The organism is Siphonobacter curvatus (assembly GCF_002943425.1).
GTDB lineage: Bacteria > Bacteroidota > Bacteroidia > Cytophagales > Spirosomataceae > Siphonobacter > Siphonobacter curvatus.
The window spans coordinates 1-57,671 of record NZ_PTRA01000009.1; the positions used below are offsets into that span (position 1 = coordinate 1).

Genomic DNA, 57,671 nt, shown 5'->3' on the forward strand with positions numbered 1-57,671 from the left:
AGAGGGATAAAAAATAAGGCTTTGTTCGGCCCGAGCTTCCAAGAGTCGGGCTGGCCGCTGACCGGTCAACGCCTTAAAGTTGAAATGGATCAGAATATATTCTTTGACAAAGGGCTGTAAAGCAGGGTGAGGCTGAGTGCTTTGGTAGATCATCGCATGCTGTTTTTTGATGACTCACTAATAAAGAACAGGTTAACGGCTTATGGGCTACCGGCCCGCTCCGTCATCCTTTCTTTCCTTGGTAGGTTACACCCACCCAATAGGTAAACGCTGGCTTTAACGAACTGCTTTGGACCACTGCGGCGGCTCAGTCNCCAGTCCAGAATCAATGTCTAGTTCTCAGTGATCGCTCTGAGCTTAGGAGACTAATGTTAGCCTAAATGACGTTGTTTTTCGCCGTTTTATAAGTGTCTATATGTTAATCAATCTCAATTTGAAGGCTTTGGCTATCAAGCTCGAAAATATACTCTATCCCATCCATATCATCCAGTTGTTGGCCTTTGTAGGTAAATCCAAAGGGACGAATGGTTGCTAATGAAGCAGCGTTATCAGGGCTAATCGTTGCTCGAACGATTTGAACTTCCTTTTCAGCTCTAGCTCGATAAAGGAGATCATGCAACATGGCCTTCGCATAACCCTGTCCTCGTTGTGCCGGTACTACGGAGTAAGCGACCTCAACCATACCCATCTGATCAGGAGGCCCATGAAATCCTGCATGGCCTACCACCTGTTGGTTAGACGTAACCACTTGTGCTATCCAATCCAAGCTGCGAGGGTCTTGACGAGCTTGGTTAAGTCGAATATCCCATAGCCAAACGGCGTCATCCGTACTAAAGAATGAATCAAGTTGAACGCCTATTAGGGTACTAGCCTGTTGTAGATCTCGGTTAACTAAAGCTTCTAAGGCTGCTTGAGTAAGCTTAATCCAGGTTAGTTCGTGAATCGTCATTTCTGTTGTAAAATCAATCCTTTATGTTAATCGGCTAGTCAATATACTTACCAAAGGCTTTCATGAATATGAACCTACTACCTTGATTTACTGCTAATGACATTCAATCGCCTTGGGTCTTTAGCTTAAGCTTCTTGACAACCTGGCTTTTATAGTCGAGAAGTATCTGGTCTATTTGATCCCACTGGTTAGCGTGCAAGTATTGGTTAATGCGTTCCACCTCTTGTATCGCTGCATCGCTGCAAGACCGGTTGCGGGCTAAAACAAGTTTTCTGCTTAGAATAGCGGAAGCCTCTTGATTCATATGCTGAGCAAGCTCGCAGAAAAGAATTAGGTTTTCATTACGCCCTGACACTTCACCGACTTTGAATTGGGCTCGATTAGTCAGCACGTCAGTTGAAGAAGAATAGCGCCTAAAGTAAGGTAGAATGTACTCAATGAGTGTTCGGGTATAGAACTCCGCAAATACTTTGTACTCTTGGGTGATCCGACCATAATTTTTAAGACCCGGAATAAGACGTTCTATTTTTTTAGAGCCGGTTAGCTCATGATTCTTAACGAAGCAATCGGTATCATAGACAGTGGCTAAACCTATTTCTGTTTCAAAACTTTCATTCCTACCCATCCAACTACCTCGGGTGTCGATATGAATAACCTGTAACAGGTCCTTGGATGGCCTGATCAATCTTCGCCCTACCTTTTTAAATCCATAGGGCAAGAGGTTTTCGGCGATGATAGCAGTAAAGTCTTTGAAAGCAGGTGTAAGAGCCTCTTTAGGCAGGGGTCGGTAGACTTTAAGCTCTTCCCATTTAAGCTGACTCATTATCACTACAGGTTGAATTGAAACTAATTTCGTGGCAAGCCAAAAGTAGTCATTAATGGATGCAGTAACATCTCCTGAGATTTGCCTTCTCGATATCTTTGGGAGACATTACAATACCTTCACTACCGGTAGGTAGTCAACTCAGTTTTAGCTGACTCATACAAAAGACTCTTCTTGCAATTATTCTGTTTGGTAACGATCATCATACGCTTAACGTCCACCTACTGGGTGCATTTACCATTCAGTATCCAAATGAACTATCCGCGTAAATTAAGAATTGATTTAATTTTTTCTTCTACAATAGGCGTCTAGGTGAGGCATCTGAATTATTTTAGATTAGTTGTAAACGATCTACCGTCTTGATCCACTGATAGAACCACATCATCCTTAAAAGCCCATGAGTAAAAACCTATTCTTTTCTCTGATAATTTTTTCCCTGCCATTTGGTAGTACAGTTTTAGCTACTCCGTCAATAAACCTTTTTGCTAATGATATAGGAAAGTTTGGTATAGCTACCAAAGTGAATGAACCGGATAGTCAAGGCGTTATTACACAGATCATCCAAACTGAACTGGCCGTTCTACTGGCTGACAAAAAATTTTCGGCGATATCGAGTGCCGTCTACATCAATAACAAAGTCATTCAAGTTCACATGGGGAAGTTGGATGATGGCAAAAAACCTGATAGTAAAACGCTCTATGAGATCGGTTCAATCACAAAAACGTACACTGGTTTATTGCTATCTCAGGCCGTTTATGACCATAAACTCCGTCTTGACGAGGACATACGAAAGTTTTTAGATGGATCATGGCCTAATCTTGTTTTAGCTACCAATCGCCCGATTACGCTTCGCCATCTGATTACTCATACATCCGGCTTGCCAATGAATATTAATTGTAACAGTAAAGCAATGACCATTCATCAGCAGGTAAGCTGTTTCAATTCCTTGACCAAGAAAGACTTTTTTGACCGTTTAGCCACGGTAAGACTGAAAAACGCCACAGGAAAAGATTACCAATATTCGAACGCAGGTGTGCAATTAGTGGGCTATATTCTAGAAAAAGTCTATAATCGATCGTTTGAGGTATTACTAAAGAAATACGTCTTTTCACGCTCTCGAGAGCAAATTACCTTCGCTAACGTTCCTATCAATGAAATGGCTCGAGTGGCTGTTGGCAAAGACAGTCTAGGGCATACAATGCCTTTGGAAAATGGGGGCTACCTATATGCGGGTGGCTTGAAAGCATCCACTAGTTCGATGGCGATGTATATGAAAATGTATCTAACCAATCCTGATCCGGTCATTCGCCAGACCCAACAATTGTTAGCAGGTAACGAGCAATATGGTAGGGCTTATGCTTGGAATACATTCGACTACAATACCGAGAGCCGAATGCTTTACCATAATGGAGGAACGTTTGGCACTTCTTCTTGGCTGGCTATTTATCCCAAAAAGCAATGCGGAGTCTTTTTGATCACCAATGCCATGACTAATGACTCGCAACGCCGCTTGAATGAAGTATCGAATCGAATCATCGATAAATTAAAAAGTGCTCATCTTCTGTGATGCTTGTGCAAAGAAGATCACCGCTAAATTATCGTTTTACTACTTAAAATATGGATTGATTCTACAACAGGAAAATGGCCATGAAGAAACTAAAAGAGTCGCAAAATCAGCTTTATAAATTTATTGATGCCCTCCTATGGAAGAAGTAGGATGATATAGGAGTTAATTCTATGTCGGATGTTAGGGACAAATATCAAACTTATACTCCTAAACTGTTAGCTTGGCTATTAGGGGAGCAACTGTTGATGAAATTGCTCATGAGCTTTCACGGATTGAAAAAGAAATGATGGGTCTAGCTAGTAATAATCAAAAATGCAGAGAGGGTGCTGAAAAGATCGTGACACAATCTAAGAAACTGGCCTTAGCTTAACATAATGTTAATTATACAACATAAATTCATAAACACATATCCTAAACAAGCCCGTTACTCCTTAAAAGGTATGTTGACGCGTTATAGAGGAATCTTACCCAATCATTATATGATTTTTACCAAATGTAATATAAAATTAGGCATAGTATGCCCGAACCAATATAAACCTATGCGACTAGCTTTAAAGGCTACTGCTTCTTGGAATTACTGTTTGATGTATTTGAGCATCAATCCAGCTGGCTCGGCTTGAAGAATCTGCCGCTTCAAATGATCGTCATAATAGATTCGTAGCGAATCATTGCCCTGCCAGCTCAAGTAAATTAAGCGAGTACTTAATCGAAGTCGGTGGTAATTCGCATCAAACACGGCTAAATCCATTGCTTTACTTTTCGTGGAAGGGTATAAACGCAAACGAATCTGCTCGGATGAAGCCATCCAGTCTTTTTCCAGGTACACTTCTACCTTTCTCGTGTGATCTGGATTCCACGCTTCGATCATTAAATAATCCGAACTCATTTGGCAGGCCGAAGCCATAAAAGTAAGCATCCACCCGATTTTTTTCATGAGCTGGGTTCAATATGAATGAGTACATCGTAAACAGCGGGTTTCTGAGCCCGGATAGCTTCTTTGACCCGGTGAGCAATGGCGTGGCCTTCCCGAACAGTTAAATTGCCGTCTACTTCCAGGTGCAAATCCACGAAATATTCAAACCCCGTCTTTCGTACCAGGCATTTTTCAACCCCTTCGACCTGAGCCACGCTCAAAGCAATGGCTTCAATTTCGGCTTTCCAGGCTCCGGCGGGGGATTCATCCATGATTTCGCCGAACGAAGGCCGGAAGATATGGTAAGCGTTAAAGACAATGACCAGCGAGGCCAGTAGGGCCGCCCAGTCATCGGCCGATTCGTAACCCGGACCGCCAATTAGAGCAATACTAATGCCCACAAAAGCCGTCAGCGAGGTAATAGCATCACTCCGCTGGTGCCAGGCATCGGCCTTAACCGCACTACTATCCACTTCCGATCCAACCTGATTCATTTTACGAAACAAGACTTCTTTAACCAAGACAATGCCCGCCAAAACAAGCAGTGTGAACGCTTTGGGCGTTTCATGCGGCGTTCGAATGTTGTGGACGCTTTCCACGGCGATCAGGATGGCTGCGGCTACTAAAGCCAATGAAACCAGTAGGGCCGCCAGCGGTTCAGCTTTGCCATGCCCATACGGATGGTTTTCGTCGGGCTTTCGCGAGGCTACTCGGAGGCCCAACCAAACGAATGTGGAAGTGACGATATCGGTGGCTGATTCCAGGGCATCGGCAATGAGTGCGTAAGAGTTTCCCAGCCAGCCAGCTGTTGCCTTTACGATGACTAATACCACGTTTACTGCAATGCCCATTAGCATAGTTTGTTGCCCCCGCTGAGCATTAGTTGGTGCAATTGGTTTTTCCATGACTGTAGTGGTAAAAGGCCCAGCCTTTCAAAAGTCTAAAGGCCAGGCCCTAAGAGGTTAGCCTTCTGCTTTAGCCAGTTCTGCACTAATAAAGTAGCTTCCTTTCTGAACAATTTCTGCTGAATAGGGAGCGGCCTTGTCAAGGGTGATTTGGGTATAGCCTTTTTCTACCGTTCCAGCTTGAACGGGCACTTTTTTAAACACCCATTGTCCGGGATCTTTTTTAACGACAACATAAACGTAATTTCGGTTACCATCTCGCACTAGGGCATCGCTGGGAACCGCTGTAACCAAGTGCTCGCTGGTCATAATGCGAGCCCGCACGTACGAACCGGGCACGAGTGATTCGAACCCTTCGGATAAATGCCCATGCACCTGAACCGTTTTGGTTTGCCCATCGAACGTTTTAGCCACCAGCTCCACCCGGGCCGTTTGCTCGCCCGAGTTCATCTGCGGCAGAGTAAAGCGGATGAGCTGCCCTTCTTTGACTTTGTTAATGTCTTTTTCAAAGACCTGAAGTTCTACGTGCAGGTGCTGTTTATTGACAATTTCCATCAGGGATTCATTAGCGTTGACGTGCTTGCCAATATTTACTTGTAAACTTCTTACATAACCACTAAAGGGAGCCCGCAGTTGGATACTGCTCAAAATCGAGCCCTGACGTATAGTCTTGGGATTAAGCCCCAGCAACCGCAGCTGGGCTTCCAAAGAAGCGACCAGGGCTTTGGTGGACGTATATTCTGATTCAGACTGTTCGAGTTTCCGGCGGGCTCCCACGTTTTCTTTGGCGAGTTCGGCCTGCCGATCAAATTCCTGCTCCAGGAAGCTCACCCGACTCAGAGCCTGTAAATATTCCTGCTGAAGCTTGATATAATCGGGATGCTCCAGGGTAAGTACCACCTGACCTTTTTCGACGTAGCTACCCTGCAGCAGATTCATCTGTTTTACAAAGCCGCCCAAGGGGGCACTAATGGTAGCCACGTATTGCGGGGGAGCTTCCACCGTACCATTGGCCTGAATCATTTCTGAAAGGCTGATCTGCTGGGCAGGACCCACCTGAATGCCGGCTTGCTTTACCATGGATATGGGTAGGGCTATTTCCAGTTTGGGGGCTGTGGTAGCAACCGCTTGCGTTGGGGTCTGTTGCTGAGTAGATTCGGACTGGCACGCCACCAGGGTCATCACCCAGCCCATTAGAAGTATTTTTTTCATATGCGTTTAGTCTATGGGAAGTACTAGAGATTCCAGTTCAATGACGGCGTGGTTATAAGCCCAGACCTGATCCAGGTATTGTTCTTTAATTTGCCAGGCCTGCAGGCTGGCTTGTACAAATTCTACGTACTCGATTTCGCCCGCCAGATAGCTCTTTTGGGCGTTGGTGAGAATAAATTCTGCCTGAGGCAGTGCCGTCTGCAGGTAATAATCTAGATTCTGAGCCGTTCGGACGACTTCCTGCTGGTGGATGGCAGCGAGTCCCTCAAAGCGACTGAGCTGGTAATCATACTCAACCTGCGTAGCCTGGGCACTAAGCCGGGCCGCTTCGGTCCGACTTCTATACCAGCCCGCCACCAGAGGAATCGATACTCCTAGCTGCACCGCCTGAAAACCTCCGCTTCCTTCAAAGGATTGATTTAAATAGCCGAGTCGCAGCTCGGGTAAAGCTCGCTTCTTTTCTACCTCTACGCGTTGCTCTTCTGCCTGCCGCTGGCTTGCTAAAAGCTGAAGCTCAGGGTTAAGATCCGGAGTAAGCGGTGTGGACAATCGGGAAGCTATACGAATCGCCTGCGTAGTATCAATCCTTACGCCTTCGGGCTGCCCCAACCAAATCCCCAGTGCCTGTCGGGCCATGCTTATCTGGGTTTTTATAGAGCGGATTTGGGTTTGAATATCCCGCTGGCGGGCCTGAGCCGTTACCTCTTCTAGACGATTACTCTCGCCCGTTCGGAACCGGACCCCTGCCGCGTAAGCTGCTTTGGTAAAGACGGAATCCTGCTGCTGCAAAACACTCAGCCGAGCGTGCAGAAGCAGCAGGTCATGATACGCCCTTTTTACCTCGCGAATCAGTTCTTTCCTGGTAATCCGATAGTTCTGCCGGGCAATGTCTACCTGCCTTTCCTGCCAACGACGTTGGGCCTGATAGAAGGCCGGCAAGGCAATGCTTTGCACGGCATTAAAGGTATAATCCGGGTAAACGCCCTGGATTTGTCCCCGCTGAAAATCAAGCGTAGTTTTAGGGACATCAAAGGCGGAGCGGCGTAACTTTTCCTGAACCTGCACGGAAACGTCAGCCGACTTTAGATGCTGATTACGGTCCAAAGCTTGGGTAAGGGCCTGTTCCAGCGTCAATGCCTGAGCGGATGCAGGCAGATTACCCAGGATAAGTAATCCCAGCATTAATCCAGTAACGGACGTCTTCCGGCTGACTTTCCAGGGTTCATCCAGATAGCTGTATAGGATGGGCAAAATAATGAGTGTCAACAAAGTTGCCGAAACCAGTCCACCGATGACTACGGTAGCCAGCGGACGTTGCACCTCAGCTCCGGCCGTCGTGGAAAGAGCCATGGGCAAAAAGCCCAGTGAAGCTACCGCCGCCGTCATCACAACGGGCCTAAACCGTACGCTCGTGCCCCGCAACACCCGCCGCCAGAGATTGGTAGATCCTTCCGCTTTCAACTCGTTGAAGTAGCTGATGAGCACAATCCCATTTAAGACGGCAATTCCAAACAGGGCAATGAAACCCACGCCTGCGGAAATACTAAAAGGGAGACCTCGCAGTTCAAGTGCCCAGATGCCCCCGATGGCCGAAAGCGGAATGGCCGAATAGATCATCAGGGCCTGTTTAATGGAACCGAAGGTGAAAAACAGTAACACAAAAATCAATAGGAGCGAAACCGGCACAGCTACCAGCAGGCGGGACTTCGCTTTAACTAGATTCTCAAACTGTCCGCCGTAGGTGATTGAGTAATTGGGTGGAAGCTTTACTTTTTCAGTCAGTACCTGTTGAATCTCGCCGACAAGCCCTTCAACATCACGACCTCTGACGTTTACTCCAATCGTAATTCGTCGCCGGGCATTATCCCGCGAGATCTGCATGGGAGCATTGCTGTAGCGAATACTGGCCAACTCCTCCAAAGGGACTTGATTACCATTGGGCAGGTCCACGTACATCTGCCGAATGTCGGATATATCCTGGCGGTGGGTACTGTCCAGACGCACAACCAGATCAAAGCGTTTCTCCCCCTCAAACACGACTCCGGTAGCCTCTCCGGCAAAGGCCGTTTTCAGGATTTGATTGAGGGCCGATACATTCATGCCATACTCGGCCAGCCGGGCCCGGTTATAAGACACCAGCATCTGGGGAAGCCCTACGATCTGCTCAACTTTCAAGTCCGCTACGCCCCGAACCTTACTCATGACGCCAGCCATTTGATTGGCCCTGCTAAAGAGGGTATCCAGGTCCTCTCCATACACTTTAACGGCTACGTCGGATTTTACCCCAGTCATGAGTTCATTAAACCGAAGCTGAATGGGCTGGGTAAATTCGAGGTTCACACCGGGAAGGGTACTAAGGGCCGCTTCCATTTTTTCCACCAGGTCAGCTTTACTCTTCGTCGTCACCCATTCCTTGGGTTCTTTTAGCCGTACGATAATATCGCCGGCTTCAATGGGCATGGGATCCGTAGGAATTTCAGCCGTACCAATTTTTGAAACCACTTCGGCGACTTCCGGAAAAGACGTTTTTAGAATCCGCTCGATTTTTGTACTGGTCTCGATGGTCTGACTCAGCGAAGAACCCGGTTTGAGCGTAAGGCTGATGGCCAGATCACCTTCATCCAGATTCGGAATAAATTCGCCGCCCATGCGAGTAAAAACCCATACACTCACGCTTAATAGTACTAATGATCCACCCAGAACTCCCGCCCGATAGCGAAGGGCCCGGCGAATAAGCGGATCATAAATCCGGTGCAATCCGTGCATGATTTTCTCAGAAAGAACACTTTCCTGGGTATCTGGCTTCAAAAAGGCCGCCGCCATCATGGGTACATAGGTGATACAGAGAAGCATGGCCCCCAGCAGGGCAAACCCCACCGTTAGAGCCATGGGCCGAAACATTTTGCCCTCAATGCCCGTCAGGGATAAAATGGGAAAATAGACGATTAGGATGATCAACTGACCAAACAAGGCCGACTGCATCATGCGCTGAGCGGATTTTCGGGCCACCTTGTCCATACTTTCTTGGAGGAGTCCTTTCTGCTGCACTAGATAGAAAATCATCCCTTCAATAATAATCACGGCTCCGTCGACGAGCAGGCCAAAGTCAATGGCTCCTAAACTCATCAGATTAGCCGAAACCCCAAACGTGTGCATTAGACCTAGGGCAAAGAGCATGCACAGCGGAATAACGGAGGCCACAATCAATCCCGCTCGCAAATTGCCTAGCAATACCAGTAACACGATAATCACGATCACTCCGCCTTCAACGAGGTTTTTGGCCACTGTATGAATGGCTTTGTCGATTAGTACCGTACGATCCAGGAAAGGTTCAATCACCAGGCCCTTAGGAAGCGTTAAGCGAATCTCGTCCATCCGCTGTTTGACAGCCTTGATGGTCTTCTCCGAGCTGGCTCCTTTGAGCATAAGTACCGTACCTCCTACGACTTCCCCTTCTCCATTTCGAGTCAGTGCTCCGTACCTTACGGCATGACCTATACGTACGTCTGCAATGTCTTTCACGAGTAAAGGAGTCTGATTGATGGTTTTAACGACGATCTGACCAATTTCTTCGGCGTTATGTACCATGCCTTCCCCGCGAATGAAGAAGGCTTCGGGGCCTTTTTCAATGTAACTACCTCCCGTATTGGCATTATTGGTAGCCAAAGCCATAAACAGCTCGGCAATGGTCACGTTGAGTCCCCGCAGTTTTTCAGGGTTTACACTAACTTCATACTGCTTGAGATAGCCACCCATGCTGCTCACGTCCACTACGCCGGACACACCCGCCAACTGGCGTTTGATGGTCCAGTCCTGAATCGTTCGTAGTTCGGTCGCATCGTATTGATCTTGGTACCCGGGAGCCGCCCGTAGCACATACTGATAGATTTCGCCCAAACCCGTGGTGATGGGAGCCATCTGGGGAGCCGCCTCTGTCGCCATGAGGGCTTGCTCGGATTCTTTAATTTTTTCACTGACTAATTGCCGGGCTAAGTAGGTATCTACCGCATCGCTAAAGACTACGGTAATGACCGACAGTCCAAAGCGGGAAACGGAGCGAATCTCGGTAACTCCCGGAATATTGCGTAGGCTAGTTTCCAGGGGGAACGTGATGAATTGTTCCATTTCCTGAGCCGCCAGCGAAGACGACTGGGTAACGACCTGTACCTGGTTATTGGTAATGTCGGGATTGGCGTCAATGGGCAATTGCGTGAATGCATAGCCGCCCCAGGCCATCAGGGCTAAAACGCCAAGGGCCACGACGAGTTTGTTTCGGATGCTGAATCCGATTAACGCGTGAAGCATAAGTACCTTGGTTAATTCCAAAAATGAATGAAGGATCAGCCCCGCCTTTACATAAGCGAGCTTAGATTAACGCTTAGAGCTTAAAAGGGAGCTGATACAAACGGCAGAACACACCCAGCTGAGCTCACCTGGCGGTGAGTAGTTTAGTAGAATCAGCCGTAAGAATGGAATTAACCGAACTGGGGAGGCCGGAGCAGGGAACCGCACGTCTGATAGGCGTACGCATTTAAATACTGAAACTGGTGATTGCACGAGAAAAAGGTAACTACCAGTTTTTCAAGAGTCGCCTTGAATTCGCTAATCACAAACAAAAACCCAGCGGATAAATGATTGTAGAAGGGAATTTTTGTATGAGGATGCGGCGTCTTGGCGTGCTCAGAACTCGGACTGTAGTGCATTTGAAGAAAGCCCCAAAAGCTCAGATCCGGTTGTAGTTTCGCCCGATGCTCCTGAAAATGCGTGAGTAAGCCCGGAATTTTATACACCTCCTCAATGTCAGTTTGCGGAAACAAACTGCCCGTAAACATCAGTATGCTTAGGAAAAGGGCGGTGATTTTTCTCATGGCTAGCAAAGGTAAGCGGAAATTCAGGGACTCAAAGATTAAAATACAAATCCATTTTTCCGGCAGAACCGAGTAAACTCCATTTGGGTACTTAACTGATACACTATGTCTAGAATCAAGTGAACATCGATACCGAGCTTTTGATGGATGCCTTGCAAGAACGTAACATCGGGTTCTCGTTTACCTCTTAAGAACAGAATGTCTCCTTCACTTACAAGGTTTTAATCACCCGAGCCGGAACGCCCGCTACAATAGTGCAATCCGGAATATCCCGGTTCACCACGGCTCCTGCGGCCACGATGGCATCTTCACCAATCGTCACGTCGGGTAAACTAGTAGCTCCTGCTCCATACGGCACTAGCAGAAATTTGTTTATAGGTACAATGCTCTGAGTACTCAGTCTGCAATGCCAGTTTTAAAACCTAATCATAGGTTTTAAACTATTTTTTCGCAAAATTCCCAGAAGGCATACACTTCACGCCAAAATAAAAGACTGTAAACCTTCCACGGCCTGTAGGGTTATTCAATACTTTTCTGTGGTATATGCATTAGTAACTGGACTATACTAGTAAAAACTAAGTTAAACGGTAGAAAAGGCATAAATAAATACGAAGTCTAGGGCAACAAAACTCTCAGTCTTATACAAATCTGAGAATCGGCAGCACTAAAACTACATGTTAGGTTTTATCACGCTTGGCGGTAAACGTGAAGCGTTTGCAGGACGCCTATCTTCAAGATCACAAAAATATACGACTCAACTATATTCTTTTTCGCATCTTGCATGTTCAAATGTAGTGGCTGGAGTTGCGACTCTAGGTCCTTTTTAAATTCGGTTTCTTTGGCCCACTAATTTTTATTAATAGGCCTCTTCATAAAGCAGCATTCTTTAGCAATCAGGAAGCCATTCGTTAAGTGCTTTTTCTAAAACGGCCCTTGCAATGGGTTTGGTGAGATATTCATCCATGCCTGCCGATAGACACCTTTCTTTTTCTCCGGCTAGAGTACCCGCCGTTAAGGCTAGAATAGGAATCCGCCCCTTCGTTTCTTTTGACCGGATGGCCTGAGTTGCTTCATACCCATTCATCTCGGGCATCTGAATGTCCATCAAAATAAGATTCGGCTCATGTTCAAGGTACGCTGCCAGACCCTGCTTACCGTCGTGAGCCTCGTAAATAGTTAGATCGGGACGAAGCGAAGCAATGAGCTTTCGCGCCAGTAAGCGATTAACGGCATTGTCTTCCACCAGTAGCACCGAACGGGTTTTCTCTGGTAAGGGTGTAGGAGTAAAAGAAGTATCTTCAGGTTCTGCTATAAAAGGTTCTGGCTCCATAGTTGTAGACGCCATTAGATTTGATAAAACCTGGTAAAGCTGCTGCATTCGTACAGGCTTGATCAATCGCTGGGATACACTAAATTCCTGACAGGCTTTTTCTACGTCATCGTCTTCCGAAGACGTATACATTAATACGATGGGCTGGCTATAATTGAGATGGTTTCTACGGAGACTGGCTAAGGTATCAATGCCATTGAAATAGGGCATATGATAATCCATGATGATTATATCAAAAGATTCTTTCGCCGCTAATTCTAAGGCCTGCATCCCATTCGTAGCCAATGCTGTAGGGATTTGCTCCAAGGCTAGCATCCGCTCTAAAATCAAGCGATTACTCGCATTGTCATCCACAATGAGTATCCGCTTGATTGAGCTTAAATGAGGCCAGGATGCGGAGCGTTCGGCTTCAATGGGCAAAGTAAGCTCAAAAGAAAATACGCTGCCATGGCCTGGAGCACTCTCCAATCTGAACTCACTTCCCATCAAGCGTACTAAACGACTGGAAATACTTAGCCCCAGTCCTGTGCCACCAAATTTTTTAGTCGTCGAAAGGTCCTCTTGCATAAAAGCTTCAAAGATTTTATGCTGATTTTCTAAAGAAATCCCAATGCCCGTATCACGAACTGAAAACTGCAAAGTGGTCTGATTTGACTGACTCTGGACTACGTCAATTTTAAGTTCAATTTCTCCTTTCGAAGTAAATTTAACGGCATTGCCTAAGAGATTGACTAGAATCTGACGCAAACGAATGCCATCCACCCATACCCAGGTAGGTACCCTAGGCTCCAAATTTAGGAGAATTTCCAGGCCTTTTTGATGGCCTTGGGCCGTGATGATGGACAGGGCCTGCTCAGCGAGTTCCCATAGGTTAATCTTTTCAGCACTGAGCTGGAGTTTACCTGCTTCTATTTTCGAGAAGTCTAAAATATCACTCAGGATGTCTAACAGCGATTGAGCCGACTGAAATACCATTTGTTGATATTGAAGCTGCGTTTCATCGAGGCGGGTTTTCATCAAAAGTTCTGTAAAGCCAATCACTCCGTTTAAGGGCGTACGGATCTCGTGGCTCATATTGGCCAGAAACTCGGATTTAGCTTTACTGGCCGCTTCAGCCTGCTGGCGGGCATTCTCGGTTTCCTGTTCCGCTTTTTTTCGATCATCAATATCCTGAAAGGTACCAAAGATTCTCACGCATTTGCCGTCCAGCCATTCAACTTCTCCTTTCGTACGCACCCACTTAAGTATGCCCGAACCTGTTCGAATCTGAGCCTCTATATCCCAAGGTGTTCCATTTTCCACGGCTTCTTGGACCGCTTGATTAATGCGAGCCTGATCCTGAGTACTTGCGTAGAAGTTAATGCCAGCGTTGACACTAGGTTCAAAATCCAAAGGCAAATCGTGAATTTCCTTAGTTACCGACGACCAATACAGCTGCTGGCTGGGCCATTGCAATTCCCAGCCCCCCACTTTAGCAATGCGGCCCGTATTTTCTAAAAACTCATGGGTTCGAAACAGCTCTATCTGGGCTACTTTGTCCCGCGTAATATCTTGGGTAGATCCGATCAGCCGCTGGCAAATCCCATTTTCAAAGTCGGCCTGACCCTGACTTCGGATCCACTTGAGATTCCCTCGTGCGGTGCGAATTTGGCCTTCAAAGTTCCAAGGGGTACCCTTTTCAATGGCTGCCCTTAGAATCATTCGGGCCTTCTCTCGCACGGCTTCGTCAGTAAACGCATTAAGGGCAGCTTCCGCACTCGTGGGTAAGGCAGCAGCATCTTCGTAGATAGCTTGGGCTACGGCCGAACGATTGACTTGTCCCGTAGCTACGATGTATTCCCAGCCGCCCACCCGGGCAATTTCAGCCGTTTGTTCGAGCAGTTGCCGCGTTCGAAGCAGTTCTGCTTCGGATTTTTTACGATCAGTGATATCGTGACTAGTAAATACCATTTCGCCCGTCAATTCGTAGCGATTAGCCTGGGTTTCCATCCATAAATAATGTCCGTCCCGGTGACGCATGCGGTGTTCCAGTTTTCCGTAACCGATCTGGTTGGCTTGTGCTAAGGTTTCAAAGGCCACAGCCCGATCATCGGGATGAAGAAAAGCAGTGATGTTTTGGCCTAGGCTTTCTTCGACACTAAAGTCATAGATTCGGCTCCAGGCAGGTGACAAATACGTAATAATTCCTTCGGCATTAACGATAGAAAGGATATCACTAGTAGCAGATAGTAGAACCGATAAATCAGCCTGGTTTTTATAACTCTCGGTGATGTCTCTACCTAAGCAAAGAATTTCACTGACCTGATTGCCGGTATCACTTAGTCCAATAAAGGTCCACTCGTGCACCTTAAGTTGGCCCGCATCAGACTTCTTGCGAAGAATAACGGTAAATGGCACTTCCGGTTGAGCCGTGCAGGATTCAAAGGCTTGAAGTCCTAGAGGCACGTCTTCCGCTAAGACGGACTCGGCAGCTAAAGTACCGATGAGCTCCTGAGACGTTTTACCCTGGGATTTTGCATAATCTTCACTGACAAAGGTGTAGGCTCCCGCTAGATTCGTTCGGGCTACGTAGAGAACCTGACTATTGGTGATATAGCGATAGAGTAAGGCCTCCCGTCGAGCACTGAGTTCCGCTTCTTTTTCCTTAGTAATGTCTCGGTGAGCAACCAGCATACGCACGGGTTGACCTTCAGCATTGCGAACGGCAATGCCCCGGCAGCGAACCCAGAGAATAGATCCATCTTTGCGGAAGTAGCGAATGAGGGGTTCGAAGGGATAGGATGAATCAGCAAGATGGGCGGATAACTCATTGGTTACTAACGCTCTATCATCCGGATGCAAAAGAGATGCAATGTCAGAAGAGACCGCTGAAACTTCTGCTGGCGTATAGCCTAATTTTTCCCAGAAGCTAGGACTCATCCATTGATTTTCCTGGTTCATTAAATCCCAGGTCCAGATGCCCGCTTCCTGAAAAAAATCAAAATAGCGTTCATCACTGGCCAGCAAGGCCAGGAGTTCTTTTTTTAAGTAATGCATATGGCGGTTACGCTACGCTTAAAACAATGAGGAAGATTAGTTGACGGGTAGTGCAGTAAATTATATAAAGAAGTATACCACCTTCTACCCAAGCAGTGGTGTGCATCAAGTGCAAAGAAGATTTAGGTTTTCGATGTACTAGTTAGCTTTTAGGGAAGACCTGTTCCAACGTTTTTTTAAGGTAGTCGTTTGGGTAAATCAGTCCCCTAGCTTAATTCAATCTTCTGCGGACCTACGCTAGTGTTAGGATAGCCGCTCTAGTACTGCCAGATATTTAACAGCAAAGATTTCCACGATAGAAGCAATCCGCACGTTATAGCCAATGTGATTTTTTGGAATCAACCTAGGTCTAGATAATGTTAATAATGATCGTTTTCATGCAACGAACTATATTCTATTTTACGTGATGCTTAACATAAGGATTGATTATAGAACAAGCCTTTCCAACTAAAGGGATTGCCAAGGGGTCTCATTTATTGAGACAACAACTTTATGTATAGGCTATGAAAAAGTTCATTTGGGTAAGCTTGCTTTTCGCGATGGGCTGCCGCGATAAATCAGATGTTATCATCTCCCTAACACCTGATCAACTAATCGGTACCTGGAAAGACACTTCGCCTAAGATCCAATTGGGAAAACGATTGACATTTACTCACACCCAGGCTTATACAGCTATCGACTCGCTAGCCAGTTGCCAGCCTGTCGAACCAAACAAAGCTTTACGTTATAGGTATACTATCAATAAAGGAGCCATTGTGCTCACATATGATGGAATAACGATTGGAATGGATGCTCCTGGCTCAGAACGTTTATCTGTAGTTTCGTTCGACTCTACCCACCTAGTAATCCGAACACCTTTGAAAGAACGAATAGAGTTTGAAAAGTGTAAGTAAGGTTATCCAACTCTTAGAATTGTTTACGAAGAATTCTAAACGGTATTTCAAATATTGAAGTTGCTTAACATACAGACGCTTATAGAACAATCTATAGATATGCAACTTGTGAAGTTGAGTGTTCCCCAGGCTCGTCTCTATACTCTGATTGACGAATTACTCTGGCAAGAATGGGACCCTTTTGGTGTGAATGACATACCCGAGTCAAGGGATGAATATCAACCCTACACAAGTCAAGTGGTTCGCCTAGCGACTTATGGAATCACCTACGAAGAGATTGCTCAAAGGCTACTTACGATTGAACAAGAAACGATGGGGCTATTTGGTAACCCGGAGAAGAATCGTAACGTAGCTATGAAAGCACTCCAAATGGCTAGCCAATGTCTAATCGGGCAGCAATCATTTACTTTAACCAAAGAGATCGTGCTTGATACTTACAAGCAGTTATTAAAAGGGAGCTTTTCTTTGGATGCAGCTGACCGATGGGCTTACGAATTAATCCAATTGGCTGATCAGGGAAGCATAAGTTATCAACCGTCGGAAGATGAACAGATCATTTGGAAGCTGATTCTTTACCTATACGGAATAGACTTACCTAATCCTAATGACTTGGCTAAACCCATGACTACTCGTTCAGACATTATTGATTTTCTCAAGCAACAGGGCATTCACGACTTATCCTAATACATTTCTTTCATTCCATAACCTTTTACAAACGACCATTCAGATAAGGTAAAATAAAGTTTCAGCCATCCTAAGCTGAAACGAGAGCAAGGGCCCTTCTTATGGAAGACCAGACTTACCAATAAATTCTCAAGAATGGAACGTCATGCCTCTTTCCCATTAACTATCCTTTTGTCTATATACTATTAGCAACTAACCCCTCTAGAGTGACCAAGGGTACTCTTTGCTCTAAGGAGCTTCAGAAAATAAGTACAAAGACTAAGCAAATCACTCTTCACGAAGTTGTAAAATCTCATGATTCCATCCCAATCCATAGGAGTAACATAAAGCATCATATTCATTGACTGATAAGTTTTCTATCTCTATATTTTTACTCCATAATAATTGTAAGAGTTCTTGTGATAGGGTTAATTCAAACAGAGGTCGTGGTTTGGGTTTATAAGGTAAAGCAGATACAGTTTCTGACGCCTCTTTGTAAACGTATATTAATAGTTCTCTAAACTGCTGATTTTTCATGGAAAATAGAGGTTAAGTTCAAGCTTCATTCTAAATTCTATAAGTGAGAAGTGAGACATGCGAACGTGACCAGTACTAAGTCATGGGGACTGATATAGGATGCAATAACTCATCTCTGATTAATCTTAGATAAGAATCGTAGACATACAACAACTATTAATTTTAGACAATAGATAGGATTAGCCTTGCATGCTTTTTCCAACAAACTCCTCTCTATTGCTAGGCTTTAGGAAAGATCACTCACTTTTCAAAACAGTTGCGGGGTTAGCACCTGATAAGTATTTGAAATACAGTCCATAGAGGAAATAAATTACAGATTAGCACTCAGCAATTTGTCCAAATCAAATTCAACCTGGTGGCATAGCACTGCTTCGCTACAATCAAATTCACCTTGCAGGTTTACATGTGGCCAACTTATAGGCGATGAGCGGCTAATCAATTCTACCAATCGGTACGCCCGGATTCGGGATTTTTGACAATCTGCTCAGTCAAATACAGATAATTCCAGCAAATAATCGCGTTTTGCACTAGTCCTTTACTGACATCGGTACGCAACTGTTTACAAAATACTCGGAACATCAAAATGAAGACGTGACAGATTCAAATAAAGAACTAGATAGCGTTTGAAGCCTGATGTACCAATTGTACAGAACAGCCCAGAATGGCTTTTCAAGGTAAGCTGCTTAGTCCTTAAAACCCTACCATCGAAGTTGTTTAACAAGCATGATAGGGTCTCTGTCAACGGGGAGTTTGCATGGAATATCCGGCACCAGTTTATTCACTTTGTCACGTCCAGCCGGCCGGATCCATTCTTTAACTCCAAAACGTAACTCCAGTTGGGTATTAGGAAGAAGGGTCGAGTACATTTCGCCAAAATGAGTTGGGTGCCCGTTCACGGGTGACTCTCCGGCCAATAAAGCCATATTATTATCTTGCACGAGTGTTGCGAACATAATCGCACTGGAAAATGTCTCGGGACCGATGACCACAATCACTTTTCCCTGGAATGGATGGGACACCTTGCCTGGTGTAACTGTCCCGGAAGGGAAGTGCAGTATTTCTCCTGGTAGGGCTTTTTTGTAGTTCTCATCACTAAATCCCCACGATCTTAGTTTATCCAGATACGCTTCGCTACGTTTCCAATTCATCGAATAATTCTTGTAGGGTTTTTGGAAAATGTGCTTGATTATCATAGTACCGACTGCGGATGCCCCGCCATCATTGGTACTAACATCAATGGCAAGACGCGTAACTTTATCGCGACGGATTACGGCAAAAATACTGTCGATACAACGCTCATAAATTAGTAAATCCTGGTTTCCTCTTGTAGCAAAGGAACGGGCGAAAATATACCCGGTATTACCTAGCCGTTGATAAGATAGATTGGTGGCGACGCTATCGGCCCAGGCCGGAGCCTTCTTCTGGGCGTTTGCATGTCGAATGGATATCGCTGCGTGCTCATCGCCGAGCGGTAGCAGGGCAACGCTGGCCTTTTGCTGGAAGTTAGTAATGGACAAGGGATGGTTTAACCCCATTTCGAGCGAATCAAAGTATGCTTTGTATTTATCCTTCGGTAGTTGGGAAAATGGATTGGCATGCACTTTAAATAATTGCTCCCGAATGAACTGAAGATCTTCCCGCATCGCTGTGGTTGAAAGAAGATTATCTTGAGCGATTGAGAAGGTACGTATACCCAGGACGAAATAGATGAAGAGGTAGCGTTGAACACAAAGCATAGGAATAAACCATTAACATTTGAATGAATTCACTGAAAAGACACGTACTAAAATGAAATGTTGCATCAGATCACCAGACTTAGTAGAGTTCACTCATTGCTTATTAGGTTAACTCATTGATATGCATATAAATATAGCTTTGTGATTTTATCGATATACTATTTAACCGTTTTGCTAAAAGAAACTCAGCTTGTAATTAGTTGCTTTTAGGACCTGTATTTCAAATACTTGATTAGTACGCATGAAGCTTTTGTACCAGTTATAGAGTATAACCTGACTTTCTAATTGGAAATCTAGAAGCTGGTACAAACGGAAAAGATGCTGGTAATCTAGCACGATCATCTATCTAAGCATACCAATGCAATAGTATCTAATTTGCCCTTGAATCTTTTTCCATTTTCCTAGTTTGCCTAGATTGGAATGATTGACCGAAATTATAGGTTAAACTTAACTTTACATATCGTGTAGTAAGCTTATTGAGCGATTCCATGGAAAGAAAATCGCTATATAGAGCTACTGGAAATTGTTGCGTGTTGAAGATATCTTCAACATTCAGGGCAATACTCATTTTATCTGATAGCAGAAAATAGACAAAATCCCAGTCGGGTGTCGGGGTATAAATTCCCAAAAAAAAGAGGAAAGACGATTTATAAATATACTCTTTTGACTGATGAGAACATATTACCGCTACCGCTCAAGAATACGATAGGTCTTTAATCAGCCTTAAATAAACTAAGACGAAGCAACCCTGTGAATAGTTCGAGTAGGGTTATAGCTTATTGAATCAACCCAGAGAAAGCCTCAGCTAATAATAAAAACGCTTCTGCTCCTTACCTGTCTTGATGTATCTACTGCTTAGGAACAACCACCGACTCAGCACTTTAGTTGAATCCTTATAGCCCGATGTTGTTGTTTCAACTATTGGCATGCCTGACCTAGACGTTACCAAACTTTTCGTCTATTTCGTCAGCAGCCTTGATTAGTATGGGGTAATTATCGCCTTAACGAGTTATGACCAGAAGCAGGACTAGCAACGAACCAGAAAAGCAACTTTCCATGGGCATCTGATTTGGAAGCACTGATCCTATTACTCGCGGATTTGCTCAACAAGAATCAGAAGAGTGCATGATTAGCGTAACTCTAAAATCTTAAAAGGCAGATTTTAGTGAATTTTCAGTGAGTCGGCCGTGGTTAACACCAGTCACAACCCATTATTTGGGTATGGTTTTGGTGTAAAGTAATTCTCTAGTCTTCTTCGAATGACCGTTTTGCTGTTCATAATATTCCTCGCTATAATGATCAGGGTCAAGAAGGTGCAACACTTTTCGGTTTTTTTGCCTCACTCCTGGTACTAGCTCACTTTCCCATTCATAGATGATCACGCTGGTTTGGGGATCATATTGTCCGATTTGTTGGGCTGCATTACTACCAATGTGGTTGTTGATGGAGGTGGTCACATAGCTTTTCTTGACGTTATCATACCCTTCAATCTCCAGGCCCTGATAGTTTGACAACTTTGTTTTACCATCAGCAATGGGTATTTGTAACTGGCCACCAGTGATCGCTACCTCAAAGGAGCGTCCTTCAAAAATTGATTTTCGGACAACCGTTCCTTTCACAAATGGTAGGGTTTTATCCTGAAACGTCCACGTCCCGACCAGGTTGGCTAGTAGGGCATGATTAGGGACTGGTCTTGAATAGTTCAGTAGTTGGGTCATCGCTTCCTGCTGGTTGGCGGGAACTTTTGTCAGCGTTTGTGATTGGGCCCAATAGCCTATAAAAAGTAAGATAAACGTGATTATAAAAGAAGCATTTTTCATGGATGTATCGGGTTGCTGATTGCCTCAAAAGAACTGTTAATCAAGATACCCAACATTAGCAAGAACACATGCATCTAATGCAGTACTTTCTAACCATCGAATCGTCTCGGTAAATACGAGCCCATTCTGCGGTTTTGTAGCTAAATTCCTGCGTTTTGCTTGGGACCCTGCAACTACCATTCACTTAATGATATACACAGGGGATAAGCCAAGCAGATTGATCTTGGCTTAACTTTACTTTTCAGGACGGGTTTATAGTAAGAAAATATTCACAGCTAACTAAAGCTCTCCTGCTTGTGCTGTACTAAATATCGTTACCTATGCAGTACTTACGCTATACGCCTTCCCTGAGGCTCCGAGACTTCATCCATTTTTTCTGGACCCTGGAAAGTAGTACGCCCCTAACTACCCCCTTTTTGCATTGGGCGGTCGCTTCGGGCTCCTCCAAACTGGTTTTTCAGTACCAAGGGACGATGGGACTTGAAAAGCCCTCGGGGCCTACGCAAATCCTTACGGGTGCTAGTATACAAGCTCAGACCCAGCGATCCTTTCAGTATGTGACTGACCAAGCAGTGGGTTTGGTGGGCATTTACTTTCATCCCGGAGCACTGGGAGTACTGCTAGGGGTTCCCGCCCATGAACTCAATAATCAACATTTAGCCCTTTCCGACTTATTAGGGCAAGTCGGAAAGGACCTCGAAGAAACCATTCTACTCGCTCAATCAAACGCAGAGCGAATCAACCGGCTAACGGTATTTTTTGAGCGTCGATTAGCAGGATTGTTGAGTAGCGATGTAGGCATCCTCCGTTGCATCCAGGCTATCACTGCTAGTAAAGGACAACTCACCATTCAAGCGTTAGTGGATCAGTATTATCTGTCTCAACGGCAATTGGAACGGCGCTTTAAAACGATAGCCGGGTTTAGTCCCAAGTTATTATCACGCATCATTCGCTTTGAGCATAGCATTCATTTGTTTATGGATGACCCCACTTCGCTAACCCAAACGGCCTACGCGGCCGGTTACTCGGATCAGTCCCATTTTATTCGAGAGGTCAATGAGTTTGCTGGCCAATCGCCGATGAACTATTTCATGCAGGATTTGTCCCTGTTTCGTTCTGAGTAAAATGTCGAATTTATACAAGTAGGGTCCGCCTCTAGGGGACTACTTTTGAGCACCAGGTATACTTGCTCAAAGGGGCGGGTTGGCCTAGGGCTTTAGCAGCTAATACTTGTACGATACGTCGATGAACGAACGCCAGATTCAACACAAAGATGTGCAATTATGCACTCAAAACTTCGGCCAGGTAGGTAGGCCTACTGTTTTGCTACTAATGGGTGCCACGGCTTCCATGCTCTGGTGGGACACTTCTTTCTGCCAGCAACTGGCTACTAAAGGCTATTTTGTTATTCGTTATGACAATCGGGATGTGGGTCAATCGACTACCTATACCCCGGGGCCTCCCCCCTACCGATTAGATGATTTAGTGGATGATGTCATCGGCATACTAAACGGTTACGAGCTGCTTCAGGCTCATTTAGTAGGCATGTCTTTGGGCGGATTGATCGCCCAAATGGCAGCACTCAAATACCCTCAACGCGTTAAGTCCCTCACCTTGATCTCAACAGGTCCTTGGGGGGACTCCGACCCTACCATCCCCGAGATGGACCCGCGTATTGTCGCTTTTCAGGCTAAACGAGTGGAAATCGATTGGACTGATGAGCAGGCCGTGGTCGAGTACATGGTTCAAGGAGCCCGCTTGATGAGTGGTCGGAAACCTTTTGATGAAAACAAGCAGAAACAGCTGATTCGGGCTGAATTCAAGCGGGCCACTCATTACGTGAGTATGTTCAATCATGCCTCGCTACAAGGCGGAGAGGAATTCTACGGGCGAGTTTCGGAGATTACCCAGCCGACTTTGCTTATTCATGGAACCGACGACCTCATCTGGCCTTACAAACACACGGATGTACTGCTAGCGGAGCTCAAGGATGCTCGTCGGATCACCTTAGAAGGAACGGGTCATGAACTTCATATGGCCGATTGGATTACAATAGTCTCTGCCATTGCTAATCACATTAGCTCCGTGATGCATCAGTAGGCCAAGTCTGAGAGTTAATAACCCATTGGCAAAGTTTTACCAGGCTTCAATTCCCTTCGAATCTAGAAGTTTTTTATTATGGTTAGCTTCATGAAAATGTCATTTCAAGGAAATGATCTCAGCGGTTAAATACTTAGCATCAGCCGAGGCTTTTTGACTACTTGCTAATGGATGATTCAGCTTGTCTTAGAGCTTATACAGGGGAAACATTATTAGTTCAATTAATTGACATATAGACACTTACAAAAATCATATACCTCAAACTATGGCTAGCGATTGGAAAGACGATCACCTGGTTGAATGGAGAGTGAAGGCAACTAATGAGCGATACATGGTCCCTACTGAAGTATATGTTCTAAGCGAGTCTTTACAAGATTTTTCAAGATCGCTTCTAGGTTATCCAGCTAAAGAAGAGGTACTAGCCTATGAAGCTGGAGAGACGGAGGGCTATTCGTTCTTTAGTCTGAAAGTCTATCTTCTTGATTCATCCGGTCACGTTGGTGTAGAAATACGTTTGCAAGAGAATGCTAGCAGGCAAGCAGAAAAGGATAAGGTATAGTTAGAGATCATTGCTGAGCTGAGTGCCATAGACCGTTTTCAAAGGGAGCTCATGGGATTAGCCACGAAGCAAGATGGAACAGCTAGTTTGTCCGGTAGAAATCACTAATTCCTAAAGTTTATAAGCTTACCTATTCGATCATTATTAAATCAATTCATAAGCTTTCAATCCAGCTAGAATAAAAATCAAGCTGTTCAGGTAATGTACTGCCTTCTAAGTATAAGCACTAACCTTGCATAGGTCATAGGCAAGCTAAAGCAAATTCAGTGGGTTCGACCTTTACAGCTTTGCCCCCACTGGACTGCAAAGCTTCCAACGAGTATTCGGTCGCAGGAAACTTTGCAGTTCAAACGTAGTACACAACAATCCGTTCGCCGTCGTAATCAACGATTTACAACTTAGTCCTAGCGGAGGTATTGGCAGCCGTCTACTACACAAGCTAATTGATACTCCTTTCAATCTATAAACCCTCCAGTCCTCACTTCCCTAAGTCGATGTTAACCATGCTTTACTTTCGTTGCGATAAACTTGCCAATAACTCTTCCAGGTTTTTCATGTTCATGGCCGTTCCTTCCTTGAAGCCCATTTCAATCATCTTCTCCATACGTTCCAGGGATTCATTATAAATCGTAATACTGACTTTTGTTCTTCCGTTGTATTCGCTGAAGTTAAGATCCCAATCAGAACCGGGCAACTCAGGATTTTCATCTTTGTCGGCAAAAGCATTGAACATTTTGAAGTTCGTTTTAGGACTAATCGACGTATACCTCTGGATGGACCAATGCTCCTGTCCTTCAGGACTTACCATGGCATAAAACCGTCGTCCGCCCACTTCAAAATTCATAAATTTTGTTTTGGAGGTCCAGGGCCTAGGTGCCCACCATTGGTCAAGAATTTCCGGTTTAGTATAGGCATCCCATACCAGCGAAAGCTCGGCATCAAATTCTCGGGTAATGTTCACTGTTTTAGCCGTTTTGTCGACGGTAAAATCAAATAGCAAGTCAGTTTTCATTTTCCTGTTTTTTAAGCGTTGATAATACCTGGTCGAGTTGATCAAAACGAGTCTCCCAAATCTTTCTAAACGGGTTCAACCACTGATCAATCTCTTTCATTTTTTCAATTTCGAGCGAATAGTAAATCTCCCTTCCCTGTTGCTGCTGTTTCACCAGTTCACATTCGGTGAGTATGCGTAGATGCTTGGAAACAGACTGTCGGGTGGTGTTGAAGTTGTCAGCGATGGCGTTCGGTGTCATGGCCTGTAAGGCAATCAACGCCAGGATGGCCCGTCTGGTCGGGTCAGCTATTGCCTGGAAAATATCTCGTCTCATCGTATATACTTTTCATTTTGTGAAACCGAATGGTTGCAAATTTAAATGCAACCATTCGGTTTCACAAAATTTCTTGATTAAAATAAATCAATTGAAAGGATCCGCTTGAAGGGGCCACATCAAAGGCAACAGCTAATCCAAAACCTAAGATAACTAAGACCTTTAAGTGCTAATACTCGAATTAATTACCAGGGTTGCTGAGCCTACTAACCGGCTCTATGAGATTTTACTAGTCAGCATTGTAGACAAGCAAGCATTGGTCAAGTGTTTAAAACCATCTCTTACTACAGGGGCCTTTATGGTGAATCATTGATTTTAATACTACTCCCATTTCGTCAGTTAGTGCTAGGTTTCTACTAAATACGCTATTCCTTCTAATCGCTTTTTGATTCTTTCTCTTACGCTAATATCAATCAGCTTCAAGCTTTTTCGACATAAAAGCTACTATCAAAATATTTCTGATTATATTTAATGACTTTAAAGTCATTTATTTTAACAAAAACTTTTATGCTACAGACAGAAGTTTTGATCGTTGGGGCAGGCCCTACTGGCTTAACACTCGCTTTATGGCTCACTAAGCAGGGTATTAAGGTTAGGATTATTGATAAAAGTAACGGTCCGGGGGAAACTTCGCGAGCGATGGCTATTCAGGCTCGCACGTTGGAATTGTACCGTCAACTCGATATGACCGATGCTATTATAAAGGCTGGCTATAGGATCCCCGTCATGAATATGTGGGCGGGTGGCAAACGTCAGGCTCAGATCAAAATGCTCGATGTGGGCGGAGCTATTTCGCCCTACCCTTTTATACTTATCTACCCTCAGGATCGCCATGAGCAGTTCTTAATCGAACGTCTGCAAACCCTTGGAGTGGAAGTAGAGCGTCAGACTGAATTTTTGTCTTTTGAAGAGAAAACCGATCAAATCATTGCTCGACTGAAAGATAAGAATGGGCAGGAAGCGATCTGCCAAGCTCAATACGTAGCGGCTTGCGATGGAGCACGATCGCCTATCCGCCATCAAATCGGTAGCGGTTTTAAAGGAGACACGTATAAGGGTTTATTCTATGTAGCAGACGTTGTAGCCACTGGAGTGGAACCTTCCGGCGAAGCCCAGATAGCTTTTGAAAAATCTGATTTCATGGTAATGTTACCTTATACCGGTACGGGCAACTATCGATTAGTCGGGATCGTTCACGATGAGCGGGGGGAAAATTCCGAACGTCTTACGTTCGAAGATGTAGGACCTAAAGCAATTCAAGCGTTAAACGTTACTATTGAAAAAGTCAACTGGTTTTCTACGTATAAAGTACATCACCGAGTAACCGATTACTTCCGCCAAGGCCGTACTTTTCTACTTGGCGATGCTGCACACGTACACAGTCCAGCAGGTGGTCAGGGCATGAATACTGGAATTCAAGACGCAATCAACCTTGCCTGGAAACTTGCCGCCGTAGTAAAGGGACAAGCCTCTGATCATTTGCTTGACAGCTATGAAATTGAGCGAAAGCAATTCGCTCACAAACTTGTCGAGACTACAGACCGTGTATTTACTTTTGCTACTACCGAAGGCAGTTTTGCTGATTTTCTTCGTAACTATATTGCCCCCATCTTTGTGGGTCTGGCGAATCGATTAGGAAACGTGCGAGAATACATGTTCCGGATCGTTTCACAAACGATGTTAAGTTACCACGAGAGTCCATTAAGTAGCGGCAAAGCCGATGCCGTTCAGGGAGGAGATCGATTACCCTGGGTACCCGTTCAAAAGGTGGACAATTATGATCCACTCTCGATCATCGGATGGCAGGTGCATGTCTACGGAGATCCGGGCGTAGAATTAAAAGCATGGGGTGAACGAAATAGAGTCCCAGTTTACAGTTTTATCTGGCACGCCGAATACGGAAAAGCTGGTTTGGTAAAGGATGCCCTTTATTTGCTGCGACCTGATACCTATGTTGCCTTAGTCGACCCCGAGGGCTCGGTAGTAAAGCTTAACGACTATTTTGATACAAACGGAATCAATTTAAACCCATAGTTTCTCAGAAGGAATAAACGTGACGGACAACAAGCCTAAATGGAGCCGACGTAAGGATTTACGCCCTGCCGAAATCATTGATGCAGCCCTCCATGTGTTTACTGAATATGGTTTCGCGGCCACCAAACTCGATGATATTGCGAAACGTGCAGGCATTGTGAAGGGGACCCTGTATCGTTACTATGACACAAAGGAGGATTTATTTAGAGCGGTTGTTCAGCATACTATTGAAGTACACTTACAAACTATTCAACAGGTTTCGACCAATTTTCAGGGATCACTTGCCGAGCTAGTACCTGTTTTGCTCAAGTACGCAGCAACGCGGATAAGTGGAAGTAATGTGCCTGCGTTGGCCCGTCTCGTGATTAGCGAAAGTCATACTTTCCCCGATCTTGCCCGGATCTGGTACGAAAATGTGGTGTCCCATGTTCTCACGCTGCTAACCGATTTGATTGGTAAAGCACAGGCCCGCGGAGAGGTACGCATGGGTGATCCGAAAGTTCACGCATTTTCCATTGTTGGACCTCTAGTCTTGTCAGCACTATTTCATGAAATGTTTGGTAACTCTATTATTCATGCACCAAGCTTTACTGCACTAGCCGAACAGCATGCTCAAACTGTGCTTACAGGAATTCTGCTTGATCCAGTACGTTTATAAACTTAGATTCTGATAGAGGCGTTAAGCGTTTCACAGGTATAAATCAAACCTTGTACCGAATCATTTCTGGTTAGTCCATCACTGTTTTATCTACTGATGAAGATTAGAGTTAACAATGTTTTCTACGCAGACTTACGCTTTTTTACTCAAGAAGCTATTATTCAAAACTTGATAAACTAAAGAGGTTTATTAAATAGTTACTGTACCTAGAGTGGCGTTTCCAAGGCTTCTATTTTAGCTTTGACGCGTTGCTCGAGGAGGATGAGATGACCCAGCTGGCTTCATTCAGAAAGGCAATAGGTGAGCTATGCTGTCGAACAAAAAGGCTGGTATTGTTCTCGGCGATGCCACGCAACTTATGCAACCTTCATCTTTTGTATGCCTAGCTTCATTTCACTGGAGCAAGGGTAAGTTTTCTGCCTGAAGAAAAACCTTTCAAGCCCTACTTTCAGTGCTGCCCCTTGAGCACTTCGCGCAATAGAGCTACTTTCTCTTTCTCTGACTCTAACAGTCGCTCATACAGCTTTTTGTTCTCATCCATGACCTCTATGAGCTTGTCCAAAGGGTTAAAGTTAACTTGATGTCCTATGATAGCCCCTTGATTATTCGACCCCTCATAATTATGTTGAATATTATAGATAGCCGTTTCTTCATCAAAGTTCTTGATGGCTTCGGCGGGTACTTTCAATACCTGGGCAATCTGATCCAGCAGTTCCTGCTCAATGACTTCCTTCTGTTCTAAAAGTGAAACCCGCTTCTGAGTCCACTCCTCGCCCAGCTCATAGGCCAGACCCTCCTGCTTGAGGCCGAGCATCTCCCGAAACCGCTTGACATTTCTTCCGTGGTGAATGGGCATGTGACTTTTCGTTGGTTGCATGGCAAAGGTAGTTAAAGGGGACAAAACGCTTCCAAGTAGCTAAATTACGCATTCCCTGCTTCTAAACTATGCCAGTAGGGGATAGTTTAGAAACGCCCGCCGGTCCAATTTCACTGCATGGTTTTACTGAATTGCTTTTTGCCATGCGAAAAACGACCTATATTGATTCGGACCGCCTACCCGTCTGGCTGGATGAAACCGAAAAACAGGATCCTAGGGACTTCCTGGAAAGCTTCTGGGGCGGCTACCGGCTCCCCGAATGCCGCTTCCTGCTTTGGGAGCTGCTCTCCGGCGCTTTGAAGGGCAACGCCGATGGTTATCACTGGAAGGCACCCGCTTCTACCCTGGTTTACTTTTTTGAGCAGTTGTGCTGCCATTTGGAAGCTAGTTACCTGCTCTTTGCCGAAAAAACGCTAGAAAAGAGTCATGAACTAGAGGAAAGTAGGCCACTACCCAAAAGCGAGCCATCACTTACCTCCCCTGTCCTACCCATCCTTAACCACCCCGCCTTTGAGGACTTCTTTGATTTGAATTACGTAGCAGACCTGAGAGCAGAGCTGGAAGATTGGCTCGCTACGGCCATGGCTACGGATGAAGTCTATGAGCGGCCTTCTAATCTGCTCTTTCTCCACGATCAGATGCTCGCCTTCACCAAGGCCGCCTTTGAGCTCTACGAAGCCCACGGCCTGGAAGCAGAGCTTCTTCCCTCTCCCACCCTACAGGTGTCCTCTGCCCTGGCTGGAATCGAAACTCGTCTCAAGCAGGTAGAAGACTTTCCGCTGCATTTAAGCCCAGCGGAATGGCACAATCCCCTGCTGGTCATCAAAGACTGCTGTGAGAGCTTCTCTCAAGAGGAGTGGCAAACGCTTTTGCACGATCTTTTACTGGCGGGCTTCTCTAATGAGAGCTTTTCGACCATCGTAGAGCCGGAGCTGATTCTGCCCTTTTCGCAGCAGCTTCTACGCCTTTTAGAAGCTTGCTACCTTCTATTTATAAATCAGGATAACGCTGTTTAAAAATCCAGGCCTTCGCTTTGCGCTGAATCCGTCGGCTTTGCATCCGTGGGCGCTTGCGTGGGGTCTATCCTGACCGGGTCTCGCCTGACTGGGTCTAGCCCGACCGGATCTTCCTTTTTTTCCAGCAGCGCTTTTACCTCCATTCGGATCCGACTAAAGTTCTCCCGGATCAGGTACGCATCGACCTTTCTAAACGCTGGAATGGGCACACCCTCTCCCCTGCTTTGCATGCGGATTTTGGCTTTAAAGCTGCTCACATTCGATTCCACGAGCTGGCCTAAAAACTCGCCCGTCTCTAGACTCAGCACTTCCTGCACTGTCACCCGGCTGCGCTCGTGCAGACGCTGCGTCTTCGATACGGAGGCCTGGTGGCTGGACTTATTCTCACTCACCGATTCACTCTTGACGTAGGCTTTTCCCCAGAGATTCACCACGTACTGAGCCGTCGGGTAACTGGCCACTCTTCCAAAAAACTGATTGTTTAGATTGGCAAGCAAAGCATTCTTTTTGGCCGTTCCGTAGAGATCCTCGATCTGACTCAGATCCTGCGCGCCAAAAATGGTCGCCACCTGATTACTGCGGGCGGTGGCTGGCAATTGCTCCAGGCCCGGAATGTACAGGGTCGGCGCTTCATCTAAAATCACGGCACTCGGCCGCTTACCCGGCTGATTGAGCTGCTTTACAGCAACCGTCACTAAAAGGGCCAGCACGGGGGCATAGACCCCAGAAAGGCCCGCCTGATTGCCCAGCGTTAAAAACTTAGGATCCGCGGGGTTATTCAGGTCCAGGTCCAGCTCATCGCCCGAAAGCACCCAGCAGATTTCTTTGGTGTAGATCTTGCGCAGGGAGGTTTGCAGCGAAGACACGACGCCCGCCACCTGGGCTTCGGCCTTGCGATCCAGGGCTTCCCGGAGACTGGCAATCATCGCGTAGGTTTCTTCCTGCTGGCTTAAAAGCGCCACAACGCCTGCCACCGGTTCAAAGAGAAGGGCCATCGCGTGGGGCAGCGTACAAAGCCCTGCCTTAAATACCACAGCACCGCCGTTAGATAGCTCTGGGCGGAATCCGTCCAGAAGTCCGCTTTTTTAATCGAATCGGGATTCAGATTATACAAAATCGCCTGGGCGTATTCATCGGCGTGCGCGGGGGTTTTCATCAGTGAAGGGTGCACGGGATTCAGCCGGTGCGAGCGGCTGAGATCCGCAAAGTTTACGTAGTAGCCTTTGGTAGCGGGCTGCTGAAGTAGCGCCTGCTGGGCTACCTGCGCCAGCGTGGGAAACTTGAAGTCGTAGAGCAGGCCGGTAAAGCCGCTCTGAATGGACTGCGTGAGGATCGGTTCAATCAGACTCTTACTCTTGCCCGCGCCCGCCCCGCCCAAAATCAGGACCCCGCGAAAGGGATTGACCAGGTGAATGACGGGCACCTCCCCGTTAGCCGTCAGAAAAGTAAAGACGCTTTTTTTCACGCGAATCTTCGTCTTACTCGTCGCCGAGGCTTGCTCGACCCTGGTTTTGGGTTTGCCTTCCAGCAAAGCTGATAGTTTTAAAAACAAGTAGTAGCCGGAAGCTCCCAGACTAGCTAGCGGGGATAGGTTTCTAATCGCTCTTTCTAGTGGGGGAATCTTTAGAAAGATAGGCATGTCAAGGATCCAGTGAATCCCCCAGCCGGCTGCGTAGTAGAGCAGGATGGGCACGCCGATCCATTGCAAGAGAAAGCCCAGTAAACGAAACAATAACAGGTCCATGATCAGGGAAGGGATACAGGTGAAGAAAAAAGGAATTGTACTTTTCCTAGCGGCTTAAGCCGTTAGAGGCCTGCTGCTCAGGACCTGCACTAGACCGCTGAGCCGCTTGATTGAGGTGCCTGGCTCGCTCTTCCTGCTTTTGACGCTCGAGACTTTCTTTTAGAGCCTGCTCTTTGGCCCAGAGCCGCTCGGCCTGATTTTCGCTTTTTAAGGCCCTGGCGTAAGCAAATTGTTCTTCCAGAGTACGCTGGTATTGAAAGAGCTCATCAAAGCTTTTTTCATTGGCGGCAATGAGCCGCGTTCTCTCAAAGCTGCCCTGAATCACGCCCTTCGTTTGTCGATGGTTGGTGAGCGGTGAGAGCGAGCCGGTGCGCTCGCCCGAAAGCTGCTGCTCCGGGCTGCGCTTTTCAAAGCGGCTGACCACCACGTGTACGTGCAGCTGGGCTCCGGGCTTTAGCTCGCCTTTCTGAGCCAGGCCCGCTTTGACGGCCTCATCTTCGTGCGTATAGCTCCTTTGGTGCTCGATCCGGGCATACCAAACCAGGTCCTTACTCTCCAGGCCCTTTTGAAAATTGGCGGCGTAGTTTTCCATTGCCTGGCGCGTGAAGGCTTTGAGCTTCTGCTCATCCGAAGCGATATGCGCGAGCTCTTTCTGACTCGGATCGAGCGTAAAGGTGTAGAAGCGGTCCTGCTCTTTTTTTAGGCCCTGCCGCTCGGCGTTGGCATCCATCCGCTCAACGACCTCCAGGCCGCGGATCTCATCCTGATCCCTTGAAAAAAAACCCCGCTGTTGCTCGAGAGTTAGGCCCTTGTCTTCTTTCTCGAGGTAGCTCACCAGGCGCCGGCAACTGCCCGCATTGGCCCCTTTGAGGGGACTTGAAAAGTTAGTGACCATGCTCGGTATACGTTTAGGGAAGACCTAGTTTTTCGGCGATGCGTTTCAGCCGCTCGTTCATCTTGCGCAGGTGGTGGACTTTACCCAGGCCCTTCTCTTCGTCATCAAAGGCGTAGAGCTTTTTGGTAATCAAAGCCAGCTCGTCTTTGATGGGACGCAGCTGCTCTTTTTCCTGCTGCCTGATAAAGCTAATCAGTCGCCGATCCAGGGCTTTGATGGCATCGGTGGGATTTCCTGCCAGCGGCTCTCTAGGATCAATCCCCGTGACTTTAAAGTAGTGGATCATGACTTCCAGCAGCGCTTTATGATAGAGTTTATAGCTAGTGGCTAACCGCTCAAAGTCTTTAAATGCCGCCTGGCTAAGAGTAAGGTGTTTGACTTTTTCTTCGGCCATACTTAAGAAAAGATTAAGACTAGAACATTGACTATCAAGTATTTAAGACTATTTATTAACTTATAATTAACTTTTACACTACAGAATAAAAATATAATTACTTGATTATCAGATATTTATATTCAAACAATAAGCGATAGGACGCTCCAGCGGCATTCCCGCTTGCTGTACTAAAAAAGGCATTTGGCTGGCCGCTAGAGTATCTATTGTCTTACGCTGTGCTTTCCTTTTAGAGGTAACTTTTGCTTACTAGGTGCTGATAAAATCAAGGTAGCTCCTAATAACTATACTAGCTGATTTGTATGGTTAGCTCCTACCACTATTTTAGTTAATGAAGTTGCTCTGCTAGCCCTACACTTCCTCATCAGCGATATCTTTAGCCACCCAATCAAACTTATACTCTTAGTGCTTACAGCCGTTCTGATTGAGTTGATGTAGATCGTCACTGCCAGGCTCGTAACAACCTCAATGTTAGGCGTAACAATTATATACGTAAGTAAAAAATAAGTTGCTTGCTTCCAGGCTATTCCCCAGGGCTCATCGGATTCGGAGTGAAACAACCACCTGGTTTGATTGCCGTAATCCTCCGTTTTTGTCGACGTAGGCATCCGGTGTAACGCGTTGAAAACAGGTAGCTGCCTCAACGCTTCATTCATGTCTCTGGCTTCTCCTGGCAGCATGCGAGAATCCATGGCAGAAGAGACGTTTTTAAGCAACGGTGGTCTAGCTTTCTTTCCGGCATCATCCTTTGTCCGGTAGTGGAATCAGCAAAGGATGCTAAAACCAAGCGGGGCTTTTTCCCGCCAGAACCAGCCCGCCCGTTCAACATCCATCGATCCTAAGCAGCTACGTTAACCGTTCGGGACTAGCCAGAGAAATCCATGAAGCCGCTCTAAGCTGCTGCTAATACCAAGACGTAAGGCACACCGATTTTTGAACAAGCAGAGCTTTTAGCGTAGGCCCTGTAAAGTTCATACCCTCTCTTTTAGACCCCATCGCTCAAGAGCGCTTTCCCTTACGTTTCCCTTGCTCTCCCTAGAGATTACGCTGGTTCTATTCGTCTCGATTCAGCGGAAAAAGACGATGATCAGAAAAGGGTGTAATCGAAATCATCCCTACGCCTAGCGAAAGATCAGGGACATCGCTGGGAGCACAAACGGAAGAAGCCGGTATCTCGGATAGCTTTCCAGTCTTTCTTCAGATCAACACCACTAGAGCGGGATGCCCAATCCGACAGGGTCCCGCTACCCAAACCGGCGTCCGACCAGCAATTCAGGTGGATCTCCCCCTTGAAGCGGCCGGTTCGCTTTGGATGAAGCGGAGAGCATTGCTCTGGGTTGGCCGTTGATCGCACCCAGCTTTAGATAGTACTTTTCTAAGAAATTAGGCGGGGCTTTCGTAGCTTGATCGGTCATAGCGAGCAGGAAAAAAGAAGTAGTAAAAAACGAATCGAGATCCACCAACCCAGCTTTAAAAAGGGTTGTCGGATCAGGCTACCGGATCAACGCTTCTAACTAAAGTCGCTGAAACTTTCAGCGGATCGCCTAGCTAACGTCTGTCACGCTAGCGGCTTTCCATCAGCGGCTTGGCGTGCGGCCATCCCTATCCCCTACGGCAGGAATATACTCTCCCTTCACGACGTACCTAAAGGAGGGTGTCCGATTGGAAGGGTCAGCAGTAGTTTTCTCTAAGGGTACTCCTTGTTGATCAACAACGCCCTGAGCCATTGCTCATCAACAATGCTGACACGACTTGAAAAAGAAAAGCCCACTGCGTCGAGACCAGGAGCTCAAACCCTCTAAAAGCGCGCACCGGTGCTGACATCGAACAGCCGTAGGTAGGGGCAACCAAAAGGAGGAGGCCTTGGGGGTAAATAAAGGGCTCATAGAAAAGTATGAAAAGGGTGAATAAAGCGGCGGCCAATTCAAATACTTCGCAAGGAGCGTTTCCCAGCATAACTGTTGCCTTAGATAACGTCCCGTGCAGCGCTTTTTAAGGGAGTTAAGAACCGGCAACGCTTGCATCCCTGCTGGAGCAAAGTAACGCATAGATGAGCAATTAAGTACTTACCAAATGTCTCTAATTGGTGAACTGACCATTGTTCTCGGTGAAGCCACTCGTTCACTCGGTGAAACTGGGAGTAAGCAGGCGAGTAGTTTGAACAAAAACGTAGGCAAGTCTGATTAATACTTAATTTATAACCATTTATCAGTAAATAAGGGAATGACAAGCGGATATGAATTTAGATCCTTACCTAAAAGGGTTTAATAACTATTGGGCCGTGAAAGCTGGCAGTAATTCACTAGTCAAAAGAAATCTGTGCTAGCTAATTGAGTACCTTCATTATCTCTCAAGGGCTCTAAAAAGATGGTTTATCAAGCAGGTGATGGAATAAGGGGCGATTTAAGCTTATGGAGAGGGTGATCTAGCAACGATGCAACCGACGATTGCTTTACTTCGAGCAGAAGGTTAGCATTTACCTCTGTTTCATACACGAGTGGCTTTTTCAACAAGTTAATTTGAAGCGTATAGGAGCCAGGTTCGGAGATTCTGGAGATATCACATTACGAAGCTTATTCTCCAATTGCATCAGCTCCTCAATGACAATTCCTCGCTGGTAATCAAACTCGGTTTTCACGTCCAGCAACGTTTGATTGTCTTGTAACTAGATCTCGTACGTTTGCTGGCCGCTGACTTACTGGAGTTCAGGTAACTGGATACGTGTCAGCCTTTCATTGTCACTTACTGTCTTCTATAGTATAATGAATCTTCTCTGGTACTGTACATTTCAGAGAACTGTCCGTAATCAGTCCGTCATAGTAATAAAGCTCTGCTGTACTCTCTACATAAATCCAGAGGCAGTACCGATTCAGGAAACGATTAACGAATCTGTAGAAAACTACATCAGTTGGTACCATTGCGCCAGTCGTTTCTGAGCCGAGCGTTTCATATAATTTAATTGGATTCTGCCGGATCTACCAGTTCAAAGCCTTTGGCCGTAACGATTACCCAATACTTCCCGTCCTTTTTCCAGCGTAACCCCTCGCCTCGTACTTACGCCTCTGGGCATGCTGCTAATGTACACGGATGAGCATAAGGGATCGTTTGGCCTGCCGTTCCACGTGCTCCCACCTACTGAATACCTCATGGTAACTCGTCCAGAATGCCTTTGCAAACAGCAGCAACGAGCACAATACAATAAGGATAATCACCTCCGAATGATGTTTCTGAATACCAATCATGCAGAACTTTTGAGCTTGTACTGCATCAAGATAAAGCGAGCACATTGCGGTAAGAAAGGAAAAAAATGTTCCCCGTCGGGAGGCATCGCTAGGGTGTGGGAAGCCTGTAGTTTAAAGACGCTGTGAAGGGTATATTATGGGATCAACCACTCTGCGGAAGGGTATAAACTTAACTTACTACATGCCATCAGCCCCAGCCCTATAGGGAAGCAGGGGACTCTTACTTACCCACTTTATGTCCAGGATTTAGTAGGCTTGTGTGGCCAGAAGGTGGCACCCCATCGCTGGTTGGAAAAGCCAGCCAGCGATGGGCCTGGTATTAGGAATTTTATGACTGTACCTATCCATTCTGCCGAAGGCCATAAACTTCATGATCTACCGCTTCGGCTTAGGGATAGAAGTGGAAAGCCCGGAAGCAGGGTTAGGCTGAGCGTAAGCTGGTGAGGACTTATAACCGATAGCCCGGCCCCTTTCGCCTGCAAATCGCTATCCTGCCAGATCATACTCATGCGAAAGGGGAAAGCTTCAAGATTTCAATTTATGTACTAATGATACTTTGGCTATCGAAATATTAAAGGAATTCATAGAAGCGAAATTACAAGATTCTAATTCTCTCGTAATTATTTATATAAAAATATATCTTATATATAATGATCGGTTGATTAGGAATTTAAGATGAAGTAAAATATTCAATAACTAATCATAAATAGCTCCAAAATTTAAGCCTAATATTATTAGGCATCCTTAATAGGAACAATTTCATTTATATAACTCAATGTTATAATTTATAAAAACAAAGAATAAATTATAATATCATTTCATATTTTACTATGTAACAAATCCAGATATTTGTGCAAATTATATATGCAATAAAATGTTCCACACAAAAAATATCAGGCTAAACAAACTGACTCTAGCTAGAGTTTTCGTAACCGGATTAATTATACTCCCATTAATAGTAAGCTTATTGTTCAATCATTTAGAATCTTTTGGGTTGAGTTATCAACCATCTTTATATATAAGTTTTTTTAACATATTTTATATCATCATAGTTTTTTTATATGTAATTAAGCAAAAAAAATTAAATATATTTATCACCCATATTGATATTATATTAATACTAGTTTATATATATTATAATTTTCAAGTACTTAACACAAGTACTTTCTCTGTTTTGGGGATAAATTATCAAACAAGTATTTTACTAATAACATACTACCTATTACTAAGAATTATTAATCATAATTATATTAAGGATATTAGTCTTTTCTCATTAATGATTATATTTTTTATTTTTTTTTATATATTAATTAACTATCCAACTAAAAGCACTTTAAGTTCTTTGAAATTAGTTTTTAATAATACTGGAATATTATCTGCATATTTATGCATTCTCACTCCATCGATATTTTTAATTATTGATTTAAATACTAATTCTAATAAAACGCTTGTATTAGCAATAATTATATTAGGCTTAATGTTATTTATTTTAAAATCTAGATCTTCTTTAATAGCTTATTCAATAGGTATTATATATCTCTTATATAATAAGACCCACTTAAAGAACAAGTTTTTTTATATTATAGGATTTTTATCTTTTACAATGCTTCCATTGTACCTATTAATGAATCTTAAAAAATCTTCTTTTAAGGGAAGAAAGTTTATCTATGAATTATGTTTAGATCTTTGTAAGGATAGTCCATTAACGGGTTATGGATATAAATCATTCGATCATCTCTATAACATGCATCAAGCTGATTTTTTTAAAAAAAACATTCATTCTTATGATCTTCATCTTTTGGCTGATAATATACATTTATCTTTGAATGATTATATTCATACATATATAGAAAATGGAATAATTGGCTTAATTCTATTTTTATTGCTATTGTATTTTAGTTTAAGTACAATTAATAGTATAAAAGATGATAAGTATTTAAAGTCGTCTATACTAATTTTCTATACTTTATGCTTATTTTCCTATCCATTACAAATATTTTCTATTCAAGTTTATATAATTTCATTACTTAGTTGGCTTTCAAAAACATCTAAAAAACAATATATTATAAAAAATAAAATTATACATATCAGTATGTATATAGGAATGATTATCTCATTACTATATAATATATTTAACTTATCAAATACATTAAAATGGAAGAAAGCATATGAATTATCTACTATTAATCAGACTAATTCATTGTTATTATACAAAAATATAGAATTTTTTTTTACTTGGAATAATGCGTTTCTCCTTGAATATGGAATTTTGCTTAATGAACAAAATAAATTTGTAGAATCATTTAAAATATTAGAAATATTAATTCATTTATATTCTGACACAGAAATTTATGTATTACAAGGTGACAATCTTGTTAATTTCAATAAACCTAAATCAAAATATTACTATGAAATAGCAAGCTTTATGACACCAAATCGACTTTTACCTAAATACAAACTTATGTCATTTTATATGTCAACAAAACAAACTGATAAAGCTTATTATAAAGCTTTAGAAATCTTAGAAACACCAATGAAAATAAATAATCCTACCGGCTTTTTGATTAAGAAAGAAGCCTCTAAAATCATTACTAATTTTAAATAATTTTTTATCTTAAATTAATCAATATGTCAAATCTTAGTTATTCTCGATTATCCGTAGTTGGAAAGTATTTAATATTAATGATATTCCTCGTATCAATTGGTATATCCTGCAGAAAAGATGTAGATAATTCAGATCCGTTATTGGAAAAGGCAAAATCAATTTACAATCTTAATGAACGTGATATACTTAAGAGTTTTTCTAATAACTATGTAATCCGACCTAAATGGGAAAATTCTGTTAGAAGTAACCTTAATGATAAATCATCTGTTATAAAGATAGAGATAGGACAAGGTAAAAGTCTTGGTTTGTTAGAACTGGTTCTAAGTTTAGATGAAGAAGGCATATTAAAAAATCAAATTGTTGAAACAATTCCAGAAGGCAATTCTTTTAACAATAAAAATTCATTTTCCGGAATTAAAAGTTTCTACAACCAATCCGGCAAATTTAAAGTTGGTGCGATTTTCAAGAAAGGTACATATTTTGAAAGCTATGTTCCTAAAGATTACTTAAATGATCTTAATAAAAAAAACATAAGTGGTCGTATAAGTAACGAAGCGATTGACTTAGATGAAGTTGTAGTGATTGGTCATAGACAAGGCTCTAGTGATTATTATTTTATCACTATCCCATTTAGCTTTTACATACCTACAGGAGGTGTCTATAATGACCCCTACTCCGGACTCTGGATATATCTACCATCAGGATCAGGTATTCCTGCTCCGACAGCAGATAATTGGGAGAATATAATAAGAAAAAACGTTCCTCCCTGTATAAAAGATGTACTTAATCAATTGACAATATACGCTCAAGGAAATTCAGTTGGAGATATTGTGCAAACTTTTTCTAATGGTAGAACGCCTACATTCAACTGGACATTAAATTCAGGTCCTTTAACTAATGGTGCTGGAGCTTCAACTACACCTGTAGTAAGCAATGGTGTGGTCACTACAACATTTGATCTTGAAAAACTCGGAAATGCTTCGGACATATCAATTGCTAGAACTATCCTTCATGAGTCTATTCATGCATTTTTAGTTTGGGAATTTAGAACTAATCCGAACGCAAATACATCAGGAACATACGCTGAATTAATTTTCTCATATAGACAAAGTCAAAATTTAAATTATTCCCATCATGCGTACATGCCAATTCACGTTAATAACATTGCAGCAGCACTTAAACAATATGGTGTAAGCAAGGGCTATAATTATAGTGATCAGTTTTATAATGACATGGCTTGGGGTGGATTAACTCATGATTCTGTAAATTCTATGTCTAGTTCATTTATGAATGCAGTTCCTAGTGCTAGTGATAGAACAAGAATCTTGCACACTTTAGCTATTGAACAGTCTGGAAAGGATATGAATGGTAATCCTCAAAGCCAGCATGGTACAAAAATTAACTGTAATTAATTTAAAAATAATTAATGAAAGCTATATTCTTATTACTGCTTATGTATTTGCCTATTATTGGTTCATGCCAAACTCGAGAAAGCAAATCTTATTTCAAGATTGATTCAATTCGAGAATCGTCTATACTATCTAATAAGAAAACCGCTCTATTTATTAGGGCTAAACCATTATATGATACAAACAGCTCTGTTCCTATTCTTTGGTCTTTTCACAAAAAAGGAGAAATAATTAGCGGACAAAATAACCCAATCGATAGCTTTAGCTATTATAGTTTTATCATATCAAACTATAAGTTTAAGTACTTACAGATTGATTATCCTGGTTTTTTATCAGCTATCATTAGAATAGATAAAACATATAGAGGAAAAAAAGTATATATCACTGCCTATTTGGCTGATGACACGAAGCCATTAAACTAAATAGGATATGATTAAACCTACAGTTTTTATTGTATTTATTGTAAATATCTTTCAATAATACAATAAAAACTGTAATTAATAAATATAAATATGAAGCCTGTAATTACTTTTTTTTATATTATAATTATATTTTTATTTACTTTTTATATAGAATCAAATATTATTTCTTCAAATAAAGATAATTTTCTTATAAAGAATACTACCATATTATCTTACTATTTAAATAAAAAAGATACTCTTGGTTATAAATCTGCTCAATTTTTACTTGAGCAGATTTATTTGAAAAATGTCATAAAGTTAAATAGTGAAAATATTGATCCTTACTACCTTATTAATAATATAGATTTATCCTTAAAAATATCAAGAGAAAAAATTTTAAATAAAAGTATTACATTCAAAAATTTTTGTGAATATATTTTACCTCATAGAATTGCTCATGAAACTTTAATTAATTGGCGTAGCATTTGTTTGAATAAATACAAAATACAGTCTCTTGATAATGATATATTGAACATATTTAATATCAACAAAAGTTTAAAGTCTCGTTTTAAATATTCAACACCAGATTACTCAGCACAAAACTTAAACTGGGTAGAGTTATCTAATAATTTTAAAGGTGATTGCTGGACTATGGCGTATGCAAGCTTATATCCTTTACGATCAATCGGTATTCCGGTAACAATTGATTATGTACCTAGATGGGGCAATGTAGATGGAGGGAGTCATGCTTGGAATGTATATATTACTGATAAAATCTCCTTACCATTTATGGGTTGTGAAAGCGATTCATTTAATTTTAAACCACTTAAGGTTTATAGAGAAGATCGAATTCCAGTAAAGGTCTATCGGCTTAACTATTCATCAGATTCTTCAAATAACATTACTACTTCTCTTTTGTATAAAAGTTTACCAATACAAAATTCTATAGATGTAACAGATTTATATGTATCAACTAAAGATATTGTTATTAAGGATAAACCTAAGTCGACCAATCATTATCTTTATCTTTTTACATTTAATAATGGTAAATGGAAGCCAAGTATTATTTCAAAAAAAACTAATAATAAGTTTTTTTTCGATAAATTACCTACTGATGTTGTCTTTATACCTGGAATATTAAAAGAAGATAAATCATATTACTCTTACTATCCATTCTACATTGATAAAAAAACAAAAAAACTTATTACACTAAAAATAGAATGTAATTCTTTACAAAATATAAAAATTAACTATACTCAATCTAAAATAGTTGATGAACAATTAGTATACTCTATACCTAATATTTCAGGTGATACTTTTTTTGATACTATGGATAGCGTCCATGCAAATTTAAAAAGAAGCAAGCCTAAAGTAAATAATGTATATTCATTATACTATTGGAATAAAGGCTGGATATTTCACTCTTCATCAAAGCTCAATAATAAACATTTTTTTAAAAATGTACCTTCTAATACATTATACAAAATTGAATCTGATAGCTCACCTGGTTCTCATAGATTTTTTACCTACGCTAATGGTAATCAGTTATGGTGGTAGATAATATATTTATACTTCTTTAATTCTATAAATGAAATCATTCGGTTATTAATATACATCTTATTATAATACCCCAACTATTGTATCATACTTGTATTTATGAACTAATTAGCCAATACTGTAAAGATTACCTTAATAATTATAATTTAGAATCTAATAATTTATAAATGAAGTTATGTGTTCTATAGATTCTTTAGTATCAAAGAATCTATAGAACACATAACTTCATTAAGTAAGTTTACTTTTCTAATCAGCGTCGGCTGAGTGCATCCTGTGGAAACTCTATTAGGTTAAACATCTCTTTCATTCGGTCATACAATCGAATCCCTTACAGCTCTCGTAATTGCTGGCCACTGAGGTTTGTAATTAGATGCGTTTCTTTCAAGAGCCGTCGGGAATACCCAGATACAGCATTTCTTCAATGACTTCCTTGCTTTACCCGTACTGCATAGCCGTTGATACAATGCCTATATCATAGATACATAAGCCCACGTAATCGTGCCCATAATATTCGCGTCGAGTCACGGGTAAGAGTGCCGTGTATTTCGAAATGGTTTCTTCTCCCTGAGCCGTATACTGACGGGAGATCTCAATCTAATCGACGACCTTGAACGGATTCATTGGATTCATCCCCATCAACCGCATCAGCATCGTTTTATCCGTACCTACATTCCCGAACAGTAGAATACCCTTGCTGGGATTTAGCTGGTGCCGGATGTAGGACTGATCACCTGAAAAGAAAGCGGCGAGCCTTTGGTAAACTTCCTGGTTAAATAAATCCAACTGGAAGCTTCGATTTTCTCTTGATAGGATTAGCTCTCCTTTGCAAACGATGGAGTCCAGAAACTCTGGATAGTTTCGGGGCACCGGAATGATCTGGTGAAGCTGATTGAGTTTTTCGATCCGGGCTTTGCGAATCACGTTTCGAAGTTCATCGACTGTTAGTTTCGGAAGTGACTGACCAGGTACTAAATCCAGTGCTGCCTGGTTCAATAGCCTTGCCTGTTCGCTCGGATCTTCGGGTTGGGTGTTCATACGTTTCAAGTTTGAGGATATGGTTGGCTAGATGGCGATTCAATATCGTGCAGATGGGCAGATGGTGGCGTGCTTCCAGGTCTGAAAAAACTGAAAGTACCACTTCAGATCTGCCGCCGGATACAAGGGACGAAAGCATTCCTGAAACGTCGTAAATTCTGAAAATTCGGTTTTAAAAAAACGGTTTTTCGGTTTTCCCACCCCACCCCCTTTTTCCTCTATTCTAAACTATCCCTAACAGGTTTAGAAGAATAATAAATTTTTAAATTTTCTTCTTCTTCGCGTATACGCGTGTGTGTAGTTGCGTTGCATTCCGCCGAAAGAATTCCCGCTTGTTGTACTTAAAAGGACTTTTTTGTCTGCCGCGGCTAACCGCCTTCCCTGCGCAGCGGTTATCTCAATAGCAGCCCTTATGCTGCGCAATGCATGCTAACGCATACGGACCCTGGATATAAGGTCTCAGGTCTTGCAGGAGCTGGGACCAGTCGTCTAAAAGAGGAAGTCCCAGCACAGCACTGACCATAGGCATAAAGATCCTGATAGATAAAGTGCATCTTGCTGGCCTAGCTAAGCGGCGGATTAGCTTGTTGCAGCCCCACAACTAAGTCCGGTTGGTGGGATACCTGGATAGCCCTAGAAACACAGTATCGTTTGCATATCAACATCAGTATACAAGCTCATTCATTTCAAAGCGGATGAGTAAAACTGCCCCGGTGATCATCTCCGTACGGATTCATCACGTGTAGCGTTAGCGGGCGTATGGTTCATGAGACATTCGTTGACATCCTTAGCGGAACCCAGTAAGACCCGGGCATCGATGATACCCTCCCGCCTGGCTTGTACTTGCCGGGTAGCTTTCTCTCCCGCCGCATCATTATCCAGCAAGAGAATAACCCGGGTATATGAACCCAGAACCGGGCTTGCTTTCTCGAGCAAGGCCAGGGAGTTTAGCACTAAAACATCCAGGGGAAGATGCTGGAAATAAGTTACTACCGAGAGAAAATCCATAAAGCCTTCCAGCACTAAGAGCTGGGGATGGCCGCCTTGCAAATGGGTATAGCTTTTGGGCGAAGAGGATCCCTTAAAGTACGGACTTCGCAGCTCATATCCACCCCGGTCGTTTTTAAAGCCAATGGCCCGGTAGGTTTTCCCGTTGAGTTGATAACTTATCTGCTGACAATACCGCCTCAGCATAGCCGGGGCGATCATTCTTGATTGAGCGTAGGCTAACAGGCGCGCATCAGACAGCTCCCCAACGCATTGGATGACTAGCCCTGGACGCTTCACATACGCTTTGGCAGAAACGGGAATACGTTCCGGCCAGTCAGCACCTTCCGCTAGTTTTTCGAGCACGTCCCGGGGACTACACTTCCAAAGCAGGCAGCCCAGATCAATAATTGTGCCTCCTTTGCCTAGGCCATGATCGTACCAGAGATTGAGCCGATTATCCACCTTAAAAGAAGGAGTTCGCTCGGCTCGCAGGGGAGATACATACCAGTAATTCTGACCGCGGATGTAGGTAGGCTCCGCGTAGTACTTTTCCAAGAACCCTACTAGCGATAGGGCTTTTGCTTGCTGAAAGGTCATAACAGGAGAAGTAAGAAGCGTGAACAACAAAGGATTGGATGCCCAGGAGCATTCAATCACTTGAAGACAAATACTAAAGCGATCATCAGCAGCGCAGCAAACGTGAGTAAGGCGCAGCACTGTCAGGTGAGAGTCGCAGAGGCTGACTAAACGATGCGGCGTACAGTTTATCAGCCCTTAGGTAAGCAAGCGCGTTAGCGGTGAGCGCTGGTTTGCGAAGGCTTGGGTAGGTTCTTGCCCTACCAAGCACCCACGTATACGGTGTGCGGCTCCATGATGAGCCGAGCGGCCTGCCTGGAGTGCACAGGCGTGTCCGTTTCGGCGGCAGCGATTACGGATGCTCCAGGCAGGTTCTGCGGCAAGTTAGCTGCAAGCAGCAAGAGCAACGCTACTTCCGTCGGTGAGGTAAAAAAGGAAGTACTCATGACTTTAGCTGTTTTGATTGATAAGCCAAAGCAATGTGGAAAAATCGCGCCGAATACAACGGCGTAAACGTCGTTTCATTTTATACGCTATATCCTCTAATTTTTTTAAGCGCCTGATAGGCTCTGTGACCGTACGTATTTGAAGGGAGTTTCCTCAAAGCCTCACTCGTTTGCTTGGTATGTCTAGTAAAATCTTTGACGAGGTTTTCGACGGCAATATCTGAGTAGCATGAAAAGGTACGCTTAAGTACTTCGCCATATTTATCAAGCGTAACCTTTTCTGTAGCTGAGGCTTGATTAAGCCGATAGGTAACATGCATTAAAAGGTTTAATAACTTTTTATAATCGCCGGGAGGCAGTTGCTGAAGTATAGGAGCAACATCGGGTAGAATTGCTTCGTTTTCAGAAGATGGGTTTTTAAACATCATACCAAGCACTTTAATAATCTCAATCCCTGATTTATAATAAGACGACGTTCGAAAATAGGCCGATTCATGAAAATCGAGTAGAGAAAGCCAAATAGTAAGAATCTCCTCCAAAGAATGGTAAAGGGGAATTTTATATACTTGACCACGATCAGCGCATGATTGTTCATTGGCTTGCCCCCCCTGTGTACGCTTATCTTTTGAAATTATTTTTTCAGGTTCCTCTTTCACTAAAGGACGATAGATATTGTATTCCTTACAGGCAAGCACCAAGCACGCCTGTACATACCCTAGTGCAAATACGTATTCAGGGTCTGATCTTCCATTAAACCGAACATGATGTAAATTATCTTCTACTAATTGGAGTAGTGTAGAAAGTTTATCTTCAATGGGAAGACTTACATACGTAATTCCTAATTCTTTTTCAAAACCCTTCAATCCCTTATTATAACCAGCTAAAAATAATTCAATAAAATCATCCAGTATGTTGGCAGGTAAATCCGTTTTACCTTTTTGAATGAATTTATGAGGTTGAGTAAATAATGTCTTTAAATGAAAATCGTTAACCCAAACCTTCTGTTTTTTCAAAATAACTAAATCAAATCTCCAATTGTTAATAAACAGGTCAAGGGTTGGTTCAGGAAAAGACACTTGAAAATAAATTAGCCCATTTCTGTATACAATATCTGGAAAGCCCTCTTCAATCTTTTCAATGAATCCTAAGTGCGGAATAAAGCTGGGAAGATGAATAAAAAACATAGCTTATTAAAGTTACATCGTTAAAGACTTACTTCATAGCAATATACTCATATATAGAATACCGTACCGACTAAGACCCAGTACTGGACTTGTTTTTCTAGCAAATCAGTAAAAGACTCCTTCTTCACGTGTGGCTGGATGTGCCTGAAGGCAAGGGGGATATTCCCCATGAGCCAAGTTCTACCGACCTAGTTTTACGAGCTATCCAAAACCTACCCAGCCAGCACCTCTTTGTTAAAGAAGCAGGTGGTGTAGGGATTACCAACGGATTGATTTTCGAAAAATACGCTGACTTGGCTACCCATAAGTGTTTCTTTTTAGTGGCGGGACTAGTGTTGCTCAAACGATGGTTTATTAGTGAAGCACGTTTTGAAAGAATCCGTGCGTTGCCATAAAAAGGCGATGTAGGTAATCGGTTTGATAGGATAAGGCATCGTATACTTTCATTGAAAAGCGGTCGAACCTATTCAAGCTAAAGAAGCGAATTTTGAGCAGTAAAGCCATGCATAGTTTACCTATCAAAATAAGCCGAGTTTCCTAAAGCTTTGGAACGAGGGAAGCCCTTACTTTTAACAACCCGAGAAGAAAATTATTTGTAGGACTCAGCTCGATCAAAACTATTAAATCTGCACGTCAAGTCAGAAACTTTGGTCCTTTTAGATCCAATTATATCGTACGCAATGCGTAGTAGCTTGACGTAAGTCCCTCCTATTTAGTACCAGGATTACCCAACGCTGTATTCCTAGAGGGATCTTTTTCCGCCCCAGAGCAGGCCTACCCAGGGATGATGAAGTAGGTGCCAGCCTATTTCATCAACGAATAAGGCCCATCATTCGGCTTCCTCTTGAGTTGGGTTTAGTGGCTGAGAATGTAACCGGCCCGCTCCCTTTCACTACCCACAACTTTTCCCCGGCTTTCAGCCTTCTTCGCACCTCATAATTCTGTTTGCGTGACGTTCGCCGGTGTTTTCTCTTAAATCCGGTTCGTTTCATTCCCGTAAACCCGTTTTTGACTTTCTTACGACTCGCCTTTCACCTTCCCTTTCTTCGCATCAAGCCCATACTGCATCGCCTCCTACCAACGCTCTTCAGCCCGTATCACTAGTAAAATCACGGCGGATTTAGAGAAGGCATAGCTTACCTGGCGTTCGCCATCGACCGCTCAGATACTGAGCGATCAAAGCAGGCAGCCTTACTAATACAACCAAAAGCCCTAACGGGTATCCACCCTTTCAGCATTACTACTGCAAATGCTTTCTTTCTTCCCTTTTGCATGACCTTCAAACAGGCGCTGGCATTAAAACCCAACGTTTGATAGGGATCACTGTTCGTGTAGACCAAAACCATCACTCGTGAGCAAGAAGACCTTTTAAGTGAAATCAATACCCCTTTATTTCGTTGTATAAAACCTCACCCGATTTTAACGCTCAGCAGATGAAAGCGTAGATGAACAAGCCTACACAAGTCCACACGCATGAGGGGGTATTTTTGTTTGCTCGTACTGAAACACGGCACTACTTCTTTACCCATACCAAAGTCGATAGTTACGTGGGTATAGTGGCTGTTTATCGAAAGCTTTGAACGCACCAAAAGTTACTGCACTGTGTTTGCTGCTTGGCCATGACCTGATATACTGGAGCCGTTACTTTAGCTCCCTGGACCGTTATTTAGGCCGTAAGCGTTAGGGTGACGCGGGCTACGCCCGAGAGGAACGGGTCGCTGAACTTAGGGCCTGTTCTCCGGCGGCTGACCTGAGCTTTGAACCGATACCAGAAAGCCCGCATACCGTTTCTAGGTACTCTTGGCTGCAAATGCGCAAGCAGGTTATATATTTTCTTTCCTCCGTCCGGGTTTACCATCAGCAGCGTAGGCCGAATCAGTGGCTCTACACCTTCTCTATGACTATAGTACATGTGTATACAATCTGTTTGATCTTTCTGTATGAAAGCTCAGACCATGAAACGCAATACCTCCCTTACGTTCGGAAGCTGATGGCTACGAATCTAAATATGAGGTGATCTTTAAGTCAGCACTTTTAGCTCACGCACCAGTTTTACTTTTCATATCCAGCTTTATCATAGGTTTGATAAACCTCACCGGTGAAACTACTGAGTTGCTTAAGGGCTCCCTCGGAGTATGGAATATGCAACCAGTTTCACGGCCGTATCGGATTGATCGTATTCAAACGATTGTCTTATCTGAGGATTTAATGATTTACTTAAATACGTATATCCTTAAATTATCAGATAAGTAATTATTTAAATACTTACTTACTCAAATCATCATTGATCAGTTGTAATACGTAATCCCGGATGGATAGATCTTCTCCTGCCAGTTTAATCTTCATTTTCTTATAAAGGTTTTTGGGCATGTCTACACTGATACGGGTAAGCTCAACCTTTTCAGAATGAATGTTTTTTACTTCTTTTTCGGTTTTTTCTACGTCAATGGTAGAGGATTTAACGGCAATCTTAGGAGCCAAGCCCAGAGTCTTCTTTAAACCAACAGATTCTTTAGCCATGGGATTATGCGTTTACAAGTTCCATATACGTAATTAACTCATTATATAAAGCAACCATCTCATTCTTGGCTTTAGGGTCTTTGTATTCAATGACCCCAATTCCCTTAATGACGGCTTCCCGGTAAGCCGTGCGATTTCCCAGCGCGGTCTTAAATACGGCAATGCTGGTATCCTCTAGTACTTCGCGTACTTCCTTGGCTAAGTTGGTCTGCGGTTGAAACTGGTTAAGAATGAAATAGGCAGGGATTGCACTTTCCTTTTCGTTTACCGCATCCTGGTATCGCTCCAGAAACTGTTCGGTTGCCCAGATATCCAGACCGCTCGGAAGAATGGGAATGAGTAATACGTCAGCGAGGAGTATAATTTTACTGGTGACCTTATTTAAGGAAGGCGTTCCATCAATTAGGACGATTTCGTAGTCTTTCGCCAGGTGTTTCACATTCTTAGACAATTCGATCCCGTCTGGCATGCCTACCACCGGGATACCTGGGTATTCTTCTGATCTAAGACCTGACCAGCGAATCGCACTCTGATTTGTATCGACGTCTACGATACAAACCTTATAGCCGGCATGAGCAAAGCATGCGGCTAGATTCTGAGAAATAGTTGATTTACCTACTCCTCCCTTTAAGCTTGTTATAGAAATGACCATCTGACTTACGTTTACGCAAGTATACGTATTTTCTCAAATACGTATATCATTAATTGTTTAACTCCTTATATACTTATTTAAGTAAATACGCAAATAAGGATAAGCGCTTGTTGTAGATCAGAATTTTAAGTCGCAGCTGTTAAGAATGTTACCTTTACTTTCAACCGTACCTGAACGAACCAGAGGGCTGGTATTATTAGTAGCAAGACCTCACTTAACTCCAGCGGCGAAAGTTAAATTTCAGCTGCATGGCCAGGTAAATAGAAGCCTTCAACGCTCATGTCCCTTTGAAAGGAGGTATTTTAAAATAGAGCAAACCTTTAAGTAACTACTAAACTTGATAAGTAAATCAGTAGCCGCGTATTTACTTATGTACTTAAATCATGAAAAGTTGAATTCTAAAATCAGGATGGTGAAGTAGCATCCTTTTGGTTAACTGATTGTTAACGTAAGCATTGGTTCAGACTCTCTTCCAACGGCCTGAAATCTTCTTAAGGTTCATTGGGCAGCCTGGCGAGGTCTAAACAGTTAGTAACCAAACGTCTAAAGCTAGATGATGTAGTTCGAGGGAATTGTAGATCTATTTCACCGGGTATTGATGAAAGGAAGAGGTGTTGTAATAATAAGTTGAATTATAATAAACTACACCTCAGCAATTTAGGTACTTAAGTAAAAACTTATTTACTTAAGTACGTATTTAAGTAAATAAGTACTATTAAGGTGAGTTAGAGGTAACGGTGGTAAAACTGGAACCCCTTATCCCTAGAAACTCGTGCTGGGTAAATCATAGGGTTACCTTAAGATGAAAGAAGGCAATACAATCAATTCGTCTGCTAAGAAGCTGACTGTATTTATAACGTTCCTAAAGTTTTCTCCATCGTAGCATTAGGAATGATCTCCAGGTGATGGTCAGCTTGTAGCTAGGGGCAATTCTTACGAAAAAAGCTTTATACGAAATGAAGCAGGGTATAGAAGCTTACCAAAAATGGCCGCGATGAATACACAGCTGATGATTGGGAGAGATCAGCTGTGTGAAAGAAGGGAATCAATACTAATCGTGTACTCGTGCTCAACCAAAGACGCTCTACAGGGCATTTGATGATAGGAGCTTGGTTTAAATGCATTTAAGTCGGGTTCAGCAAGAGTAACGGATAAGAACTGGGTACAACATGCAAGTATTCAAGAGAGCGGTCGAGTGAGAAACCTTGGTTGTGCGTAACCTATGGTTCTTGATCTAGGCTGTTGTTTCGGCTTGGCATCGAATACTAGTAATCCTTTGAGAAGATACGGCGGAGCTTACCAAACTTTTGTACAGAAAGACTTCTTAATCCATTAATCTCACCAGGTAGAGTCTAACACCTGTAATGAGTCAGTGTCCTCTGGCTAATTGATGAGCGTCGGTAGGGAATCTACTTAAATGACGTTGCGAAGTATAAAAGTCAAAACCAACGCCTCTGCGCGTGGCAGGATGACTACCTTACCTTCTTGAACTTTGGATGGCTCCTGTTCCAAGTGGTTATAACTCAAACCATTGGTAAAGAAGACAGGCACGTACCGTATTCTGTGAAGTAAGCTTTTGATGAATGCTTCCATTGTATTTATTCTAATACACTAAACGAAACAGAAGTAAAGAGTGATTCTTAAACTACGGTATTACCACAAATTGCATGAGGTTTTGATCAAAAGTAGGGTGGTGATTGAGGGGATTGAAGATCAGCGGTAGCTAGCTTTAACTATAACTACAAAATGCATGAGATTTTCAAAAGTAATACGTAAAGCAAAATATGATAATATTCTGATATACAGATATTTAACGGCTGGTCACTAGAGCAAAAAACCACAGATTGCATGAGATTTTGCTGATTTAGATAAACTATGCCTGCTTTTTATGATAAATAGTTGACTAATAATCAGCCTTCTAAACATAGATTGAAGCAAAAACCACACATTGCATGAGCTTAGTTAACTATCTGTATGTCAGAAGTTTAGATCGGGTTAATTACCACAAAATGCATGAGATTTTTCGATTTAAAGGCGTAAGGGAAGAAAGGAAATTAGGACAGCATGATCACATGCCCAGCTAAATAGAAAAGTAGCCATGTATTAAACATACTATAATTTTTAACTATCTGGTTTTCAGTTGTTTGGTGTGTATGACTTAGGGTAAATAAAAAATAGACTATTTGAAACTAAATAGTTAGTTTAAGTACTAACCTAGTTGATGTTGATTTCACTTTCCTTTCAAAAAAATCGCGTGCGGCGTAGCCGACGCAGGCCGAAAATGAGCTGGGCCAATTAATTGAAATAAATTGTAATTATATTAATTGATTGATGCGCAAGTGTGGATAACTATTGTAAGTTACTGATAATTAGTTAATTACAAGTCCGTATTGCCACAAAATGCATGAGGTATTACCACAAAATGCATGAGGTATTACCACAAAATGCATGAGATTTTCAATAGGATATTACCACAGAATGCATGAGGTATTACCACAAAATGCATGAGGTGAATATATATAACCACAAGAAAAAGCAACATGTAGTTTTTTACTGTGGTTATAGTTATTATTTTTAACTGATTGTTTGACCGTTTGTGCCTGTCTATGAAAAGTTTAATCCACATTAGTAACAGCCTTAACCTGACCAAGCAGGAATTTACTACCGTAGAAAAGCACATTCTACTAATTACACTGCTGCACCTGAAAAACCGACAAGGCTTTGGGGTGAATGTCGATGACAAACTAATTGTCACCTTTCCGGCTACAGATATTAAGGAAACCAACCTGGTGCGGATTAAAGACTCTCTCGACAAAATAACGTCCCGGAAAATATTCTTCGATGAGTCCACCAAAAGCAAAGATTACTTTGGATACATTGTTCCCTTCACCTATGCCAACTATGAAGCCAAAGTAGGAGCTCACTCAACCATCACAGTGGAACTCAATAGCCGATGTAACAAACTCTTTCTGGAACTGGCCAACGGCTACACCACTACGGACCTACAAACCATTCTAAGCCTGAAAAGTGTTCATGCCATTCGAATGTATGAGTTGCTGATGATGTATCGCAAGAAAAACGAATGGCTTGTTGAAATAGATCGGTTAAAAGGGTTACTGGGTTTGAATTTAAGTGCTTATAAAAGCTTCACCGACTTTGAAACTCGCATTCTAAAGTATACCCAAAAAGAACTATCGGAACGCTGCGGTCTGTATTTCGACTGGGAAATTGCCGCCAAGGAACGAAAGAAGATTGTGGCCCTGAAATTTAGTATCAGGGAAGCAGAAGGGCTGGAAAGAGAATTACTGGCTGAAGAAACGAGTAAAACGATTGACTACGTTTCCTCATTAGGCGACATTCAGGTAGCCAGTAAAGTCAGAGCGGCTTGTGAAAAGTATACGCTAAGCGAAAAACAGATTCAGTGGATACTGGCGAGTCAGGAACGCATCAGCGAGCTGATTCGTATTGATCTCATCATCGAAGATAAGACGACCAAAGGCAAAGGACCTAAGAATCGAACTAAGTACCTGGCCAAGAGCTTAGGGCTCGACAAACTAAGCTGATCTGCCGGAAAAGGTCAGCCTTTCCATTTGTATCCCAATTTGATAGGGCTTATCCTCGAAACAGCCGTAATCTACATTTGGCGGCACGGCCTTGTCAGGGCTAAAAGAGGATAAATAAGGGCCTTTCTTAGGCGGTAACCCTGTTCACACTACTGAGGTCGTAAGTATTTGCTATTCAATCCATCATGAGCACTATCAGCAACTCCCGATTATTTCCTTACATGTGTATTTAAGTAAATACGTAAGTAAGGAAATAAGCCTTTACTTACTTACGTATTGTAGTATTTGCAAATTAAAATTTGATAAGATCAAGACAATAATAAAAGCCTAGTTGTATGCATGCCTGTAGTTCTGCAGGTGTTCAATGTCCCTACTGATTATTCCCAAAAGACTTTCAACCTGGCGTAAGAAAGGTTCATGAATAGAGTCCACCTGTTAACAGCTTAAAAACGAATACAAATACGAGCACATTCTCTGTGGCTGGGAAAACAAGCAAAATGGATTGAGAAGGTGAATCGTAAGAAGGGGATAGATATTCAAAATGGTAAGGTTATTACACACCAGAGAGATGTTGCTCAAATAAATCGGTTTCGTTAAAATGTACGCACCGCAGTGAACGTCGGGGCCTTCACTTTTGGCCTTAAATGTCCGGCGTTTGGCCGAAGTGAACGATGAGTATCACCTACCTTTAAGGCCTGATTCAGGCAAAGTATGTCGACTACACAACAGGTCATTTTTGTTATTCCTCCTTCGGTACACGTCCTGGATCTAACCGGACCCGTTCAGGTCTTTTACGAAGCTGTTGAATACGGTGCTTCCTATCAGTTACGGTATTGTTCGTTTCAAAACCAACTGGTCAGTTCAGCGGGACTGGCTCTGGGGCCTGTAGAACCTTTCACTCAACTACAGACTCAACCCGGGGATTTGATCTTTATACCAGGCATGGATATGGCTTATATCCGGTCAGCTGAATTTAAAGCGGAACACGCGTTTATGGCCTGGCTGCGGGAAAGACACCGTCAAGGTGTCACGCTGTGTTCGGTTTGTACGGGTGCGTTTTTAATAGCTCAGACGGGCCTATTGGATGGCCGAAAATGTACTACCCACTGGAAGCGGGTTGAAGAGATGCAGGCAATCTATCCACGAATCGTTACCCAGCACGATCGCTTGTTTGTTCAGGACAGTAGTATCTATACCAGTGCAGGAGTAACCGCCGGAATAGACCTGGCACTGGCAATTTTGGAAGAGCGGCAAGGTCCTGTTTTCGCAGCGAAGGTAGCCCGTGAGTTGGTTGTCTATGTTCGTCGCGGCCCCCATCATTCCCAGAAAAGCATTTACCTCGATTACCGCAATCATATGAATGTGGCCGTTCACCAGCTGCAGGACTGGCTGATTGCTAATTTGAAAACCAAGGCTACGTTAGAGACACTGGCTGAGGTGGCCGGTATGAGTACCCGCAACCTGACCCGGGCCTTTCGAAAGGAAACGGGAATATCCATTCATGACTATACAACGCAGCTCCGGCTGGAAAAAGCTCGTACACTACAGCACAATCCGGGTATGACGATGGAAGCCATTGCCCAGCAGTGTGGCTTTCGGGATGCCCGCCAGTTACGCCGGATCTGGCAGAAGACTGAATCAAAAAAAGCACCCAATCATGTATACTAACTTAATTCATAAAAGTATGAACGTTGTTCTTGATTACCGTTTTTGCGTATTCATTGCCGGCTGGCTGATTATGGCAAGTAACTCCCTTTGGGCTCAGCAAGCAAATGCGAAAGAAGCCGATTCCCTAACGGAAAATTCGAAGCAGTCAAAAAAGAGGAATGTTGCCATTTTAATTCACAATGGTGTTGAAATTCTAGATTTTGCCGGTCCTAGTGAAGTCTTTGCCTCTACGGAGGGATTTAATGTGTATACGGTCTCGCTTACCAAAGAACCAATCATTAGTCAGGGATTCATTAAAATAACGCCATCGTATAGTTTAACCGATTGTCCAAAGCCTGATATTGTAGTTTTACCAGGAGGAGATACAGGACCCTTCATCAAGAATAAATTACTCATTGACTGGATCAAACAATCGGCTACTCAAGCTGAAGTCCTGTTGTCGGTTTGTACCGGTGCCGGGCTATTGGCCAAAGCAGGACTGCTGGATGGAAAGCAGGCGACTACCTTTCATTCTTACATTGAACCCCTGCAACGAGCAACTCCCAAAGCCGAAATACTAGCTAATACTCGCTTTGTAGACAACGGTCAAATTATCACAACGGCGGGTGTTTCGGCAGGTATTGATGGTGCCCTACACGTCGTATCCAAATTAAAGGGACTGGGTATCGCCCAACAGACCGCTCGCTATATGGAGTATGATAAGTGGAAGCCTGAGGAAGGTCTAGTGGTGGAGCACAAGTAAAGGTGATTACCTAGAAATGTAGGGTAGGGTCGTTAGAACAAAAGGATTAACAGTAGAACTTTAGATTGATTTAGTGGGATTTCCTGAGTCTAGACCTTGTCACTCTTGACATTCAGCTATTCTATTTCTACTGGTTAATGGCTTCTTCAAAAGTCCATTGGGAAGAATACCGTCTTAAGTAAAGGGCAAATCGCTACTATCGATAGTAGTTATGAACGGATCCACATTATGGGAATAGCAAGGTGGGCTCTGCCTATGATGGCAACGGCAGGATTGACTACTACAATCATTATAACGTAAGTTAATCGATTGCCAAAACTTCAGCATTTCAATTTTGACTTTCAATTCACGCCATTCTGCGAAGCTTATAGATGTTTTCAGACGTTTGTCAGATACCAACTTGATTGCAATGTTTACAACCAAATCAAAAAAGAAGGTATACGTTTAGAAGCATGGTATTCCAAATACGATCCTGACTTCTAAGCGTTGGCTTTCCGTATAGATGTAGGGGAGAAAAGGGGAGAGGCATATAGATTACCAAGCTCAAACTATGGCTGCCGAGGGTTTAAGAAACACAAACCTGTTGTAGGAGGACCCTAGCGTCACTCTTTTGTACCATCATTCCCAAGTGGAAATACTGATACTTTTGATTTGAGCAAATGTTAGTATAGATGTGTTGCAGATTTCTTCCGTGAAAAGGGATTCTAAAGATTTAGTCATAGTTTTGATATTTTCTTTACCAAGAATAAAATAGGTTCTTGACAAAGAATGGTCTCCTTAAAGGATATAATTAGAGGTAAAGTATTTATTAATTATTATAACGTTTTTATTTCGTCATAATAATAAAAATCAACATATTTTATTTAGACAAGGCTAATAGGCCATGTAAGTAGCATATGATTGTATATTTTTTAATACGTCAAAAGTTTATGGCTCTTGTAGTAATGAAAATGAGCTTTCTAAGGGGCAAGGACAACCATCATCAGGAGTTGAAAGCCTATGATAGCAGCGTGCAAGTAGTAACGTTCTTGACCACTTGGACGCTGCTATCCTTACACAAGATCCGCCCGTAGTAACAGAAGAGTTGTGTTTGGGGCGAGTAACGATTTTGAGGCAGCAGCCAACTCACTTCTGAGAAAGCGGAGAACAGCTGAGGATCGCTACGTTTTAAGCAAGTAAGCTTTTCTGGGGTTCACTTGCCCGGCCTGAATGAATGGATCTACGACGTATGGACGCCGCCCGCTACAAGTGTCAGGTACCTGGGAAATAAGTCGATTTCAGGTACTCCCGCAGCGAAGTTGGCTTATGGCCTAACAAACGCTCGACGGTATCGTCAGTTCCGGCAAGCATACCGTGTTGGGTAGCGGCACCCCACTGGGCCAGAAAGTTGGCGACAACTTCGGGGAAGCCGGCGGCGACTTTCTGGGCGATGTAGGTCTCCAGCTCAATGTTCTTATAGGTAATGGATCGGCCCGCTAACGCTGACAATTCCCGGGCGATGTCATGAAATGAATAGGCTTCGCTGCCAGCCAGGGTATACTCCTGGTTTTCATGCCCTCCGCTAGTCAGTAGGGCGGCCGTAGCGGCGGCTAGTTCGGTCCGCTTGACGAAAGCGATCTTGCCTTCTCCCGCCGCAAAACGTATCTCGGTGTCTGGCACCTCGCTGCCGATCAGATACTCAAGGCCTTCAAAGTAGTAACCGTTTTTGAGAATGGTATATACGAGTCCGGACGCTTTGAGGTAGGCTTCTGTGGCCAGATCGCTTTCAGTGACCTCTTGCAGCACAAAATTTGTGCTACGTTGAATACTCGTATAAAAAAGGTGTTTGACGCCAGCTTCTTTAGCGGCATCAATGACATTCCGGTGCTGGCGTACCCGGTCGGTAAATGCCACGGCGGAAACCAGTAATACCTTATCAACGTCCTGAAAGGCTTGTACCAGTGCAGGATAATCGAAGTAGTCGGCTTGCCGGACGTGTACGCCCCGATCTACAAGGTCCGTGGCTTTATTGACATCGCGTACCAAGGCGGCAATTTCTGCGGCCGGAGTGGTCGTAAGTAAAAAATCGATGGTTTGGTGGCCTAACCCACCGGTGGCTCCCGTGACTAGAATCATGTTAGAAAGAAATAAAATCCGTGTATATTTACTTGCTATTTGCAAGTTCAAAGGTAAAATAAATTACTTGCTATTTGCAAGTAAAAAAATACATTGCTTTCATGAAAGA

The 57,671-nt window shown here is 43.3% G+C and carries 43 protein-coding genes (1 of these 43 running past the window's edge); 17 read left to right on the top strand and 26 right to left on the bottom strand.

Going from position 1 to position 57,671, the window contains the following annotated elements; translation table 11 throughout:
- Positions 1–418 precede the first annotated feature (418 nt).
- Both C5O19_RS24320 and C5O19_RS24325 read right to left on the bottom strand, forming a co-directional pair.
- A complete protein-coding gene (locus C5O19_RS24320; protein WP_104715971.1) occupies positions 419–949 on the bottom strand; it encodes a GNAT family N-acetyltransferase in 531 nt (176 codons plus the stop codon).
- A 103-nt stretch (positions 950–1,052) separates the two neighbouring features.
- Positions 1,053–1,772 carry a hypothetical protein gene (locus C5O19_RS24325; RefSeq protein ID WP_104715972.1) on the bottom strand — a complete coding sequence of 240 codons (720 nt, stop codon included), beginning with the start codon at positions 1,770–1,772 and terminating at the stop codon, positions 1,053–1,055.
- Between the two features lie 397 nt (positions 1,773–2,169).
- On the opposite strand from C5O19_RS24325, the gene C5O19_RS24330 reads away from it, so the two are divergent.
- Entirely contained in the window at positions 2,170–3,339 is a 1,170-nt protein-coding gene (locus C5O19_RS24330) for a serine hydrolase domain-containing protein (RefSeq protein WP_104715973.1), read from the top strand.
- Positions 3,340–3,913: 574 nt separating this feature from the next.
- Here C5O19_RS24330 and C5O19_RS24335 read toward each other — a convergent pair.
- The 7 genes from C5O19_RS24335 to C5O19_RS24365 all read right to left on the bottom strand — a co-directional run bounded on the left by C5O19_RS24335 (position 3,914) and on the right by C5O19_RS24365 (position 15,603).
- A complete protein-coding gene (locus C5O19_RS24335) occupies positions 3,914–4,273 on the bottom strand; it encodes a hypothetical protein (protein WP_104715974.1) in 360 nt (119 codons plus the stop codon).
- The gene (locus tag C5O19_RS24340; RefSeq protein WP_104715975.1) at positions 4,270–5,157 is read right to left on the bottom strand and encodes a cation diffusion facilitator family transporter; all 888 of its coding nucleotides are present in this window, start codon (positions 5,155–5,157) and stop codon (positions 4,270–4,272) included. Before C5O19_RS24340 ends, C5O19_RS24335 begins: the two co-directional genes overlap by 4 nt.
- Positions 5,158–5,214: 57 nt before the next feature.
- Entirely contained in the window at positions 5,215–6,369 is a 1,155-nt protein-coding gene (locus tag C5O19_RS24345; protein ID WP_104715976.1) for an efflux RND transporter periplasmic adaptor subunit, read from the bottom strand.
- A gap of 6 nt (positions 6,370–6,375) precedes the next feature.
- Positions 6,376–10,674, bottom strand: coding sequence for a CusA/CzcA family heavy metal efflux RND transporter (locus C5O19_RS24350; RefSeq protein ID WP_104715977.1), 4,299 nt, complete (start codon positions 10,672–10,674; stop codon positions 6,376–6,378).
- A 170-nt stretch (positions 10,675–10,844) separates the two neighbouring features.
- Positions 10,845–11,237 (bottom strand): hypothetical protein, encoded by a 393-nt coding sequence (locus C5O19_RS24355; RefSeq protein WP_133163444.1) that lies wholly within the window; start codon positions 11,235–11,237, stop codon positions 10,845–10,847.
- Between the two features lie 211 nt (positions 11,238–11,448).
- Positions 11,449–11,595, bottom strand: a complete 147-nt coding sequence (locus tag C5O19_RS26320; protein WP_394341808.1) for an LbetaH domain-containing protein — start codon at positions 11,593–11,595, stop codon at positions 11,449–11,451.
- Positions 11,596–12,123: 528 nt separating this feature from the next.
- The gene (locus tag C5O19_RS24365) at positions 12,124–15,603 is read right to left on the bottom strand and encodes a PAS domain-containing protein (RefSeq protein ID WP_104715979.1); all 3,480 of its coding nucleotides are present in this window, start codon (positions 15,601–15,603) and stop codon (positions 12,124–12,126) included.
- A 992-nt stretch (positions 15,604–16,595) separates the two neighbouring features.
- Between C5O19_RS24365 and C5O19_RS24375 the strand changes: the two genes are divergently transcribed.
- On the top strand, positions 16,596–17,180 hold the full coding sequence (locus tag C5O19_RS24375; RefSeq protein ID WP_133163445.1) for a hypothetical protein: 585 nt from the start codon (positions 16,596–16,598) through the stop codon (positions 17,178–17,180).
- Between the two features lie 267 nt (positions 17,181–17,447).
- On the opposite strand, the gene C5O19_RS24380 is transcribed toward C5O19_RS24375, so the two are convergent.
- The 3 genes from C5O19_RS24380 to C5O19_RS24390 form a co-directional block, all read right to left on the bottom strand.
- A complete protein-coding gene (locus tag C5O19_RS24380) occupies positions 17,448–17,696 on the bottom strand; it encodes a hypothetical protein (RefSeq protein ID WP_104715982.1) in 249 nt (82 codons plus the stop codon).
- A 698-nt stretch (positions 17,697–18,394) separates the two neighbouring features.
- Positions 18,395–19,432 carry a S41 family peptidase gene (locus C5O19_RS24385; protein WP_104715983.1) on the bottom strand — a complete coding sequence of 346 codons (1,038 nt, stop codon included), beginning with the start codon at positions 19,430–19,432 and terminating at the stop codon, positions 18,395–18,397.
- Positions 19,433–20,643: 1,211 nt separating this feature from the next.
- A complete protein-coding gene (locus C5O19_RS24390; RefSeq protein ID WP_104715984.1) occupies positions 20,644–21,252 on the bottom strand; it encodes a DUF1579 family protein in 609 nt (202 codons plus the stop codon).
- A gap of 320 nt (positions 21,253–21,572) precedes the next feature.
- On the opposite strand from C5O19_RS24390, the gene C5O19_RS24395 reads away from it, so the two are divergent.
- The 3 genes from C5O19_RS24395 to C5O19_RS24405 all read left to right on the top strand — a co-directional run bounded on the left by C5O19_RS24395 (position 21,573) and on the right by C5O19_RS24405 (position 23,911).
- Complete coding sequence (locus C5O19_RS24395; RefSeq protein ID WP_104715985.1) at positions 21,573–22,376, top strand: helix-turn-helix transcriptional regulator; 804 nt, start codon at positions 21,573–21,575, stop codon at positions 22,374–22,376.
- A gap of 121 nt (positions 22,377–22,497) precedes the next feature.
- Positions 22,498–23,352 carry a macrolide hydrolase EstT gene (estT, locus tag C5O19_RS24400; RefSeq protein ID WP_104715986.1) on the top strand — a complete coding sequence of 285 codons (855 nt, stop codon included), beginning with the start codon at positions 22,498–22,500 and terminating at the stop codon, positions 23,350–23,352.
- 265 nt (positions 23,353–23,617) lie between these two features.
- Positions 23,618–23,911: a hypothetical protein gene (locus tag C5O19_RS24405; protein ID WP_104715987.1), complete on the top strand. Its 294-nt coding sequence runs from the start codon at positions 23,618–23,620 to the stop codon at positions 23,909–23,911.
- Positions 23,912–24,419: 508 nt separating this feature from the next.
- Here the strand turns inward: C5O19_RS24405 and C5O19_RS24410 are convergent.
- Entirely contained in the window at positions 24,420–24,923 is a 504-nt protein-coding gene (locus C5O19_RS24410) for an SRPBCC family protein (RefSeq protein ID WP_104715988.1), read from the bottom strand.
- Positions 24,913–25,239 carry an ArsR/SmtB family transcription factor gene (locus C5O19_RS24415; protein WP_104715989.1) on the bottom strand — a complete coding sequence of 109 codons (327 nt, stop codon included), beginning with the start codon at positions 25,237–25,239 and terminating at the stop codon, positions 24,913–24,915. The genes C5O19_RS24410 and C5O19_RS24415 overlap by 11 nt, the downstream gene beginning before the upstream one ends.
- 507 nt (positions 25,240–25,746) lie before the next feature.
- On the opposite strand from C5O19_RS24415, the gene C5O19_RS24420 reads away from it, so the two are divergent.
- Both C5O19_RS24420 and C5O19_RS24425 read left to right on the top strand, forming a co-directional pair.
- Positions 25,747–27,273 (top strand): FAD-dependent oxidoreductase, encoded by a 1,527-nt coding sequence (locus tag C5O19_RS24420; protein ID WP_104716072.1) that lies wholly within the window; start codon positions 25,747–25,749, stop codon positions 27,271–27,273.
- A 19-nt stretch (positions 27,274–27,292) separates the two neighbouring features.
- Entirely contained in the window at positions 27,293–27,931 is a 639-nt protein-coding gene (locus C5O19_RS24425; protein WP_207766542.1) for a TetR/AcrR family transcriptional regulator, read from the top strand.
- 448 nt (positions 27,932–28,379) lie between these two features.
- Here C5O19_RS24425 and C5O19_RS24430 read toward each other — a convergent pair whose 3' ends face one another.
- Positions 28,380–28,787 (bottom strand): helix-turn-helix domain-containing protein, encoded by a 408-nt coding sequence (locus tag C5O19_RS24430; RefSeq protein ID WP_165796115.1) that lies wholly within the window; start codon positions 28,785–28,787, stop codon positions 28,380–28,382.
- An 89-nt stretch (positions 28,788–28,876) separates the two neighbouring features.
- On the opposite strand from C5O19_RS24430, the gene C5O19_RS24435 reads away from it, so the two are divergent.
- Positions 28,877–29,824 (top strand): hypothetical protein, encoded by a 948-nt coding sequence (locus C5O19_RS24435; RefSeq protein WP_104715992.1) that lies wholly within the window; start codon positions 28,877–28,879, stop codon positions 29,822–29,824.
- Here the strand turns inward: C5O19_RS24435 and C5O19_RS24440 are convergent.
- Genes C5O19_RS24440 through C5O19_RS24455 form a run of 4 tightly spaced genes read right to left on the bottom strand, consistent with a single transcriptional unit; the run spans position 29,821 to position 32,857 of the window.
- The gene (locus tag C5O19_RS24440) at positions 29,821–30,819 is read right to left on the bottom strand and encodes a type IV secretory system conjugative DNA transfer family protein (RefSeq protein WP_104715993.1); all 999 of its coding nucleotides are present in this window, start codon (positions 30,817–30,819) and stop codon (positions 29,821–29,823) included. The genes C5O19_RS24435 and C5O19_RS24440 overlap by 4 nt on opposite strands.
- A complete protein-coding gene (locus tag C5O19_RS24445; RefSeq protein WP_104715994.1) occupies positions 30,774–31,568 on the bottom strand; it encodes a type IV secretory system conjugative DNA transfer family protein in 795 nt (264 codons plus the stop codon). The genes C5O19_RS24440 and C5O19_RS24445 overlap by 46 nt, the downstream gene beginning before the upstream one ends.
- Positions 31,569–31,614: 46 nt before the next feature.
- Positions 31,615–32,463, bottom strand: a complete 849-nt coding sequence (locus tag C5O19_RS24450) for a DUF5712 family protein (RefSeq protein ID WP_104715995.1) — start codon at positions 32,461–32,463, stop codon at positions 31,615–31,617.
- Between the two features lie 13 nt (positions 32,464–32,476).
- Entirely contained in the window at positions 32,477–32,857 is a 381-nt protein-coding gene (locus tag C5O19_RS24455) for a BfmA/BtgA family mobilization protein (RefSeq protein WP_104715996.1), read from the bottom strand.
- A 4,584-nt stretch (positions 32,858–37,441) separates the two neighbouring features.
- On the opposite strand from C5O19_RS24455, the gene C5O19_RS25890 reads away from it, so the two are divergent.
- The 4 genes from C5O19_RS25890 to C5O19_RS24495 all read left to right on the top strand — a co-directional run bounded on the left by C5O19_RS25890 (position 37,442) and on the right by C5O19_RS24495 (position 42,071).
- On the top strand, positions 37,442–38,704 hold the full coding sequence (locus C5O19_RS25890; RefSeq protein ID WP_165796116.1) for an O-antigen ligase family protein: 1,263 nt from the start codon (positions 37,442–37,444) through the stop codon (positions 38,702–38,704).
- A gap of 23 nt (positions 38,705–38,727) precedes the next feature.
- The gene (locus C5O19_RS24485) at positions 38,728–40,116 is read left to right on the top strand and encodes a hypothetical protein (RefSeq protein ID WP_133163449.1); all 1,389 of its coding nucleotides are present in this window, start codon (positions 38,728–38,730) and stop codon (positions 40,114–40,116) included.
- 14 nt (positions 40,117–40,130) lie between these two features.
- A complete protein-coding gene (locus C5O19_RS24490; protein ID WP_104716003.1) occupies positions 40,131–40,535 on the top strand; it encodes a hypothetical protein in 405 nt (134 codons plus the stop codon).
- Between the two features lie 90 nt (positions 40,536–40,625).
- Positions 40,626–42,071 (top strand): transglutaminase domain-containing protein, encoded by a 1,446-nt coding sequence (locus C5O19_RS24495; protein WP_104716004.1) that lies wholly within the window; start codon positions 40,626–40,628, stop codon positions 42,069–42,071.
- 594 nt (positions 42,072–42,665) lie between these two features.
- Here the strand turns inward: C5O19_RS24495 and C5O19_RS24500 are convergent.
- The 4 genes from C5O19_RS24500 to C5O19_RS24515 form a co-directional block, all read right to left on the bottom strand.
- Complete coding sequence (locus C5O19_RS24500; protein WP_104716005.1) at positions 42,666–43,106, bottom strand: hypothetical protein; 441 nt, start codon at positions 43,104–43,106, stop codon at positions 42,666–42,668.
- A 717-nt stretch (positions 43,107–43,823) separates the two neighbouring features.
- Complete coding sequence (locus C5O19_RS24505) at positions 43,824–44,693, bottom strand: toprim domain-containing protein (protein ID WP_104716006.1); 870 nt, start codon at positions 44,691–44,693, stop codon at positions 43,824–43,826.
- Positions 44,694–44,932: 239 nt separating this feature from the next.
- Positions 44,933–45,118, bottom strand: a complete 186-nt coding sequence (locus C5O19_RS24510) for a hypothetical protein (RefSeq protein ID WP_104716007.1) — start codon at positions 45,116–45,118, stop codon at positions 44,933–44,935.
- Positions 45,119–45,198: 80 nt separating this feature from the next.
- On the bottom strand, positions 45,199–46,302 hold the full coding sequence (locus C5O19_RS24515) for a hypothetical protein (RefSeq protein ID WP_104716008.1): 1,104 nt from the start codon (positions 46,300–46,302) through the stop codon (positions 45,199–45,201).
- 128 nt (positions 46,303–46,430) lie between these two features.
- Here C5O19_RS24515 and C5O19_RS25895 point away from each other — a divergent pair, with 128 nt between their 5' ends.
- Positions 46,431–46,697, top strand: coding sequence for a hypothetical protein (locus C5O19_RS25895; protein WP_133163450.1), 267 nt, complete (start codon positions 46,431–46,433; stop codon positions 46,695–46,697).
- Between the two features lie 1,870 nt (positions 46,698–48,567).
- Here the strand turns inward: C5O19_RS25895 and C5O19_RS24530 are convergent.
- Positions 48,568–48,822: a hypothetical protein gene (locus C5O19_RS24530; RefSeq protein WP_104716011.1), complete on the bottom strand. Its 255-nt coding sequence runs from the start codon at positions 48,820–48,822 to the stop codon at positions 48,568–48,570.
- Between the two features lie 4 nt (positions 48,823–48,826).
- Positions 48,827–49,474: a ParA family partition ATPase gene (parA, locus tag C5O19_RS24535; RefSeq protein WP_104716012.1), complete on the bottom strand. Its 648-nt coding sequence runs from the start codon at positions 49,472–49,474 to the stop codon at positions 48,827–48,829.
- 2,606 nt (positions 49,475–52,080) lie between these two features.
- Between parA and C5O19_RS24540 the strand changes: the two genes are divergently transcribed.
- From C5O19_RS24540 to C5O19_RS24550, 3 genes are all read left to right on the top strand, one after another.
- Positions 52,081–53,037: a replication initiation protein gene (locus C5O19_RS24540; protein ID WP_104716013.1), complete on the top strand. Its 957-nt coding sequence runs from the start codon at positions 52,081–52,083 to the stop codon at positions 53,035–53,037.
- Positions 53,038–53,748: 711 nt separating this feature from the next.
- The gene (locus C5O19_RS24545) at positions 53,749–54,705 is read left to right on the top strand and encodes a GlxA family transcriptional regulator (protein ID WP_104716014.1); all 957 of its coding nucleotides are present in this window, start codon (positions 53,749–53,751) and stop codon (positions 54,703–54,705) included.
- A gap of 16 nt (positions 54,706–54,721) precedes the next feature.
- Entirely contained in the window at positions 54,722–55,447 is a 726-nt protein-coding gene (locus C5O19_RS24550; RefSeq protein ID WP_243406504.1) for a DJ-1/PfpI family protein, read from the top strand.
- Positions 55,448–56,698: 1,251 nt separating this feature from the next.
- Here the strand turns inward: C5O19_RS24550 and C5O19_RS24555 are convergent.
- Positions 56,699–57,562 (bottom strand): SDR family oxidoreductase, encoded by an 864-nt coding sequence (locus tag C5O19_RS24555; protein ID WP_104716015.1) that lies wholly within the window; start codon positions 57,560–57,562, stop codon positions 56,699–56,701.
- Between the two features lie 101 nt (positions 57,563–57,663).
- Here C5O19_RS24555 and C5O19_RS24560 point away from each other — a divergent pair, with 101 nt between their 5' ends.
- On the top strand, positions 57,664–57,671 hold the start of the coding sequence (locus tag C5O19_RS24560; protein WP_104716016.1) for a winged helix-turn-helix transcriptional regulator. Its footprint extends 409 nt past the window's final position; 8 of the gene's 417 nt are visible here — the first part of the coding sequence; the start codon lies at positions 57,664–57,666; its stop codon lies off the right edge, out of view.

Excerpts from the sequence above, each read along its gene's own strand:
- C5O19_RS24335 (WP_104715974.1), bottom strand. The coding sequence starts at position 4,273 with ATGAAAAAAATCGGGTGGATGCTTACTTTTATGGCTTCGGCCTGCCAA.
- C5O19_RS24495 (WP_104716004.1), top strand. The coding sequence starts at position 40,626 with ATGAAGCCTGTAATTACTTTTTTTTATATTATAATTATATTTTTATTT.
- C5O19_RS24325 (WP_104715972.1), bottom strand. The coding sequence starts at position 1,772 with ATGAGTCAGCTTAAATGGGAAGAGCTTAAAGTCTACCGACCCCTGCCT.
- C5O19_RS24390 (WP_104715984.1), bottom strand. The coding sequence starts at position 21,252 with ATGAAAAATGCTTCTTTTATAATCACGTTTATCTTACTTTTTATAGGC.
- C5O19_RS24430 (WP_165796115.1), bottom strand. The coding sequence starts at position 28,787 with ATGCCCATTCACCACGGAAGAAATGTCAAGCGGTTTCGGGAGATGCTC.
- C5O19_RS24440 (WP_104715993.1), bottom strand. The coding sequence starts at position 30,819 with ATGGCCCTTCTCTTTGAACCGGTGGCAGGCGTTGTGGCGCTTTTAAGC.
- C5O19_RS24345 (WP_104715976.1), bottom strand. The coding sequence starts at position 6,369 with ATGAAAAAAATACTTCTAATGGGCTGGGTGATGACCCTGGTGGCGTGC.
- C5O19_RS24540 (WP_104716013.1), top strand. The coding sequence starts at position 52,081 with ATGAAAAGTTTAATCCACATTAGTAACAGCCTTAACCTGACCAAGCAG.
- C5O19_RS24385 (WP_104715983.1), bottom strand. The coding sequence starts at position 19,432 with ATGCTTTGTGTTCAACGCTACCTCTTCATCTATTTCGTCCTGGGTATA.
- C5O19_RS24340 (WP_104715975.1), bottom strand. The coding sequence starts at position 5,157 with ATGGAAAAACCAATTGCACCAACTAATGCTCAGCGGGGGCAACAAACT.
- C5O19_RS24375 (WP_133163445.1), top strand. The coding sequence starts at position 16,596 with ATGCAACTTGTGAAGTTGAGTGTTCCCCAGGCTCGTCTCTATACTCTG.
- C5O19_RS24450 (WP_104715995.1), bottom strand. The coding sequence starts at position 32,463 with ATGGTCACTAACTTTTCAAGTCCCCTCAAAGGGGCCAATGCGGGCAGT.
- C5O19_RS24510 (WP_104716007.1), bottom strand. The coding sequence starts at position 45,118 with ATGAGTACTTCCTTTTTTACCTCACCGACGGAAGTAGCGTTGCTCTTG.
- C5O19_RS24355 (WP_133163444.1), bottom strand. The coding sequence starts at position 11,237 with ATGAGAAAAATCACCGCCCTTTTCCTAAGCATACTGATGTTTACGGGC.
- C5O19_RS24455 (WP_104715996.1), bottom strand. The coding sequence starts at position 32,857 with ATGGCCGAAGAAAAAGTCAAACACCTTACTCTTAGCCAGGCGGCATTT.
- C5O19_RS24555 (WP_104716015.1), bottom strand. The coding sequence starts at position 57,562 with ATGATTCTAGTCACGGGAGCCACCGGTGGGTTAGGCCACCAAACCATC.
- C5O19_RS24405 (WP_104715987.1), top strand. The coding sequence starts at position 23,618 with ATGGCTAGCGATTGGAAAGACGATCACCTGGTTGAATGGAGAGTGAAG.
- C5O19_RS24490 (WP_104716003.1), top strand. The coding sequence starts at position 40,131 with ATGAAAGCTATATTCTTATTACTGCTTATGTATTTGCCTATTATTGGT.
- C5O19_RS24365 (WP_104715979.1), bottom strand. The coding sequence starts at position 15,603 with ATGCATTACTTAAAAAAAGAACTCCTGGCCTTGCTGGCCAGTGATGAA.
- estT (WP_104715986.1), top strand. The coding sequence starts at position 22,498 with ATGAACGAACGCCAGATTCAACACAAAGATGTGCAATTATGCACTCAA.
- C5O19_RS24415 (WP_104715989.1), bottom strand. The coding sequence starts at position 25,239 with ATGAGACGAGATATTTTCCAGGCAATAGCTGACCCGACCAGACGGGCC.
- C5O19_RS24545 (WP_104716014.1), top strand. The coding sequence starts at position 53,749 with ATGTCGACTACACAACAGGTCATTTTTGTTATTCCTCCTTCGGTACAC.
- C5O19_RS24445 (WP_104715994.1), bottom strand. The coding sequence starts at position 31,568 with ATGGACCTGTTATTGTTTCGTTTACTGGGCTTTCTCTTGCAATGGATC.
- C5O19_RS24515 (WP_104716008.1), bottom strand. The coding sequence starts at position 46,302 with ATGTTTTTTATTCATCTTCCCAGCTTTATTCCGCACTTAGGATTCATT.
- C5O19_RS24350 (WP_104715977.1), bottom strand. The coding sequence starts at position 10,674 with ATGCTTCACGCGTTAATCGGATTCAGCATCCGAAACAAACTCGTCGTG.
- parA (WP_104716012.1), bottom strand. The coding sequence starts at position 49,474 with ATGGTCATTTCTATAACAAGCTTAAAGGGAGGAGTAGGTAAATCAACT.
- C5O19_RS24410 (WP_104715988.1), bottom strand. The coding sequence starts at position 24,923 with ATGAAAACTGACTTGCTATTTGATTTTACCGTCGACAAAACGGCTAAA.
- C5O19_RS24485 (WP_133163449.1), top strand. The coding sequence starts at position 38,728 with ATGTCAAATCTTAGTTATTCTCGATTATCCGTAGTTGGAAAGTATTTA.
- C5O19_RS24505 (WP_104716006.1), bottom strand. The coding sequence starts at position 44,693 with ATGACCTTTCAGCAAGCAAAAGCCCTATCGCTAGTAGGGTTCTTGGAA.
- C5O19_RS24380 (WP_104715982.1), bottom strand. The coding sequence starts at position 17,696 with ATGAAAAATCAGCAGTTTAGAGAACTATTAATATACGTTTACAAAGAG.
- C5O19_RS24550 (WP_243406504.1), top strand. The coding sequence starts at position 54,722 with ATGAACGTTGTTCTTGATTACCGTTTTTGCGTATTCATTGCCGGCTGG.
- C5O19_RS24395 (WP_104715985.1), top strand. The coding sequence starts at position 21,573 with ATGCAGTACTTACGCTATACGCCTTCCCTGAGGCTCCGAGACTTCATC.
- C5O19_RS24330 (WP_104715973.1), top strand. The coding sequence starts at position 2,170 with ATGAGTAAAAACCTATTCTTTTCTCTGATAATTTTTTCCCTGCCATTT.
- C5O19_RS24500 (WP_104716005.1), bottom strand. The coding sequence starts at position 43,106 with ATGAACACCCAACCCGAAGATCCGAGCGAACAGGCAAGGCTATTGAAC.
- C5O19_RS24530 (WP_104716011.1), bottom strand. The coding sequence starts at position 48,822 with ATGGCTAAAGAATCTGTTGGTTTAAAGAAGACTCTGGGCTTGGCTCCT.
- C5O19_RS24420 (WP_104716072.1), top strand. The coding sequence starts at position 25,747 with ATGCTACAGACAGAAGTTTTGATCGTTGGGGCAGGCCCTACTGGCTTA.
- C5O19_RS24320 (WP_104715971.1), bottom strand. The coding sequence starts at position 949 with ATGACGATTCACGAACTAACCTGGATTAAGCTTACTCAAGCAGCCTTA.
- C5O19_RS24435 (WP_104715992.1), top strand. The coding sequence starts at position 28,877 with ATGCCAGTAGGGGATAGTTTAGAAACGCCCGCCGGTCCAATTTCACTG.